This is a genomic window from Aggregatibacter kilianii (assembly GCF_003129965.1).
In the GTDB taxonomy this organism is placed as follows: Bacteria; Pseudomonadota; Gammaproteobacteria; order Enterobacterales; family Pasteurellaceae; genus Aggregatibacter; species Aggregatibacter kilianii_A.
Genome location: NZ_NRCJ01000021.1, coordinates 1 through 42,479, shown reverse-complemented (window position 1 = coordinate 42,479; position 42,479 = coordinate 1). Strand labels below are relative to the sequence as shown.

Genomic DNA, 42,479 nt, shown 5'->3' with positions numbered 1-42,479 from the left:
GCGGTGGGCCCACCTGACTCCATACCGAACTCAGAAGTGAAACGCCGTAATGCCGATGGTAGTGTGGGGTATCCCCACGTGAGAGTAGGTCACCGCCAAGTTTATTACTTTAGTTTATTGAGCTTTTAAGTGAACTAAAGTAATAAGAATTTTTAGCAGTCATAGTGCAGTAGAGCCACCTGAATCCATACCGAACTCAGAAGTGAAATGCTGTTACGCCGATGGTAGTGTGGGGCATCCCCATGTGAGAGTAGGTCACTGCTAATCCTCATTTCGGAGTGGTAGTTCAGCTGGTTAGAATACCTGCCTGTCACGCAGGGGGTCGCGGGTTCGAGTCCCGTCCATTCCGCCAATTTTGTACTTTATTAAAGTTACATACCAATAGGGGCGTAGTTCAATTGGTAGAGCACCGGTCTCCAAAACCGGGTGTTGGGAGTTCGAGCCTCTCCGCCCCTGCCACTACTTATTTAAAAGTAAAATTTCCTTTTATATACTCAGTTTTTCTTTTTTAATTTTATTATTAATTAACTTTTTTGTTTCAAATTATGTAAAAGAAAACCGCACTTTAAAGCTTTACTCTAAAGTGCGGTTAGTTTTATTGGTGTTTTTTAGCTTAGATTATTTTCCACTCCATGCTTTAATTGCATTTAAACGGGCGTCGACCTTGCTTTGAGAATCGCCTTTAAAGTAATCTTTTGCTAAGCCTCCTTCCCAACCGCCATAGTTTGGATTAGGTAATACAATATAGGTTTTGCCGAACTTAGCCTGATTTTGTGCAACAAAATCACGGCGATCCGCATTCAATCTACCATGGGTTGCATCACCGAAATCATCTAAGTTGTCACCGACATAAAGCACAATGTCATAGCCTTGACTTTCTATTTCGGCAAAACGGGCAGATTTGGCGGATTTATCCTTTCTCAGATAAAGGGAGGATTCATCAACACCGGTAAAGCCCAAGCGTTTCATGTCATCAATGGTCCCGGCTTTTTCATTGCTATCTTTACGGTTAGAGACGTAGAACATTTTACCTTTGTGAGAATTTACGTAGTTGTTAAATTCTACTGCACCGGCAATAGCACCTGATTCTCTCGCATCAACCCAACGCGTCCAATCCTTGCCGTCAAACGGTTTATTATTTTTTACTTGCCAGCCTGCATAAGCGCTGTTATCAATCATGGTTTCATCCAAGTCAACCACAACGGCTTTTTTCTTGCCTTTTTGTACTTTGGCATGATCAAACGCAACCTTCGCGGTATTAAATGCCTGATAAGCCAAGGCATCATATTCACCGGATTCCTGCATCCAATTAATTCCCATCACAGCCTGTTGTTGTAGTTGGGCGTCTCCTTTTGCCGTATCTTGTGCACAACCCGCTAATGCAAAAACCGAGATAACAGCAAGTGCGGTCATTTTTAATGTTTTTTTCATTGTGTCTTCCTTTTGGTTTGTGATAAGTCGCTAAAAATTATAGCAAGCATAATTTTGAATAGCACTGTATTTTTAGTTGACGCTAAATAATAAAAAAGAAGGCATGATTATTCGTCATGCCATCTTTTTATTCATTTATTTTGCTAAACATTGTAAGTAACTATCGGCGGTAAATTGTAAAAATGCGGCATAGGCATTTCCTTCTGTTTTTACGCTATCGCCCATTGGATCAAGGCGACCGACATTGACTTGGGTTCCCTTGCTCAGGCTCTCAATCACTTTTGGTGTAAATTGCGGTTCGGCAAATAAGCAGTTTACTTTGTGTTCGGCGATTTCTTCTTTGATTTTTGCTAAGGTTTTTGCTCCCGGTGCGACCAGCGGGTTGATAGTGAAATAACCGGTTTGTTTTAACCCGTAGGCGTTATTGAAATAGCCGTAGGCATCATGGAACACATAAAAACCTTTATCTTTTACACTTTCCAATTGCGATTTAATTTTCGCGCCGGTTTCATCTAAAGTGCGGTTAAATTCTGCGATGTTTTTTTCAATCAGCTCTTTTTTCTCCGGATATTGTTTTACCAGTTTCGCGGCAATGCGTTGCGCTACGACTTTGCTGATATCCGGCGAATACCATACATGCCAGTTAATACCGGCATCGTCATCATGATGATGTTCATGTCCTTCATGGGCGTGATGATCGTGGCCTCCGTGAGCGTGATCATGCCCTTCGTGCGAATGCTCATGTCCTTCATGCTCACCTTCGCCATGATGATGGTGATGATGCGCACCTTTTATCAAAAAGGGTTCAATTGCGGCAATGTCTTTAATTGTTAACACTTTTTTATAATCAAGGTCATCAATGGATTTATCTAAAAACGCATCCACATCTTCCCCGACCCAAACCACCATTTCGGCAGATTTTAATTTTTTTGCATCGGACGGTTTTAAATTGTAGTCGTGAGGGGAGGCGCCCGGCGGCACCAGCACATCTACATCGGTAACACCGTTTGCGATAGAAGAGGCAATGAAACCAAGGGGCTTAATTGAAGTGACGATTGTTGCGGAAGCTGCAGCGGAAAAAGAAAGAATAGCGGCGGCAATTGCCGTTTTTTTCAGTAACGTAGTCATTGTATTTCCTTCTATTATTGGAATATGAATTAAATAAAACCAAACTAGGTTACTCTTTTTTTATTTGAATTGCTATCTTTTTTTATTTGAAAAAATAAGTTAGTCATTTTTCTGTAATAACTTATCAATCACGCGAGAAACGGCGAAAAAACCGAAAGTTGCGGTGATCATGGTTGCTGCGCCGAATCCATTGGCACAATTCATGGTTGCCGAGATAGAACAACCATCACTTGTTTGCGGGAAAATGAGTGGCTGTGTAGAAAAGACGCTATCTATGCCAAATTTGCGTTTGGGGTTTTGCGTAAAGTTGTAATCCTTGCGTAAAACCGACCGCACTTTCGCCAGTAAGGGATCCTGGATGGTACGACTTAAATCGGCAATTTGAATTTGACTCGGATCCGTTTGCCCGCCTGCGCCGCCGACCGTGATTATCTTGATTTTGTGGCGTTTACAATAAGCGATTAATGCCGCTTTGGTTTTGACATTATCAATAGCATCAATGACATAATCATAGTCACGGTGAAGATATTGAGCTAAATTTTCAGCAGAAATAAAGTCATCAATAACATTTACATCACATTCGGGATTAATCAATTTTACCCGTTGTTGCATGGCCTCGGTTTTCAGCTGTCCGATATTGCCGCTCAGGGCGTGAATTTGGCGATTAATATTGGTCACGCAAATGTCGTCCATATCAACCATAGTGATACTGCCGATGCCGGAGCGGGCAAGCGCTTCTACCGCCCAAGAACCGACACCGCCGATACCGATGACGCAAATATGAGTCTGACGTAAACGGGTAAGGGCATCGGCGCCATATAAACGCCCGATACCGCCGAAACGTTGTTCGTAGTTATCAATGCGCGCCATTAGCGTAGCACCCAAACGCGACCGTAATGTTTGGACAAGCCTGCAATATGCCCCGCCTGATCGCCGATGCCGCGATATAAATCGAAATGGTGCCCGTTTACGGCGCCGCCTACATCGAGCGCCACCATTAAGTGTAGCTGATGTTGTCCCGTCCAGTTGCCGTTATTATCCATTTGCGGTACTTCCACCAATAGCACACTACCCAGCGGAATGACGTTGCGATCTGACGCCACGGAAGCCATCGGCACTAAAGGTACGCCAGCCGCACCTTTCACTTTGCCGTAGGGATCATTTTTAAAGAACACATAAGACGGATTGCGCTCCAACAGGCTTTGTACGCGTGACGGATTGGCATTTGCCCAATCACGAATGGCTTGAATAGACATTTTTTCTTTTGGAATTTCACCATCTTCCACCAGTAAACGCCCCACTGCGGCGTATTGATAGCCGTTTTGTCCCGCATAAGCGAAATAATTCAAATTGCCTTCGCCGAAATCCACATAGCCGCTGCCTTGTACACCAAGCAGGAAGTTATCGATCATGGAATCGCTATAAGCCAGTTCCAAGCCTTTGCCTTTCAATGCACCGGCGTAAATTTCCGCGCGGGAGAAGCGTTTTTGGGCAGGTAATGCATAAATCGGCTGATTAAATTTGCCTTGTTGTGTACGACGGGCGTGGATCACCGGGGAATAATAGCCGGTCATTAACACGTTTTGATAACCGTCGAAACCTTTCATCACTTGGCTTTGGATGCCAAAATTGGTTAATTCATTGGTGTTGGCGCCGGCGAGCACCCAAGCCGTCACTTTGTCATAAAGCGGTGCAAAATTGGTGCTCAATTTACTGGAATAATTATTGACATTGGAGAGTTGGGTCAAAAAATCACCTTGGTTTACCACCGCACTTTTGTTCTCAACCTGGCTTACGGGCATGAAAATGGATTGTTGATAAGTCCGTCCGTTATACACTGCACCGAACTTTTGCGGATCGATGTCCAAACTTTGCGTGTTTTGAGTCGTGGTTTGTTCACCGGCAGATTTGTTGGAATTGGAGGAGCACGCCGTTAATACCGCCATCGCGGAAAGAGTGAGAAGTTTATAAACAGAAGTTCGGTTGAATAGCATATAACGTCCTAAAAGCAAAATGGATAAAAACGAAAAGGCGAATTTTACACCAATTTGTTACGGATGAATATGGAATTCATACTGAATGATATAAAAGTGCGGTGAAAATTTCGGGTGTTTTCATTGGGATGGTTTGTCTAAAAAAACGACACATCGTTTGTTTTTATAACAATTAAACAATTTTTTTACATTTAAACTTGCAATTCATTTTCAAACGGGTATAGTTAGCGCCCTCTAACGCGGGGTGGAGCAGCTTGGTAGCTCGTCGGGCTCATAACCCGAAGGTCGTCGGTTCAAATCCGGCCCCCGCAACCAGATTCTAAAAGAAAGGCATTCGTTTTTGCGAATGCCTTTTTTCTTATCACTTAAACGCTTTTCTTTTGTAGAGCCTCTAATAGTTTCTGATGAATCCCGCCAAAGCTACCGTTAGACATCACCAAAATATGATCTGTCGGCTTGGCTTCGGCAACAATTAAATTGACGAATTCATCCAAATTATTGCTGTCATATGCCGGTTGGCTTAACTGCGCGGAAATCTCCGCGACTTTCCAAGGAATCGTTTCCGGTTGGAATAAGAACACCGCATCGGCTTGTTTTAACGCCGGTGCGATTTCGTCTTTATGCACGCCCATTTTCATGGTGTTCGAACGGGGTTCCAATACCGCCAAAATACGTTCATGTTGTCCGATTTTGTCGCGAAGTGCGGTCAACGTTGCCTGTATTTCTGTCGGATGATGGGCGAAATCATCGTAAACGGTCACGCCATGAACATTGCCTTTGACTTCCAATCGACGTTTGGCGTTAATAAATGAACCAAGTGCCGCACAAGCGTTTTCAATGCTCACACCTGCATGATGTGCCGCCGCAATCGCCATTAAGCCGTTGCGCATATTATGTTCGCCGACAATGTTCCAATGCACTTCAGCGACCTTTTCGCCTTTGTGAAACACGGCAAATTCGGTGCAATCGTGCTTAATACGCTCGGCATACCATTCCTGATCTTTGCCCACATACTGACGCTCCGACCAACAGCCCATTGCCAGCATTTGTTGCACGCTTTCTTCATCGGCAAAGGAGAGAATACGTCCGTTGTCGGCGATGGTGCGGATCATGTGATGGAATTGACGCTGAATTGCGTTCAGATCATCGAAAATATCCGCGTGATCAAAGCCGATATTATTAATAATCAGCGTGCGCGGGTTGTAATGGACGAATTTGGAACGCTTATCAAAAAATGCCGTGTCGTATTCGTCCGCTTCAATGACAAAATACGGACTTTTGCCTAAACGCGCGGAAATGCCGAAGTTACCTGCAATACCGCCGATTAAAAAGCCCGGCGCCAAACCATTTTTTTCTAAAATCCAGGTTAACATCCCGGTAGTCGTGGTTTTGCCGTGCGTGCCGGAAACCGCTAAAACCCAGCGATCGCGCAATAAATGATCGTGTAGCCACTGAGGTCCGGACGTATAAGGAATGTTGTTCACCAGCATATATTCAATGCATGGATTACCGCGTTTCATGGCGTTCCCCACGATAACCATGTCCGGCGCGGGCTGTAATTGGCTCGGTTCAAAGTGCGGTATGATTTCAATGTGATTTTCCGCAAGGAAGGTGCTCATCGGCGGGTAAACGTTGGTATCGGAGCCGGTGACATGGTAGCCCATTTGTTTGGCGATCATCGCAATGCCGCCCATAAACGTGCCGCAAATGCCTAAGATATGAAGGTGTTTGGTTGTCATATTGAATCCTTTTATCCCGAGTTATTGACGGTTTCAAATAAAAATGTGTTGTGAATCACAGAAATAGGAATCTCTTTCATCATCCAAAATTCAAGCTGTTATAATAAAGTATGTTCAGAATTGAGTAAATTCATTAATGAAATAAGGACTAAAAGATGAAAACATTAGGTCAATTTATTGTTGAAAAACAAGCGGAATATCCACATGCAAAAGGGGAATTGAGCGGGATTTTGTCGTCTATTCGTTTGGTGGCGAAAGTGATTCACCGCGACATTAATAAAGCGGGTTTAACCAATGACATTATCGGCAATTCCGGTGTTCAAAACGTGCAGGGCGAGGCCCAAATGAAATTGGATTTGTTTGCGCATAATACCATGAAACAGGCGTTAATGAGCCGTGAAGAAGTGGCGGGGTTTGCTTCCGAGGAAGAAGAAAATTTTATCGCATTTGATACGGAACGCGGTCGCAATGCCAAATATGTGATTTTAACCGACCCGTTAGACGGTTCTTCCAACATCGATGTAAACGTAGCGGTAGGCACTATTTTCTCCATTTATCGCCGTGTTTCACCCATTGGCACGCCTGTCACTTTGGAAGACTTCATGCAACCGGGTAATCGCCAAGTAGCAGCGGGTTATATCGTTTACGGATCCTCTACCATGTTGGTTTATACCACCGGGCATGGCGTCAACGGCTTTACTTACGACCCTTCCCTCGGCGTATTCTGCCTGTCTCATGAAAATATTCAAATTCCGCAAACGGGCAAAATTTATTCTATTAATGAAGGGCAATATCTCAAATTCCCAATGGGCGTGAAAAAATACCTGAAATACTGTCAAGAAGAAGACAAAGAAACCCAACGCCCTTATACTTCCCGTTACATCGGCTCTTTGGTGTCCGATTTTCACCGCAATATGCTAAAAGGTGGTATCTATATTTATCCAAGTGCTACCAACTACCCGAACGGAAAATTACGCTTGCTTTATGAAGGCAACCCGATGGCGTTTTTAGCGGAGCAAGCCGGCGGTGTGGCAAGTGACGGTTATAACCGCATTTTGGATATTCAGCCGAGCGCATTGCACCAACGCGTTCCGCTTTTCATCGGTTCCAGAGAAATGGTGAAAAAAGCCGAGCAATTAATGCGGGACTTTAAAGATCAATAACGGATATTAAAGTGCGGTCAGAAAAAATATCGTTTTTTTGAATATTATCTATCAGATTCTTTATAGAGGTAGATCATATTAAATCCGTTTTTTTGAGATCGTAATAATTATCAAATAAAAAATCCCTTTTCAGATTTTTAATTTGAAAAGGGATTTTTTTATGAAATATTTTTATCCGAAATTATTTTTTTATTCATATTACTTCATTCACTCCACTCTATGTAATTTACTGATATATAAGAACATAGTCATAGTATTCCAGTCGGTTTTTAGATCGTTTTAGCGTTATTTTTGCTCGAAATGGAGTGTTTTGTTCAATAAAAAAGCAAAATTAGATCTATTTTTATACGCCTATATTCTTTATAATTAGAAGTTGAATAATCTAGTTGGTTTTAGATGATTCTTTTTTGTTTTTTTAATCCCATTATCTTGTAAGGATATTTTTATGAACAAAACTTTCAAAGTTATTTGGAACAGCGCTAAGCAGACTTGTTCGGTTGTCTCGGAATTATCAAAAGGTCATGTTAAATCTAATTCAACCACAAATCATTCAACACTTTCCAAAATCTTCAAATTAAGCGCAGTTGGTACTTTACTTGCCTCTGTTTCTGTTTTTGCAAACGCTGAATCGTATCATGCAGGTGGTGCTATTGCGCCTGATGCAAAATCAACCAATTCAATTGCGATTGGAGAATTCGCAAAAATTACTATGGATACCTATGATGGTAAGCGTTCTATCGCTATTGGTAGCCGTGCTACGGCACAATCTGATGAAAGTACGGTAATTGGAAGCGATGCTTCTTCTAAAAATTCTTCCGTGTCAGTTGGTGCTCATTCTAATTCTGCTGAAAAAGCCGTCGCGGTAGGGGCTGGAACGAATGCTTCAGGTGCATATTCTACGGCACTCGGGCACAAAGCAGAGGCAACGACAAACAACGCCATTGCTACCGGTTACAGTGCACAAGCAACGGGAGATGCTGCTATTGCACACGGTGAAGTGGCAAATGCTTCCGGCAGTCATTCCATTTCTATCGGTGGACATTCTAATGCAATAGGTTCTCAGGCAATAACCCTAGGTTATAAAAGCTCTGCAAGTGGTGATAATGCTTTAGCGGCAGGCATTGGTGCAAATGCTACCGGAAACCGATCTTTAGCAGCAGGTACAACTTCTCAAGCCAGCGGTACAAATGCGACTGCTGTAGGTAGTGACGCCAATGCTTCCGGTGTAAGCGCATTAGCTGCCGGCTCCAAAGCAAAAGCAACGGCAAATCGTACGGTTGCATTAGGTACAGAATCGGTTGCATCCGAGTCAAATACTACTGCAGTTGGTTACAAAGCGAATGCAACTGCCGAAGGTACAGCATCCCTTGGTAATCAGGCGAATGCCAGCGGTAGAGTAAGTACAGCATTGGGTAACAATGCAAATGCGTCAGGTGTTAGCGCTTTAGCTGCCGGTGTATATGCTAATGCCTCCGGTCGGGATGCCATCGGTGTAGGGCGTAGTTCTAATGCCAGCGGTGCTTATTCAACAGCAATTGGTAGCGGAGGTATCGCCTCAGCACAAAATTCCATTGCAATTGGTACCAACGCTACTGCTTCAGACAGCAATTCGGTTGCGCTTGGTAGTAATTCGGTCACATCCGCCGCGGTCGGCACAAATGAGGCGACTGTGAACGGTGTAACCTACGGCGGTTTTGCCGGAAATAGTCCGGTGGGTACGGTTAGCGTCGGTTCTGCAGGTAGTGAGAGAACTATTACCAACGTTGCCGCCGGTCGTATTTCACAAGATTCAACGGATGCCATTAACGGTTCGCAGCTTCATTCCGTATTGCAGCAGAATACTGCAACGATTAATAACAACATCTATAACAATATTAATCGATTAGAAAACAAAATGGATCGTGAAGACAAACGCTTACGCGCAGGTATTGCCGGTGCGACGGCAACCGCAGGTTTACCGCAGGCTTATACGCCGGGTAAAAGCATGGTGGCGGCCGCAGTGGGCGGATACCGTGACCAAAGTGCGTTGGCGGTAGGTGCTTCCCGTATTACTGACAACGGCAAAGTAGTGTTGAAATTAACCGGTAACGTAAATACACGCGGTGATTTCGGCGGTTCCGTTGGTGCGGGCTATCAATGGTAAGATAATTTTACCGATGCAGTAAACAGAAAGGCGCTTCAAATGGAAGCGCCTTTTTTATAGATGGTGTTTAAGCGATGTAGGCAAAATTTGCCCAAACCGGCAAGCTGACGGCAATCAGCAACAAAATAAACAACGTATTGTAAGACAGTGTCCATTTTTTGAATACGTGCAACATCAGGATCGCCGCCACGGCAAAATGCAGAACAAAGTAGAGTAGTAACGCAAATTCGTTGGCAAAAACGACCGCACTTTGTTGGTATAAGTAGAATAAGCCGGTTGCAACAAAAATGGCATTGAGGGCAAGAAACGCGACCATACACAAAATCAGTAACGCAATAAAATGCTGTAAGCGATTGCGGGAAATCACCAATGCCAGATTGGCTAAAATAATGCCAAGTAAAATCTGTGCCAGCGGATTAAATTGAATCAGACTCACCTCGTCAAATAAGATCATGGCATAACAAATCACGCCCAACAATCCAATCAGCCCCGACATTTTTAGCAAACTGCTACGCAGTTCCTCTTCTTGAGGTTGTTTCCAGGTGGCGAAGGCCATGGCAAAGCCGCAAAGGCTGACAAAATCCGTTAAGATATAATGATAATTCGACCAAAAGCTGAGCAGGAACCACACCAGCCAAAACAGCGCGAAATAGAGATTCACACGACTTAAACGGGAACGTTGTCCGTTACAAATTTCCCCTTTGATAAACACAATTAAACAAATGAGTTGTGCCGTCAGGACGCCGAGTGCTAAATGGGAAATGGCTTTGGATTGCGGTTGTAACCAGAGGGCAAATATATCAATAACGAGTAAGAATAAAATGGGTGCCAGTGAGGAAAGTGCGGTTAAAAATTTGGATTGTTGATCGGACATGCTATTCCCTTGTGATAAACAAAGACGAAAATTGTCGAGCATTATGCAAGAATTCACCAACACGGTCAAAAGTTTGGGCAAAAAGTGCGGTTAAAAATCCAAGTGTTTTTTTATCTTAGCGAGACAAAATAAAGTTATGATCTAAAACATAGCATTTTGCCTCGTCTCTCTCTAAAATAACGCGAAAACCAACCGCACTTTTAAGGAACCTTATGCTACTTAGCATTCTTTATATTATCGGCATCACCGCCGAAGCCATTACCGGCGCCCTTGCCGCAGGGCGGGAGAAAATGGATATTTTCGGTGTCATTATTATTGCCTGTATGACGGCTATCGGCGGTGGTTCGGTGCGTGATGTGCTGTTAGGGCATTACCCGCTGGGCTGGGTGAAACATCCCGAATATTTCATTATCGTGGCGTCCGCCGCAGTACTTACGGTAGTGATTGCGCCTTTTATTCGGCATTTTATGCGTTATTTTCAAACGATTTTCTTGGTGTTGGACGCCGTCGGTTTAATTGTGTTTTCGATTATCGGTGCGCAAATTGCGCTGGATATGGGACACGGCACCACTATTGCAATTATTGCGGCAATCATTACCGGTGCATTCGGCGGGGTATTGCGGGATTTGTTGTGCAACCGCATTCCATTGGTTTTTCAAAAAGAGCTCTATGCCAGCGTTGCTTTATTGGCGACGGCGATTTATATCGGTTTGCAGCATTTACATATTGATCAGAATATTGTCATTATCGTTACCCTTATTGTCGGTTTCATCACCCGCTTATTAGCGATTCATTTTGAGTGGGGCTTGCCGATTTTTGATTATCAGGAACAGGATATTTCCAAGCACCATAAAGACGATAAATTACCGCAAAAAACGAAATAGGAGAGAAAATGTCCGTTGATTTAATTGAAATGGGAAAACAGGCGAAACAAGCCGCTTTTGTGCTTTCCCAACTTTCCCAACGTGAAAAAAATCATGCTTTGGCGTTAATTGCCGAGCAACTGGAACAGGAACAAGCGCGTATTTTAACCGCCAATGCGCAAGATATCGAAGCCGCCAAACAAAACGGTTTGTCGGAAGCGATTATTGACCGTTTATTGTTAACGCCGGAACGTTTGAAGGGCATTGCCAATGATGTGCGCCATGTGATTTCCCTTGCCGATCCCGTGGGAAAAATCATTGACGGTGGCGTGTTGGATAGCGGTGTGAAAATCGAACGGGTGCGTGTGCCACTAGGTGTTATCGGCACCATTTACGAAGCCCGCCCGAATGTCACCATCGATGTGGCGAGCCTCTGCTTAAAAACCGGTAACGCAGTAATTTTGCGCGGTGGCAAAGAAACACAGCATTCTAATAAAGTGCTGGTGGACGTCGTGCAAAATGCGTTGGAACGCGCCGGTTTGCCGAAAACAGCGGTACAGGCGATTACCGATCCGGATCGTGCGTTGGTCATGGGATTACTGAAATTAGATCGCTATGTGGACATGATTATTCCTCGCGGCGGCGCGGCATTGCATCAACTGGCAAAAGAACATTCTACTATTCCGGTGATTATCGGCGGCATCGGCGTTTGCCACATGTTCGTAGAGGAAACTGCCGATTTGGAAAAAGCCTTGCCGGTGATTCTCAACGCCAAAACCCAGCGCCCAAGCACATGCAATACGCTGGAAACGCTGTTGGTTCAACGTAGTATCGCCAATCAATTTTTACTAATGCTGGCAGATTATTTGGAAGGAAAAAACGTAAAATTACACGCTGATCCGACCGCACTTTCTCTTTTGCAAAACGCCGGCGCGGCGGTGTATCCGTTAAAAGAGGAAGAACTGAAACAAGAATGGTTGTCTTTGGATCTGAACGTGGTTGTTGTGGATGATTTGCCACAAGCTGTAGCGCATATTCGCCAATATGGCAGTCAACACTCAGACAGCATTTTGACTTCTTCGCAAAAATGCGCCCAACAATTTATTGCGCAAGTGGATTCGGCGGCGGTTTACGTCAACGCCAGTACCCGATTCACTGACGGCGGACAATTCGGCTTGGGGGCGGAAGTGGCGGTGAGCACGCAAAAACTACACGCGCGCGGACCGATGGGATTGGAGGCGTTAACCACCTATAAATGGGTTTGCGTTGGGGATTATTCGATCCGATCTTAGTTTTTTTAGAAATTTTTATGAATTATTTAAAAATTTAAATTAATTATTTGACAAATCTCTGGTAAATGAGTATTTGTATAGCAAACACACAATATTCATACTTATTAATCGGAGTTTTTTATGTCTCATCTTTCAGTCGCAAAATTCGGCGGCACTAGTGTCGCCAATTATCCTGCCATGCAATCCTGCGCTAAAATCGTCATTGCCGATCCCAATACTCGCGTTGTGGTGCTTTCCGCCTCTGCCGGCGTTACCAACTTATTGGTTGCTTTAGCAAACGGTTGCGAAGAACCGGAACGTAGCAAATTGCTCGATGAAGTTCGCCGAATTCAAGAAAATATTCTCACGGAATTGAAAGATGACAGCCGTGTTCGCCCGAAAATTGAGGCGCTCTTAGAAAATATTACCTCCTTAGCGGAAGCTGCCAATTTAGCCACATCTTTGGCATTAACCGATGAGTTAATCAGCCATGGCGAAATGATGTCTTCCCTGATTTTCGTAGAAGTATTGCGCGAATTGCAAGCTCAAGCTACTTGGTTGGATGTGCGCACCGTTGTCGCCACCAATAGCCACTTCGGTAAAGCCGCGCCGAATGATGAACAAACCCGCCAAAACAGCGATAACGTTTTAAAGCCGTTAATCGATCGTGGCGAATTGGTGATCACGCAAGGTTTTATCGGTCGTGATGAACATGGGAAAACCACCACATTAGGGCGTGGCGGTAGTGATTACTCCGCCGCTTTACTGGCCGAAGTGTTGGACGCAAAAGACGTGTTAATCTGGACGGATGTCGCCGGTATTTACACCACTGACCCGCGTATTGTGCCGAATGCGCAACGCATCGACACCATGAGTTTTGCCGAAGCGGCGGAAATGGCAACATTCGGAGCGAAAGTTCTCCACCCGGCAACATTATTGCCAGCGGTGCGCAGCAATATTCCGGTGTATGTAGGTTCCAGTAAAGCACCGCAAGACGGCGGCACTTGGGTCACCCGCGATCCGCAACCGCGCCCGACATTCCGCGCGATCGCTTTACGTCGTGACCAAACCTTACTCACTTTATCCAGTTTGAACATGTTGCACGCTCAGGGGTTCTTAGCCAATATTTTCACGATTTTGGCGAAACACAAAATCTCCGTGGACACTATTACGACGTCTGAAGTCAGCGTGGCTTTAACTCTAGATAAAACCGGCTCAGCCTCCTCCGGCGCAAGTTTGCTATCTAATGAATTAATCGGCGAGTTAAGTGAGTTTTGCACTGTGAAAGTGGATACCGGTTTATCACTTGTTGCCCTCATCGGTAACGATTTACACACCGCTTCCGGTGTTGCCAAACGTATTTTTGAAACCTTGGATGCTTACAATATCCGTATGATTAGCTACGGCGCGAGCACAAACAATATTTGTTTGTTGTCCGACAGTGATAAAGCGGATGAAGTTGTGCGTTCGTTGCATAAGGCGTTGTTTGAGTAAGAAAATATTTAAAAAATACCCGCACGTCTAATAATTAATGTGCGGGTATTATAAAGTAAAACACTTAAAAAATTTCTCACAAACCACTGAAGTCATTTATTTGTCTCTTCAAGATTATTCATAAAGCCAACGTTCAAAAAAACGTTGTTTTTTATCACCGCACTTTTAAACCTATTCAACGAGCTCCTTTTATCTATTGCTTTAATTATTCTCTTTGTTAGAAAGACATATCTTTAGCCGCAATATCGTCGCTACTTCTTCTAAACAATCATATACAAAAACGCGTGAATACAGTAAGATAGCCTCATTATTTATTTACCAATAACCTATATTTAATATCATAAAAGTGCGGTTAAAAATAAAGGAATTTTTATGTCTAAAGATCAGTTGTTATCAGAACTTAATAAAATTAATTCATCAGCAAGTCAAATTGGTAGCGCTGCAGATTTAGTCGGAGCTGATGAGTTAGCAGGGAAAATTCATCAAGTCCAGGATAAAGTTGCTAAGGCTTCGGATGCAGTATCAACAGCAAAAAATACGGTGAATAATGTAAAAAATGTTGTGCAGCAAGGTCTTTCCTCTACATCTATTGATTCACTTGCCGGTACTGTTGGCTCTATTGCGGGTTTAACCGGCAATGAGAAGTTGGCTGCAAATGTCGCTAAAGTACAACAAACGGTTTCACAAGCTAAGCAAGCGGTTTCGATGGCGGAAGGCGTTATTCACCGAGTCAAAAGTGTGAGCAACCAAGTCAGTAAGGGACTCAAGCCAATAAGTGATGATACACCGTCAGCATTTTCCTCACCGTTAGAATTACTCACCGCACTCTTTAACCGCAAACCAAGCGGATTGCAATTTACGCTGGAAGCGGGCAATTTACCGCCGGCGACCTTTTCCGTCATCAGTTTTCACTTTTCTTCACACTATAATGAATTAGATGCGTTAGACGTTGCGGTAAGCAGTGCCGATTCAGCCATTAACCCGGCTCAGGTCTTAGATAATCATGCCGTGTTATCCATCTGGCAGGATGGCGTATTGCAGCAAACCTTTTCAGGCATGGTGTCGGATTTTGAGCAAGGCGACAGCGGATTTCGATTAACACATTACAATTTAACGATTCGTCCGGATTTATGGCGGGCGGGTTTACGACGTAATTCAAGAATCTTTCAGCAGAAAGATATTGAAAGCATTCTTTCAACGCTTTTTGCCGAAAATAAAGTGATGGACTATGCCTTTATTTTACGTCATCCCCATTCTGAGCGTGAGTTTTGCGTACAGTATCGTGAGACGGATTATGAGTTTCTGCAACGTCTTACGGCAGAGGAAGGTATATTTTATTACTTTGAGCATCGCGACGGTCAACACCGTTTAATCTTAACGGATGATGTTGCAACGTTAGTGCAATCGGTAAGCCTGCCTTATAACCTGAATAAAAATGCCCAATTACAGGAAAAATGTATCACCTCATTTAGACGGCGCGAGCAACTACGTCCTTCGCGCGTACAACTGAAGGATTACACATTCAAAAAGCCGAATTGGGCGGCCTCCTTTGAAAGCGGAACGGGATATGAACATTATGATTTTCCGGGGCGGTTTAAAGATGGCAGAGGCAAGCAATATACGCAATACCGCTTAGACGGTTTAAGACAAGATGCGCATTTAGGCGAGGGCATTAGTAATAGTCCGAATTTACAGGTAGGCAAACTGTTTACATTAGAAGGGCACCCGAAAGCAAGTTTAAATACGTTATGGCAACCGGTGAGCGTGCGTTATGAAGGGCAGCAACCGCAATCTTCAGAATTAGAGGCGGGCGGCAATCCTACGACCTTAACCGCGAATTTTGAGTTTATTCCAAGCGACCAGACCTGGCGTCCGTCACAACGTACCAAGCCACGGATTGAAGGACCACAAATGGCAATCGTAACGGGGCCGAAAGGGGAAGAGATTTACACGGATAATTTCGGACGCATTCGTTTGCAATTTTTGTGGGACAGAGAAGGGAAATTTGATGACCACAGTTCATGCTGGGTGAGAGTGACCCAACCTTGGGCAGGTAAAGGCTGGGGGATGATGGCGATACCGCGGGTGGGGCATGAAGTGGTGGTGAACTTTTTGGATGGCGACCCGGACCAACCGATAGTGACGGGCAGGGCGTATCATGCCAATAATATGTCCCCGGCGGGATTACCGGCGAATAAAACGCAAATGCACATCATGTCGCAAACATATAAGGGAGGTGGTTATAACGGGGTGATGATGGAAGACTCCCCGGGCGCGCAGCGTTTAGATTTTCAGGCGCAAAAAGACATGACGACAGATGTGATAAATAATAAGAGTATGCTGGTGATTAATGAACACGCCGAGTCGGTGACGAAAAATCAGGATATAACCGTACGAGGGAACCGTGATAAGCATGTGTTGGAAGCGGAACTGGTTTCTTTATCGCAGAACAGTATCAACCAAGTGGGGATAAATCAAAGCCTGACGGCGGAGAAGACATTGATAGTGTCGTCACAAGGTGGCGGAATTGCGTTGGTTGCGGGAGGCGCGTCGATTTCGTTGGATAAAGAAGGGAGTGTGATGATAGCGGGTAGTGGGACGGTGACGATAAATGGGCAGGAGAGTGTTTATATTAATAATGGCATGGTGAATAATAACATTGTTGCGATTATGCTTGCTCTTTTATCTCCTGACTTGACGCCGGAACAGCTTGCCGAAGCATGGCAAGCGGCTTCCAGTGAAATTGAGAGATTACATCAAGAAGGAAAACATGAATTAGCCAATGAATTAGATCGGCAACGTAAGGCATTGCAGAAGGCAGCACTTGCGAAAGCTGTTTATAACCCTGTTGGAAGTGAGCCGCCAGTGGGATGGAAAGAAATTAGTGATAACCCAGAAGAACTAAGTAAGTATGGATTGATTACAAAGGATTTTCCTAAAAATCAAGATTTTCAAGCTCGTTTTTTTGTTCCTGACCCAGCAGTATTTGGTGATGATATGAAACCAAGCATTGTCTTCAGAGGTACGCGTCCTGAAGAATTAGTGGACTGGAAAAATAATTTTAGACAAGGAGTTGGTTTGAAGTCTGATTATTATGAAAGAGCACTAGCAATCGGTCAAAAGATAAAAGATTCTGGAAATGCTGCGAATGTTGAGTTTGTCGGGCATTCTCTTGGCGGCGGACTAGCTTCTGCTGCTTCCAGAGTTTCTGGGGCTAAAGCGACAATTTTTAACTCTGCCGGGTTAAATGACTCTACAGTAAAAAATGTGGTGCCAAGTGAAATTGAAGCATATTACGTTAAAGGAGAGATCTTGACTCGCTTTCAAGAGTTTGATGGAGTGTCTTTCTCATCGGCACCGATAAATAATGTTGGGGATTATCTTTTGGCTAAGGGAATGCCAGATGCCGTTTATACTACTCGTTATCCTCTACCAAAACAAACAACAGAACATTGGATTCTTCCAATTAGGAATTCTGTTGATGATCATGGTATGGATAAAGTTATTCCTGCTTTAGAAGGTGAGTTTAGAGGTATAATCGGCTCTATTCGTTAGAGGGAAAGTAATGAAACACTTATGGTTAATTTTTATTTTATTTTTGTTTGGAGGTTGTATGCCCGCAGGTTATCCACTGGATGGTTTTTCTGAACCACAAAAAGAGCTGGTTAAAGCTATTAAAGATGGTAATGTAGAGAAAGTGAAGGAACTTTCAGTAAAAACAGATTTGAGCTTGATGTCAGATAAAAGTATTCCTTTACTTACTGCAGCAATTTACGAAGCATTGGATGATTTAAAAGGTAATAAAATTACCCCACACTTACAAATAATCACAGAGTTAGTTAGAGCAGGTGCACCATTTGATAAACGAGGAGGATTTGATGAATCGCCATTAAACATGGCACTGATACAACAGAATTCGTTATTGTTGAATTCTATGTTAGATGGCGGGTTAAATCCGAATTATGAATTAGAATCTGCTCCAATTATTTTTGATGTATTAAATGACAATAAATTAAGCTCTGTAAAATTATTAGTAAAATATGGGGCAGATATAGATGCAAAAACAACAGCAACTGCAGGAGAAACTCCTGCTCATGTTGCAGTAATTACTGCTCCTGAAGTTTCTTATTATTTAGTGTCAATGGGTGCTAGTGTTCATAGTGAAAATAAATTTAATAAAAGAACATTTGCAATGTCAGTTTTTAATAAAGAAAAATCTTTGCAAGAAAGTATTACTCGTATTAAAAGCGGAAAGACTAAGGGAGATTTGAAAGCGATAGAAGGTGATTTAGATACGGTACGAAAAATTAAATCAATTATGATTGAAAAAGGTATTGAGTGGCCTCCTAAGCAATGATTCTAATGTTGAACCTTGAGTTAACTCTGGCGCTCCATACAAAAAGTGCGGTCAAAATTTTTGATATTTTTCATAAATAAAAAACACTTAGAAAACAGACCGCACTTTTTATTTAATGTCTAATGTCAATTAAATATTCTAAATAAGGTCTTGAGAAAATAGCATGATAAAGAAAATAATCGTTATGTTTATCCTCATTCTTATTACCCTATTATATTTTAATAGAGGATTTTTTATGACCTATTCAGTTAATGATTTTTATGGAAAAAATCAAAAAGAATTAGCAGAGGCTATTTGGCAAAAAGATGTGAAAAAGGTGGAAGAATTAGCGCCACATACTGATTTGCATACATTAAGCAAAAAAAATATGTCGCTCCTTATGTTACCTATCGTTCGGATTTCTGAAGATTTAAATGGAAATAATGAAGCCTATTATCAAATTATTACCATTTTAACTAAGAATGGTGCAGATCCGGATCAGGCACAAGGAAAAAATAAAGATGATTCTCCATTGACAACCGCTATATTATACGCAGGTGCGCCACCGCAAATATTAGAGGCGTTATTAAAAGGTGGATTGAATCCAAATTATAAACGAAAACGATTTATGAATATCCCGATTATTTTCGCGGTAACTAATGATATTCATCATGAAAAATTTAAACTATTAGTTGATTATGGTGCAGACATTAATTCTTCTAAAGAAGGTATTCCCCTAGTTATTGAAACTGCATCTCTTGGTCCTAAGAATACATTATATATTTTAGAGCGCGGTGCAGATATCAATGTTACTGGGCATAATGGGCTCACTGTCCCCTATTTAATTTATGCGAATATTAGAGATCGTATTCAATCTAAAAAGTTAATTGAAGAAGGGAAGATCGCATCAAGAGATAAATTTAGAGAGATTTCACTTATCGAGGAAACCGTTAGAGATGAGGAAAAGGTAAGAGAGTTTTTAATTAAAAAGGGGGTTAAATGGCCACCGGAAACACCACCTCAGATTCAGAAAAATTTAGATAATCAAAAAAATTATCAGCCTAAAAAGCGCTATGATACCAATTACTAGGCTTATTCTATTGAAATAGAGTTTGAAAGGAAAATAATGAGATTTATTCTATTGTCATTCTTTCTATTATGTAATTGCATAAATATCTATGCCAATGACACGGCTAAAAATCAGCGTTTTCCGGCGGAAGAGTATTTTACAGGTGAACGTTTGGAGATGGGCGAAGCCATTTATCGGAATGATAAAAAGCGTGTAGAACAGTTATTAGCAGAAGGCACTGATGTAAATACATTATCAAAGGATAAGACCGGTTTTACCTATTTAATGTATTCCGTATTTTTGGATAATCGATTTGATATTGCAAAGCTGCTTTTTCAACATAAAGCGGATCCAAATTTGGTCTCTAAAGTTTTTTCTAAAAAACAAAAGAGAGATGTTTATTATCTCCCCCTAACCTTTGCGGCGGAAAGATTGCCGATAGACTATATGAAAATGTTACTTGAGTATGGCGCAGATCCATCGGTAGCTTATGTTGATAAAAAGGGAAAAATGGCACTTAATGCGGCAGTTCGTTCCGCTTATATTTTGAAAAAATGGGAAAGAAGTGATTATATGAACGATATTAAGGCAAGGGTTGATTTATTACTGGCTCATGGCGCAGATATTAATGCGATTGGCGCAATGGATGAAAGTGTTGTTGAATCTGCAACGAGTAACCCTGAGATTGTTGTCTATCTAATGGATAAAGGTGCCGATCATCGCATTTATGGAAAACGCGTGTTGAGATTTTATAGAGATATTTTTAAAAGTGGACCGGTAGGAAAACCTTATCAGGCCGAAATAATTAAACGCTTATCTGAGTTGGGTTACTAACTTCCTCGTGAAAATGCAAAAAGTGCGGTCATTTTCCTAAGTGTTTTTTCTTTATGAAAAACACCGGGAAATTTGACCGCACTTTTTTATCTTAGAGAAGATGAAATATGTTGTAATGGTTCAGTATGAATATTAAAGCGGTTAGGAAAAAGTAATGAAACACTTATGGTTTATGCCCACAAGTTATTCACTAGATAGTTTTTTTGAGCCACAAAAATTGCTGGTTAAGGGGACGTTATGCAAAATAATCAGTTAAAGTTTATAAGATTTTTACTGGAGAATATAAAAATAACTTTATGCATATTAATATTAGGAGCATCTATGAATGCTTATACAAATGATTCAGAAAGAAATGAACGACTTTTACCGGAAAAATATTTTGAAGGTAAACGACTTGAAATGGCGAAAGCTATTCATCAGAATGATAGAGTAAAAGTAGAAAAATTGTTAAAAAATGGTCTTAATGTCAATGAGTTATCAAGTAATAATGATGGAGTGACTTATTTGCTATATTCACTCTTTTTAGATGACCGTTTTAAGATTGTAGAGTTACTACTTCAACATAATGCAGATCCGAATCAAGTGTCAAAAGTATTATCAGAAAATAAGAAGAGATATGTTTACTATCTTCCTCTAACTTTTGTATCGGATGATAAGCCGATAGAATACATGGAATTATTATTGAAATACGGAGCTAACCCGAATTATGCTTATAGAGATGAAAAAGGAGAAATACCACTTTATGCAATGTATCCGATAAATGCGGCAGTACGTTCTTCCTATATTTTAAACCGTTGGTCGCGGGAAGATTATATGAATGATATAAAAGCAAGAGTGGAATTATTACTACAACATGGAGCAGATATTAATTCGATTGGTGCAACAGGTCGTAGTGTTGTTGAATTTTCATTAATGAATCGTGAAATTATTCTATATCTAATGGATAAAGGCGCAGATCATCGTATTTATGGTGAAAAATTATTAAGAAGTTCAGAAAAACTATTAAAAGCTAATCCTAATGATGAAAATTTAAAAGAAATAATACGGCGGTTAAGAGAGCTGGGTTACAAGTAAGGCTGGTTTATTTTACGACTAGTATAGATGGAGATTTAGTTGAGTTAAAAGATGAATTATATCCTGCTAAGAAAATTCCGATGGTAGATTATCTTAATAGTTTTATGGAATCGATAAATTAAAAATTGACTTAGAAATTAAACTTGATATATCTTCTGAAGATTTTCTTGAAAATAAAATAGAAATTTTGTCTTAGATTAGTTTCATAATCTTGTAAAGTGCGGTCAAAATTTTCGGTGTATTTCATAAAGAAAAAACACTTAGAGAAGTGACCGCACTTTTTTATTTAATGTCAATTAAATATTCTAAATAAAATCTTGAGAAAATAGCATGATAAAGAAAATAGTCATTATGTTTATCCTCATTCTTATTATCCTATTCTATTTTAACAGAGGATTTTTTATGACCTATTCAGTTAATGATTTTTATGGAAAAAATCAAAAAGAATTAGCAGAGGCTATTTGGCAAAAAGATGTGAAAAAGGTGGAAGAATTAGCGCCACATACCGATTTGCATACATTGAGTAAAAAGAATATGTCTCTGCTGATGTTACCTATCGTTCGGATTTCTGAAGATTTAAATGGAAATAATGAAGACTATTATAAGATCATTACTATTTTAACTAAGAATGGTGCCGATCCTGATCAGGAACAAGGAGAAAATACAAATGATTCCCCATTGATGACAGCTGTATTATACTACGGTGCACCGCCTCAGATATTAGAAGCGTTATTGAAAGGGGGATTAGATCCGAATTATAAACAAAAGCGATTTATGAATATCCCGATTATTTTTACGGTAACTAATGATGTTGATCATGAAAAATTTAAACTACTTATTGATTATGGAGCGGAAATTAATTCTTATAAAGAGGGTAGTCCCTTAGTTATTGAAACAGCATATGTTGGAGCTAAAAATACATTATATATTTTAGAGCGAGGCGCAGATATAAATGTTACTGGACGTAATGGACTAACTGTTCCTTATTTGATTTATACGAATATTGAAGATAGTATCCAGTCTAAGAAATTAATTGAGGAAGGGAAGACTATATGGGGAGATAAGTTTAGAGATACTTCACTTATTGAGGAAACGCTTAGAAATGAGGAAAAGGTAAGAGATTTCTTAATTAAAAAAGGGGTTAAATGGCCACCAGAAACACCTCCTCAGGTTCAGAAAAATCTAGAAAATCAGAAAAATTATCAACCTAAAAAGCGCTATAATATCAATTACTAGGCTCGCTCTATTGAAATAGAGTTTGAAAGGAAAATAATGAAGCTAATTTTATTGTCACTCTTTCTATTATGTAATTGCATAAATATCTACGCCAATGACATGGCTAAAAATCAGGGTTTCCCGGCGGAAGAGTATTTTACAGGTGAGCGTTTGGAGATGGGCGAGGCCATTTATCGAAATGATAAAAAGCGTGTAGAACAGTTATTAGCAGAAGACACTGATGTAAATGCATTATCAAAGGATAAGACCGGTTTTACCTATTTAATGTATTCCGTATTTTTGGATAATTGATTTGATATTGCAAAGCTGCTTCTTCAACATAAAGCGGATCCAAATTTGGTTTCTAAAGTTTTTTCTAAAAAACAAAAGAGAGAGATTTATTATCTCCCCCTAACCTTTGCGGCGGAAAGATTGCCGATAGACTATATGAAAATGTTACTTGAGTATGGCGCAGATCCGAGTAATGTCTATATTAACTCTGATGGAAAGAAACATTTGTATGCAACCTACCCAATGAATGTTGTTGTAAAATCTACGCATCTTCGTAGCAGGTGGTCTAGAGAGGAATATCTCAATGATATTAGAAATAAAATTGAATTATTGTTAAGCTATAATGCTAATTTTAGTACAAAAGACAATGTAGGATATACCGTTTTTGAAGATGCAGAAATTAATCCTGAAATTCTGTTATATATAATGGATAAAGAAAAAAATACTAAGTTATATAGTTCCAGACTGTTGAAAATGTCAAAAAATTCTTTAAAAAATAGTGATCAAAAAATGAAGGTTCTTTATGAAGAAATTATAAACAAACTGACAGAGGCTGGTTATAACTAATTGAATTCACTCCTTAGAAAGCTGAGCCAAAATAAAAATTGCTATCAGTGTAAACTAATAGCAATTTCATTTTAATTATTTACTCTAACTTATAAAATTAAGCTTCGAGAGGGTTGCGCCAGTCATCAGCACCGGAAGTTCCTGCTGAAGTGTGCTCCCAATTGATTTTACGGTAAGCTAAAGATAACTCTAACAATTGAGTAAACTCACGTTGAGTTGGATCTTGAGCATGAGGCATTTTTAAGTCAATGCTAACAATTGTTGCATCTTCTAACGATGTTGTGAAGAAGTGTTCTTGTTTGCCTTCAACAGAAGTGCGGTACCATTTTAATTCAACTTTAGGTAACATTTCACCTGATGCTAGGGCATTATAAAGCATAGGAACAGCTTTATTTAACGCAACAGTAAGTTTTAATGGCTTATGTGCACGTTGACCAGACGGTTGACCGGACTGTGGATCTGTTGGCACTTCAATAACATGTTTAACTTCTTGAACAAGCATTTCATTTTCATGACCTTGTACGAAAATGTTACCTACTGATTCAGCTGTAAATGCGCCAGAAGTAATTTCGCCTTGGGTTTTACCAGTGATTGATACATAACATGGGGTTGGCATGCTTTTCTCCTATTTTAACAATTTGGATGTGAAACTCTGGAATGTAGCCTTTTAATGCTTAAATTAATCAAACTAGTGTAAGATTTTTATCTGTTTTATAATCAACACATTAAAAGCCTTGTATAAGTATCTAGCAAATTTTATCAAATTACAATAGATATACTTAAAAATTTGGAATTTATCATTTTTCTGATTGATAATAATATAGTTGTAACATAAAGCATTGTTTGAGGATATAGAGAATATTCGCAATAAAAATTAATAACACCATGATATATAATTAAAAATTAGCTATATTTCATTGTGTGTATCCCTAATAATAGTAAGTGTATGCGTTTTACTTTGTTTTTCTTAATTTGAATGTAAAATACTACGTTAGCTCATTAACTAATGCTGATAAATTTTGAAATTATATTGAAATACAAAGGAATATTAACTAGCATGTGTCCGCTGCTATGGGGATCAAAGTGTGGTCATTCGGAATGTGTTTTTTGTAGTTAATTGAGGAAATATTGAAACATTTCATATTTGGAATATGTTGAGGTATAATCCTTAGTATCCGTGTTTAATTTTGTAAAGACAACTTGTAATTTGAGGAGATTACTCTATGAGTAAGCAAAAAGAAGGTTCTGTGGCACCTAAAGAAAGAATTAATATTAAGTATGTACCAGCAACTGAAGGACAGATTGCAGAGGTTGAGCTGCCTCTTAATGTTCTGGTTGTGGGAGACATGAAAGGTCGAACAGAAGATACAACGATTGAAGAGCGTTCAATGGTTTCAATTGATAAAAATACCTTCTCATCTGTAATGGGCGAAATGGATATCAAATTGAACATTAATGTACCTAATAAGTTGTCGGAAAAAGAGGATGAAGAGTTAAATGTAAATTTAGGTATTAGTTCTCTGAGTGATTTTTCTCCTGATAACATTGTAAATGCAGTACCTGAGTTAAAAAAACTGTTAGAGCTACGTGAGGCTTTAACCGCTGTAAAAGGTCCATTAGGCAATGTTCCGGCGTTTCGGGCTCGTTTAGCTGAGTTATTGGAAAATGATGAGTCAAGAGAACAGCTTTTGAAAGAACTTAATTTGGTAAGTGATAAGTAAGTATTAGTAAAATTCTAAGTAAAAAGGATAACAGACTATGGCACGTGCTGTAAAACAACAAGTTCAGGAAACCGAAGTTCAACAGTCATCTTTACTTGATGAGATTATGGCCCAAACACGAATTTCTTCTGATAGTGAAGGGTATGATGTTGCTAAACAGGGTGTAGCTGCTTTTATTTCAAATATTTTAATGACAGGTAGTCAGGAAGAACCTATCAATAAGCTATTAATTGATAGAATGATTGCAGAGATAGATCGTAAGTTAAGTATCCAAGTAGATGAGATTTTGCATCATGAAAAGTTTCGTCAATTAGAGTCTTCTTGGCGCTCGTTAAAGCTATTGGTTGACAGAACAGATTTTCGTGAGAATATTAAAATTAATATATTGCATGCAACGAAAGAAGAGTTGCTTGATGATTTTGAGTTTGCTCCTGAGATTGTTCAATCTGGTTTTTATAAACATGTTTACTCCTCCGGTTATGGGCAATTCGGTGGAGAGCCTATTGGCACGGTAATCGGTAACTACGAATTTACCCCTAAAACACCTGATATGAAGTTGTTACAATATGTGAGTGCTGTCGGTTCTATGGCGCATGCTCCTTTTCTTTCTTCTGTATCGCCAACATTTTTCGGAGTTCAAAGCTACACTGAGCTTCCTGCAATTAAAGATCTTAAATCAGTTTTTGAAAGCCCTGTTTATACTAAATGGCGCGCTTTACGCGAATCTGAGGACTCTCGCAGTCTTGGGTTAACAGTATCTCGTTTCCTTGCTCGCTTACCTTATTCTGTAACGGATAATCCAGTTAAAAGTTTTGGTTATGAGGAAAATGTAAGTAAGGATCATGAACATTACTTGTGGGGAAATAGTGCATTTTTACTTGCTTCATGTTTGACAGATAGCTTTGCTAAATATCGTTGGTGTGCAAATATTATTGGGCCACAAAGTGGTGGAGCAGTTTATGATCTGCCAGTCCACCTTTATGAGGCAATGGGACAAACGGTTGCGAAAATTCCAACAGAAGTATTGATTACTGATCGTCGTGAATTTGAATTAGCAGAAGAAGGTTTTATTGCGTTAACTATGCGTAAAGGTAGTGATAATGCAGCATTTTTCTCTGCTAACTCAGTGCAAAAACCGAAAGTATTTCCTAATACAAAAGAGGGAAAAATTGCTGAAACAAATTATAAGTTAGGCACACAGTTACCTTATACTTTTATGATTACCAGAATTGCACATTATATCAAAGTGTTACAAAGAGAGCAGATTGGTAGTTGGAAAGAGAGAGGGGACTTGGAAAAAGAGTTAAATACTTGGTTAAAACAATATGTAGCAGATCAAGAGAATCCACCGGCAGATGTTCGTAGTCGTCGACCTTTCCGCAGTGCTTCAATTTCGGTGTCTGATGTTGCAGGAGATCCAGGTTGGTACTTGTCTTCTATTAAAGTTAGACCTCACTTTAAGTATATGGGATCTAATTTTGAATTGTCTTTAGTTGGTCGTTTGGATAAGGAGTAAGTTTTTAATGGCAGCATTACTGAGCTGGGATAGAGGAAACGCTGCCAGCTTATTTGAGCGAATTCAAAATGAGGAGTCATCATTATCTGCGCGCCATCATTTAAGAGATTTGGTTTTATCTGTTAGACATAATCTACTTAACATATTAAATACCCATCCTGGAGCCTGCCAGAGTGCCTCAGCGTTGGGTATTGTAGATTTAAATGACGCAACTATAGGTACCATGGATATGGTTGGTAAGATTCAAGCAGTTATCGAGACTTGTATTTTGGATTTTGAGCCTAGAATTATCTCTGTAAATGTACAACCACTTGTAAATGAAGATAACCCTTTATTGTTACATTTTCGTATTGATGCAATATTATCAGTCGAAGAAATGAGTTCTCCAGTCGTCTTTAGTTTGCATTTGGATAATGATCGCCACTATTATTTAGATCTTGCTGATATTTGAGCATAAAAATGTCTGTATTAGAAAAATATTTTAGAAATGAGTTAGAATATTTACGAGAATTAGGAAAGCAGCTTGCGGTTGAAAAGCCTCATTTGGCTAATTTTTTATCTGAAAAAAGTGCTGATCCTGATGTAGAACGTTTGCTAGAAGGGTTTGCTTTTCTAACGGGGAATTTACGGGCAAAAATTGAGGATGAATTTCCTGAATTCACTCATAGCATGATTAATATGCTATGGCCTAATTATTTAAGACCTACTCCGAGCATGACTATTGTCGAGTTTTATCCTGATGAAAAAGTTGGCCAATTACAAGATAAGGTTGAAAAGGGTACGTACTTATTAAGTAAACCGATTTCGACCACATATATTGATCAAGATAATTCGGTAATTGATGATGGTTCTGTTCGCTGTACTTTCCAGACTTGTCGTGATGTTTGGTTAAATCCTTTTTCTATCCAAGATATTACTACTACAAATAATAACGAGAAATCTATAATTGAAATACATTTTTCGTCTGAATCTGAATTATCATTTGATACATTAGATCTAAATAAACTTAGATTTTACCTTGGTTCTGATGAATATAGTAATCAGCAGCTATATTTATGGTTATCTTATTATTTACAATCTGCCAAATTGTTTATAAATGAGACTGTATACCCTATTCCGGATATTAGCTTTATTCCGGTAGGATTTAGGCGAGAGGATGCTATATTACCCTATCCTAAACATACAAATGCGGGGTATAGGGTTCTGCAGGAATATTTTTGTTTTCCTGAGAGTTTCTTATTCTTTGATGTAAAAGGATTCAGCCCACTATCATCTGAGATTAAAAGTAAGAGTTTTTCTCTTCAATTGTCATTTTCTTTACCATTGCCCGTTGATGTTAATGTTCGTACGTCAACATTACGTCTTCATTGTGTACCTGCAATTAACCTTTTTAAACATGATAGTGAAAATATTCGTTTAGATGGTACAAAAACGGAGTATATTGTCAAAGGTAGTCACCAACATCCTGACTGGTATGAAATTTTTTCGGTAGACAAGGTTTCTAGTTTTGTTCATAAAGAAGATATAACACTCAGTAAAAAGAATAATAGTGGAGAGCGTATTTATGAGCCTTTTGAAAGTTTCAGACATCAAGTCGAATATATGAAGGGACGTACCGCACTTTATTATCGTCTAAGAACAAAAGATGCTCTGTTTCATTCTGGATTTGATCACTTTTTGTCTTTTGTAAGAGGTGATGAAATTCAGGTATTGTCATCAAATGAATGTGTAGCAATAGATCTAACTTGTACCAATCGAGATTTACCTACACAGTTAAAAATTGGTGATATATGTGTAAGCACAGATCAGCATCCTTCTTCTACGCAGTTTAGAAATATAACTCGTCCATCATTACCTTTACATCCTACATTAGATGGCACATTAGCTTGGAAATTAATCTCTAATTCCTCTCTTAATTATCTATCTTTACTAGACATTGAACCATTAAAGGAAATATTGAAAACTTATGATTTACCAGCTTGGCATAGTCGCCGTAATGCAAGGATATCTCAAAAAAAACTAGATGCTATTCAGTCAATTGAGACGACTCCAATTGATCGATTGTTTAAAGGTGTATCAGTTCGAGGATTGCAATCAACATTATGTATTCAGCAAAGTGGGTTTACTTCAGAAGGAGATATGTTCTTATTTGGAAGTGTGTTGTCTCAATTTTTTACTCTTTATGCTAGTGTGAATTCATTCCATAAGTTGAAAATAATTAATACTGATAATCAGGAGGTGTATGAATGGCCGATTCAGATGGGTCAACACGCTCTGATGTAAATAAAAACTCAGATTTAATAGATATAACACGTTATAGTTTTTATCAGTTGGTTGAAATACTTTTTAAATTATCTAATGTAGAATCCTCGAAAACTTTGACGTTAACACCGGATAAGGAACCTATTCGATTCATATCCTCCGCAGGATTAGAGTTTCCGATTCGTGATATCGTACACTTACTTTCTACGAAAGAAGGGCAACATTCCCTAGAGATTAGTTTTTTAGGTTTACACGGTAGTCAATCTCCATTACCTACATATTATTTGGAAAGTTTAGCAACCGAATATTTACATAAAGAAACTAAATTAGTTGACTTTATGAATTTATTTAATCACAGATTAGTTTTATTGTTACATCATATTTGGAGAAAGTACCGCTATTATATTAACTTTAGAAATGAGGGAACTGATGTTTTTTCTCAACGAATGTTTTCGTTGGTTGGGTTAGGACATGAAAAAACTCGCAATCGTTTAAGTATTCATCATAGTAAAATGTTGGCCTATGCGGGAATGCTGGCAAGTCCGGGACGTTCGTCTGAAGTTATATCAAGTTTAGTTTCTCATTGTTTTGATCTGCCTGATGTTGACTTAAAAGAGTGGTGTTTTCGATATGTTAAGATTTCCGAAGATGAGCAAAATCGTTTAGGTGGAATTTTAAAAGAGGTTGGGCGTCCACCTAGTGGACGTAGTTGTTTGGGGGTGAATTTTACTTTGGGTGAAAGGAATCCTGATCGAGGAGGTAAGTTTGAACTTCAGCTAAATAATCTTTCTCGTAAACAATTTTTATCTTTTTTACCTAATGGAGAAAATTACTTATCTTTAATTACATTTGTATCATTTGTGTTGAAGGATCAGTTTGCTTGGGATCTAAGGTTGGGGCTTAAACCCAAACAGATCACTGGAATGCAGTTAGGAGATGATAAAAATACAATGTTGGGGTGGACGAGTTTTGTGGGTAAGCCAGACAAGAAACCAAAAGTAACAATTAGTATCAGGGAGTAAATCGGTGGATGGTTCATTGGTATTGACGCTGAGCGTTAAAAATGTAATTGATTTAGAAAGTGGAAAGTCGCGAGAGAATGTTTTTACTCAAGATGGTGGGACAATTGGTAGTGGAGAAAACAATCATTGGGTCCTGCAAGATGTAAAAGCTGGTATTCCAACAAATCAAGCTAATATTGAATGGAGAGATAATACCTTTTGTTTGCAAGTTATAGGAAAGCCTTTACTTGTAAATTCAGCCACCTTTACTCCAAAATCTGGGTTCATTCGCTTAAAAGATGGTGATCAGATAAAATGTGGAGCTTTAAAGCTTGCTGTTTCAATTTTTGAAAAAGATGCATCTCAGCAAATAGGCTCAGCTAATACTGTTGAAGATATTGTAGCTGGCAATCAAGATTATTTAAAAGAAATCTTGGATCGTAAAAATGGTGCTGAGTTGGTTGAGCCTAAGCGTTTAGCTGATACTGTAGATGATAATTTTGTTAAAGATCCTATTTTCGCACTACATTCACAGGGAAATAATATTATTAATTTTGAAAGTGACAATGATAATAATGCAGATCATTTACTATCATCAAAGTATAAGTCTAAAAATGACTTGGGAGTAATAGGAACTTATGGAGATTTGAAAATGACGAACCAATCTTATGTAGATTTACCAATAATACAAAATAGTAATAAAAACGAAGAACAGTCTCCATTCATGGAAAATGCTTACATCACAATATCTCCATTAATGAGAGAAATGGACACTAAAATTAAATTGATTGATAGTCAAGAAACAAATGATTTTTTAGAGGAGGTTGGTAAAACCTTAAAAGCGGCAATTAAAGGATTGTTAGCCTTGCAGCAGGAGCAAAATAGCTTGTCTGATAAACACTTACGTCCAATTGAAGATAATCCTCTTCGATTAAATTTAGACTATTCTACTACTATGGATGTATTATTTGGAGATCAAAAAAGCCCGGTCCATTTAGCAGCTCCCGCGGCAGTGTCGGAAAGCTTACATAACTTATTAATTCATAATGAAGCAAATCGTGTAGCTATTATTTCAGCTTTGGGGGCGATCTTAGATGCATTTTCTCCTCAGTTGTTATTACAACGATTTGAGAATTATCGTCGCAGCAATGAGAAAAAAAATGAAGGAGGTGCTTGGGCCTGGGAGATGTATAAAAATTACTACGAAGAACTCACTTCGAAACGCCAATATGGTTTTGAAAAATTGTTTTGGGAAGTATATTCTCAAGCTTATGATAAAGCACTACGTGATAAACAAAATAAGGAAAATAAATAATGTTCTGTATCAACCGTAATTTAGCATTAAAATTAGTCTCTGCACTATTTGTAGCGTTACTTCTTTCTAGTTGTCAAACAATGTCAAAGATAAGTAAGGTCATTCAAGATCCTGATATTCAAGTGGGTGGACCTTTGGATCAGCCTTCTACAGTACAAATTTCATTGTTGGCGGAGCCGAACATAAATAAAAATGAAAATGGGCAACCTTCACCAATTGAACTAAAATTAGTTTATTTGGGTGAGGATTCTAAGTTGTTATCTGCGTATTATGAGCAGTTAAGTACGGAAAGTTTAAGTGATGTATTGGGCAAAAATTATATTGATCACCAAGACTATACTCTATTACCTTCACAATATAAGGCCTTACCGCAAGTTAAGTTAAAAGAGGAAAATAATTATTTTGGAGTGATTGCATATTATTCTGATTCTGGTGCTACAGAATGGAAAAAAGTAGTCACCCTAAAAGGTATTGGTCATAAATACCATATTTTAGTTCATGTTAAAGAAAACGAAGTTGATATCAGAAAGGATGAAGAATAGCTATATGTCTAAGAATAGAGTTATTTGGAAGGAGGGGCTTTTTGTTCAACCTCAACACTTCCAACAACAACAGCGTCATCTGGATTATTTAATTCAAAATCAGTTTGTAATATTAAATAATAATTATAATTTCGGATTGCTTTCAGTTGAAATTGATAGAGATATGTTGAATCTTGGGCGAATTGCACTGCTGTCTGCAAGAGGCGTTTTTCCTGATGGAACATATTTTGATTTGCCAAGTCAGGATTTGTTGCCAACCCCTTTGGATATTAAACAACTGGAAAATGCTGACGCATATGATATTTATTTAGCTTTACCCAATTCCAGCGCTGTTTTTGCAGAAATTCATTCAGACTATAATAATCAAAATAATATATCTGTTCGATATAGAGAAAATCTGCAGGATGTTCGTGATATTCATACACCTAATGGAAACAGTCACTCTTTGTTTTTAGCTCAGTTATCACCGAAACTCATTCAAGGTACAGAGGATAGAAGTTCTTACACTTGTCTACATATTGCCCGTATCAGAGACAAACTATCTGATGGAAGAATTGAATTGGATGATAAATTCATTCCCACTTCAATGGATATTTCAGCCTCTTCTGAATTGAGAGCTTTTGTCGGAGAACTTGCTAGCACATTGGAACAGCGGGCAGAAACATTGTCTTCTCGGATAGGCTCTCCTAGCCAGCAAGGAATTGCTGATGTAGCGGAATTCCTCATGTTGCAATTGCTGAACAGAGAACACCCTTTTTATAAGCACTTAAATATTCATCCTCATATTCATCCGGAATATTTTTATCGTTTACTGATTCAGTTATGTGGTGAGCTAATGACATTTACTGATGCCTCCCGCTTACCAAAAGAGTTTTTACGATATGATCATTTCTCGATGACTGAGTGTTTCCAACGTTTGTTTCGACAATTACGAATTGCGCTAAGCACGGTACTCACACCTAAAGCAGTATCTATCCAGTTGGAATCCTTGCCTTATGGAGTAAAAAGTGCGGTTATTAATGATCAGGATTTATTATACAAGGCTGAATTTATACTTGCAGTTACAGCTCGTGTACCTGAGGAGTTATTACGTAAGCAATTTGTTCAGCAAATTAAGATAACAACTCCAGATAAAATTCGTCAACTAGTTAGCGTCCAGTTGCCAGGAGTAGAGGTACGTCCTTTAACAACGGCGCCTCGTCAATTGCCATATCATGCAGGTTATACCTATTTTTATTTAGATACTCATGGCGATGAATGGCGCGAGGTACAGAAGAATCATGCCATTGCATTCCACGTTTCAGGTGAGTTTCCTGAACTAGATATGCAATTGTGGGCAATAAGAGGATAGTTTATATATGAGTGAATTAATTTTAGATAGAGGTAGCTTGGAAGAACCTATATTGACATCTCCTTTTTATAACCTCCCTCTTCGGGGATATAGTATTAATCCTATGGTTGATGCAGCAACGCCGTTGTTAGGTATGGTCTTGAGATTAAAAGATATAACAGATCAAGATATGCCTTCTATGTTATACGGGCAGGTTGTACAAGATATTCAATCTTTAGAACAAATTTTACGTGAGCAACATTATGAGCCGGGAATGATCGTTTCATTTCGCTATGTGCTATGTACTTTTATTGATGAAGTGGCTCTGGGGCATGGATGGGGAGCCAAGAGTAGTTGGTTCCAGAAGTCATTATTGACTTACTTTCACAATGAAACTTGGGGAGGCGAGAAAGTTTATATTCTGTTAGATAAACTTATGGCTGAGCCTAAGCGTTACTTAGATCTTCTTGAGTTTATGTATGTTTGTTTTAGCCTTGGATTTCGAGGTAGGTACAAAGTAACAGGGCAAAATACAGAAGAATTTGAAAGTATTTTTCGTAAATTACATGATGTAATTATGAATACAACGGATAAAACTGTCCAAGATGTGATTTATTCTGAAGAGAATGATAAACAAAAGCACTCGTATCAGTTATTAAATAAGGTAACATTGAAAAAGATATTTGGTATTGGTCTGGTTGTTCTCATTACAGTATATTGTATCTACTTATTAAAATTGAACAATCAAACTCAAGCTATTATAGAACAATTAAATAACCTATTAAATTAAGAGAAAGTAACATTATGATTAGAGTGGAATTACCTGTTTTAGTTGGAAAATTAAATTCAGTTGCAAAACATACCTTGGAGGTTTGTGCAGCACGTTGTATGAATGAACAATTTGCTGAAATTACAGTGCCTCAATTTTTATTTAGTTTTTTAGAGACACCATTGTGTGATGTGCGAGTTATCTTAGCTCAATCTAATGTTGATATTGAAGAATTAAAAGGTTACCTGCAAGAAGTTGTAGTAAGAGACTCACAATTACAAACTCAACAAAGTTACCCAAGTTTTTCACCCTTGCTTGTTGAATTATTACAGGATAGTTGGCTGGTTGCATCAACAGAATTTGGTCATTCTAATTTGCGTAGTGGCATTATTTTATATGTTTTATTATCCTCTTTACATCGTTATCTTCCTCTTCAGGCAGCAAAAATTTTAATGGTAATTAATCGTGAAATCTTAAAACAGGATTTTGCTCAGCTTGTTGCAAGCTCATCAGAAACAGAGGTGCTTAAAGGGGAGAAAGTTACGACATTATCAAACGGTCAAGAAAGTTTATTAGATAAATATGCTCAGAACATGACCGCACTTGCGAGAGATGGTAGGCTAGATCCTGTACTATGTAGAGATAAAGAAATTAATTTAATGATTGATATTTTATGTCGACGTCGTAAGAACAATCCAATTGTTGTTGGAGAAGCCGGTGTTGGTAAAAGTGCATTAATTGAAGGCTTAGCTTTACGTATTGTTGCAGGTAATGTACCGGAAAAATTGTTAAATACTGATGTCATGACATTGGATTTAGGTGCATTACAAGCTGGGGCTGCTGTAAAAGGTGAATTTGAAAAACGCTTTAAAGGTATTATGAACGAGGTTACTTCATCACCAAAGCCAATAATACTTTTTATTGATGAGGCCCATACGCTAATCGGTGCTGGTAATCAGCAAGGTGGCTTAGATATATCTAATTTATTAAAGCCGGCCCTTGCCAGAGGTGAGTTGAGAACAATTGCTGCAACAACTTGGAGCGAATATAAGAAATATTTTGAGAAAGATGCAGCATTATCTCGACGCTTTCAATTAGTGAAACTAGATGAGCCCACAGTTGAAGAGGCTGTAGTAATTATGCGGGGCTTACGCACTGCGTATGAGCAATCACACCAAGTATTAATTGAAGAAGATGCACTAATCGCTGTTGCTGAATTAAGCGAGCGTTATTTAAGTGGGAGACAATTACCAGATAAAGCAATTGATGTTTTAGATACAGCGTGTGCTAGAGTCGCTATCAATCTTACATCTCCCCCAAAACTAGTTGCTGAGTTAGAAAATGAGCAACATCAACTTAAGATGGAGATGGATTTATTAGAGAGAGAACTTAAGCTGGGTTTAAGCTCAAATGAGTCTCGCTTATCACAGTTGAGAAATAATTTTGATGTAAATGCTCTGAAATTAGATAACGTTCGCCAAAGCTGGCAAAAACAGCAGTCTATTGTGAAAAGTATTATTGAGTTACGTTCAAAATTGTTAGAAGACAAAGAAAGGGAGATAGAGGATTTTGAGCAGGATGAAAAATATACGCCAGATCAAGTGCCTGAAGTAGGTGTTGAAAATGCTGATACCTCAAGTCAAATAGATTTAGATGAAATAGAAGAATTAAAGGTACTTACGCAAGAGTTGGAGATGTTGCAACAAGAAGAAGTGCTTGTGTCTCCGCATGTTACACAGAAACAAATTGCTTCTGTTATTGCTGAGTGGACTGGTGTACCAATTGATCGTTTATCTCAAAATGAGCTTAAAATTATTACAGATTTGCCTACTTATTTATCAAAAGAAATTAAAGGTCAGGATTTAGCAATTAAGCACTTACATCGCCATTTACTAACAGCAAGGGCAGATTTAAGAAAAGCAGGGAGACCTTTAGGTGCATTCTTATTCGTTGGCCCTAGTGGGGTTGGAAAGACAGAAACTGTTTTACAAGTAGCCGATTTGTTATTTGGAGGGAAGCAGTATTTGACAACAATTAATATGTCAGAATTTCAAGAGAAGCATACCGTTTCTCGTTTAATTGGTTCACCTCCAGGGTATGTCGGATTTGGAGAAGGGGGCGTTTTAACTGAGGCTATTCGCCGTAAGCCATACTCAGTGGTGCTTTTGGATGAGGTTGAAAAAGCTCATCCTGATGTTTTAAATCTGTTCTATCAGGCTTTTGATAAAGGTGAATTAGCAGATGGTGAAGGGCGTATTATTGATTGTAAAAATATTGTTTTCTTTTTGACTTCCAATTTAGGTTATCAAACTATTGTTAAAAATGCTGATACACCAGATAAGATCATTGATGAGTTGTATTTTGAGTTGGCTGACTTCTTTAAGCCGGCACTATTAGCTCGCATGGAGGTTATTCCGTATTTACCATTACCGGAAAATGTTCTAATGACTATTATTGATGGTAAGCTTAAAAAATTAGTCATGTTATTAGAACGTCGTTTTGATGCTAAGGTTGTTATTGAAGATGAGGTTAAAAAAGAAATTTTACGTCGTTCAACCAGAGCAGAAAATGGTGCTCGTATTTTAGAGTCCATTATCGATGGACAAATGTTACCTCCAGTATCGTTATTATTATTACAACAAATTGCAGCTAATAAGGAGATTAAAGATATTCATTTTGGTATAAAAAATAATCGCTTTATTGCTAAAGTTGGAGATGAGGAATGCGATCTGGTTTAATTTCAATCAAAAAATTAACTTATTTGGCAACATTCATAATGTTCGTTCCTATGGAGTTAATTGCTAGTGATTATGTTGTTAACTCTCCCTCTTCTGCTGAAGGAGAGTTAATAAAAGCTATTGAACAATGTCGGCAGGAAAAAGCCGCGTTGGAGCGTTTAGATTGCTATGATAATGCTTGGGGTAATAACCTAACTCCTTCTCAAGTAAAGCAAAAAGGAGGCGTGGCTTGGGATAGAGCTATAGAACAAGAAAGCACCAGAACGGGCAATTCTATTTCTTTATTGACCAAATCGTATAATACGGAGGAGGGAAATCCGATAATTATTATTACTACTCCGGCATTAGGACACAAAGATCCAAGACCGGTGTTGATGTTTAGTTGTATTGATAACATCACTCGATTACAAATAGCTTTACTTAACCCAACGGATAAGCGCGATACGTATGTGGAGGTATCCACGGACAAGAATAAATTTGAGACTCGCTGGTTTTTCCGAGAAAATGGGTTCTTATTGGAAGCAAGTAGAGGCTTGGAGGGAATCAGTGAGATTCAGAAATTGTTTAAGGCTAATACTCTAAAGATTAAATCGAATGTTAAAAACATTAATGGGTTAACGTTCAATATTCAAAATTTAGAAAACGAAATTAAACCTCTTAGAACGACTTGTCATTGGTAATATAATGGATTTATTAATTGATCATCCTTGGCGCGTTAAAATTTTAAAGCCGATAGATACTGAGATTGATCTTGATGAAGATCCTGTGTGGATTGATCTTGATGGAGAAATGGTAAAACTAGGCTCACTAGAGCACGAGTCTTTAGATATTTCTTCGGTTCAGCAAAAAGCGCTAACATTATTATCTACAAAAAGTAAAGATGTGCGACTTGTTGCACATTTATTAAAGACTTTACAACATTCAGGTAAAACAACGGAGTTATTACTTGGATTAGCACTATTAGCTGATTATGTTGAAGCTTATTGGGCATCAGCGCCTCCAGCACAAAAGCTTAAGAAGGTACGTTTAGCTCAGCAAATTCTTAAACGATTTGAGAATATGGGGACTAAATTTAATCAGTCAGCCTCTAGGTTGGAAAAAGATGAAGCCAAAATACAACTAGAGCGACTTAAGCATTACTGGGGTGATGAACAAAAGTTATTACATGATATAGAGTTATTGTTATCCCGTTATACATTTAGTGATACGGTCAATATTGGCAATGCTGATACAGAGGTAGAAAAACCAGGGCAACCTATGGAATCAAAAATTGATTCAGGCAATTTGGTTAGTCAGAAGTCCATGGTTATCGAACCTCTTGAAATCGATCAAAGTAATGAAAAAGCTTGGCGGAATACATTATTAAAAGTTGCGGATTACTTAATAGATAAGGACCCTTCAGAGTCTGTTGGCTATCGATTAAGACGGTATGCAATCTGGAGTAATATAACATCTGCTCCATTTGCAGAAGGCAATAAGACACAATTAGCGGCAATTTCTGTAGATCGTGTTTCTGAATATAAGGCTGCACTGGAAAATGTGAGTATAGATTTATGGAAAGAGGTTGAGTATAGCTTAACTCTAGCCCCTTTTTGGTTTGAGGGGCATTATTTATCTGCAGAAATCGCAAATCGTTTGGGGTATACTAAGGTTGCTGAGGCAATTAAAGAAAGTCTCCGTAATTTTTTTGAAAGATTGCCATCTCTAATAGAATTGACATTTAGTGATGGTACTCCGTTTTTACCGCAGAACTGTCAACAGTGGTTAGCCCAACATAAAGCAACACAAAGTGATATGCTGATTCAGAATAGATCAAATCAAAATATTGATGATTATTATGAAAAAGAAGGATTGGAAAAAACCTTACAATTGATTAATGAACAAAAATATTCCGATATGAGGGAAAGAGTTTATGCTCAGTTACATAGCATAAAATTGTTAAATAAATCAGGCTTACATAGCTTGGCTAAGCAGCATTATGCAACGTTACAGAGTGCTCTAGAGTCAGTATCAGTTAAAGATTGGGAACCGTCCTTATTCTCTTTATTGATGAAAGAACAAGAATGAATTTAGTATAAAGAAGGTTTTAATAATGAGATTACCATCATTTTTTCAAACATTTAGACCATTATTAACTCGATTAAAATTATCAGGTCCAATTTTAATAATTGTGCTTTGGATTGCAACGTTAATCTGGGTATGGTGGCAAGGAGAAACCTACACTATTAATGGTTATAAGCCTCTTGCAACGGTAACTAATCGTTGGTTATTTACTGCAGTTCTTATTATTGTCGGAATTTCTTGGATTACCTGGAAAATCAGTCAGCGATTAAAACAATTAGAAAAACGCCAACAAGAAGATAAGAAGAATTTTAATAGTCCAATTAAGGAGAACATTGATGCACAACGTCGCTATTTAGATCGTTGGGTTTTAAGGTTACAACGTTATTTAGATACATCTAAGTATCAGCATGTATTACCTTGGTATCTTCTATTAGGTATTGAAGGAAGTGGTAAGTCTTCTTTATTAAAGGAAAATGGGGGGTTTGTTGAGCTCTATCAGAATGATGAAGATGAGGTTAGTAGTGTTGAGTTCTCTATTTTCACTAATAAAAAAGCCAATGTAATTGTTCCTAATGGTAATTTGGTGTCACAGGATATTGAAATAGAAGGTAAGCCGCGTTTGTATGCTAAGCTTTGGAAGAATCTATTGGATTGGACTGCCGAGCAACGAGGCAGACAACCTCTAAATGGAGTACTTCTGTGCATCGATATATATCAATTACTTATTCTTAATAAAGAAAATCGGGATCTGTATCTTGCAACTCTACAACAACGCCTAAAGGATGTCTCAGATACTGTAAATGCAGATTTACCAATTTATGTAATTTTAACTAAAATGGATCGCCTATATGGCTTTCAGGCGATGTATCGTAAGTTAACAAAAGAACAGATGGACAGCGTGTTGGGTACTACTTTTTCAGCTAAAGGTGAAAATTGGACTCAAGAACTTAAAAGCTTCTGGAGTTCTTGGTGTAAACAAATGAATTCAGCTATGCCTGATATGATGCTGAGTGATGTTTTGCCGGAGCAAAGAAGTCAGCTATTTAGTTTTATTCGACAAATTGGTGGAGCACATGAGGAGATTTCTTCTTTCTTAAATGATTTGTTAAATACTGGGGGGAGATCTAATGTTTTCTTTAAGGGGGTTTACTTTACTTCAGCATTGCAGAATGGAAAAATAGACGACCTCTTTATTCAATCGGCATCAGAACAGTATCATTTAAGTAACCAGACCTATCCAACATGGTCTGTAAAATTGTCTCAGACATATTTCTGTACAAAATTATTTGAGAATACACTATTTGCGTATCCTAATCTTGCAAAAGAGAGTTCAGTTTGGAATCTGACTTACCGTAATCAATTAAAAGCATTTTCGGTTGTTGGAGGCATTGTTTCTCTTGCTCTATTACTGGGTTGGCAACACTATTACAAAAAGAATCACGATGCGGGTGAGGTGATTTTGGAGCAGGTAAGGAATTTTAAAGAGATACCTGTACCAAAAGGTGTTGACTACTATGGAGATAAGCAATTACCGCTATTGAATCCAATGCGCGATGCTACTTTTGCGTATGGAAAAGAGCCGGATTCTTCAAACATTTTTACCGACATGGGATTATATCAAGGTCATAATATGGGACCTTATGCCCATTCGGCATATTTAAGATTATTACAACTTCGTTATTTGCCGGCAATTATGACGGGATTGCAACGTAAGTTGGATACATCTCCGCCTAATAGCGATGAAAAATTAGAAACCTTGCGTGTAATGAGAATGCTTGATGATAAAACCGGTCGGGTTGATCAGGTTGTTGAAGATTATATGCAAAAATATTGGAGTGAGGCCTTCAGAGGTCAAAATCAACTTCAAGCTAATTTACTTTCTCATTTGGACTATGCTTTAAAATATACTGATTGGTATGCAGGTCGTATGCAGGGCGATGAAGAGCTTATTAAAGCATTTGAACCTTTTGACTTGTCGATTCGTGATGCTCAAAAAGAATTGAGTAATTTATCACTTTACGATCGTGTGTATCAAATTCTTAAAACTACAGCGAAAAAAGTATTCCCTACGGATTTAAATTTAAGAGAAGAGATTGGCGGAGGGTTTGATGCTGTATTCATGCCGGAAGAGGAGGAGTTAGTTTACATCCCTCGTTTCTTTACTACAGAGGGGCTTACCAACTACTTCTTAAAACGTGATTCACAGTTAGTTGATTTAACGGCAATAGATAGTTGGGTGTTAAACTTAACCAAGAATATTGAGTATAGCGACGCGGACAGAAAAGAGATCAGCTCAAGAATTACGGAACAATATGTAAATGATTATGTTTCAACTTGGAATGATGCCATGAATAATTTGGACATTAAACGCTTTGAGGATATATCTGAGGCTGTTTCTGCAGTTGAAAAAATCACAGGTAATACGCAAGCTATTCGTCGGGCTGTCAGTGCTGTAGTGACGAATACAGCTTCGCCGACGGTACCTAAAGAGCTTGAGGGAAAAGATTTAGATGCCGCCTTGTCGTCTTCCGAGTATTTATTAAAAAATGCCATTTCACGTAATTTCTTAAGTGAGAAATCTATTCTCGCACAAGAAGATGGTAGTCGTGACAATTTGTTACAGCGTGTGTACCCGCAGTTGTCGAATTTACATCGTTATCTGCTTGCAATTCAAAACTCGCCTGACCAAGGTAAAGCGGCGTTAAAAGCGGTGCAATTACGTATGGAACAGCAGTCATCCGATCCGATTTTAGAATTACAACAAATTGCTAAAGGACTACCGCAACCACTAGGGCGCTGGGTTGAGCAACTGTCTCAAAATGCGTGGAAAGTCGTGTTGAAGTCTGCAATTCAGGCTTTAGAGGTAGAATGGAATGACAAAGTGGTTAAACCATATCGCATGACAATAGCCGATCGTTATCCGTTTAATCCAAACTCTCCACAGGAGGTAGCGATTAGTGATTTTGACCGTTTCTTTGCGCCGAACGGCATTTTAGACAGTTTCTATACTAAGTATCTGAATGCCTTCATTGAAAACGGTTTTGCGGATGTGGAAGACGGTTCAACGCCGCTAATTCGGGAAGATGTATTACAGCAATTGGAAATGGCACAAAAAATCAGAGATACGTTCTTTAGCGGTGAAAATGGCTTAGGTGCACAATACATTGTCGAGCCATTGAGCTTGTCGCCTAATAAACGACGTAGTGTGTTGAATTTAGATGGTCAACTTATTGATTTTAGTCATGGTAATAAACGTCGGGTGAATGTGGTATGGCCAAACTCAATGAATATTGCGGTGGAAAGTAAGTTGACATTGGTGCCGAATCAACCTAATGCTTCGCCGCGTAGCCTTTCTTATCGTGGTCCTTGGGCACAAATTAAGCTCTTTAGCCTAGGTAATGTCGTTGGTGAACGTGAAGGCTCATTTGATATTCGCTATGATGTGGATGGTGGGTATGCGGTTTATCGTATCTATGTTGATGCGTCGAATAATCCGTTCTCACCGGATATGTTCAAAGAGTTTAACCTATCGGAAACATTGTATTAGCGAGGTGTGATATTAAGCTGAGGGATAGAATAACCTCGGTTAATTTTGAAAAGTGCGGTGAGTTTTTTCACTGTTTTTCAGTTGAATGAATTTGCCGCACCAGTAATGAGGATTTAATCTTAGATAGTGAGGGCGTTTAAATGGCGAAGACTCTTAATCCGGATTCGTTGGTGAAAGCAGCGGATGGT

At 38.8% G+C, this 42,479-nt stretch carries 33 protein-coding genes, 3 tRNA genes, 2 rRNA genes and 1 pseudogene; 32 read left to right on the top strand and 7 right to left on the bottom strand.

Annotation, left to right across the window (positions count from 1 at the left end; genetic code table 11):
- The 4 genes from rrf (DK430_RS12575) to DK430_RS12560 all read left to right on the top strand — a co-directional run.
- Positions 1–101: ribosomal RNA gene (gene rrf / locus DK430_RS12575) — 5S ribosomal RNA — on the top strand; the annotation flags it as partial.
- A 50-nt stretch (positions 102–151) separates the two neighbouring features.
- Positions 152–267: ribosomal RNA gene (gene rrf, locus DK430_RS12570) — 5S ribosomal RNA — on the top strand.
- A gap of 8 nt (positions 268–275) precedes the next feature.
- Positions 276–352 (top strand) — tRNA-Asp (locus DK430_RS12565).
- A gap of 31 nt (positions 353–383) precedes the next feature.
- Positions 384–459 (top strand) — tRNA-Trp (locus DK430_RS12560).
- A 159-nt stretch (positions 460–618) separates the two neighbouring features.
- Here DK430_RS12560 and DK430_RS12555 read toward each other — a convergent pair.
- The 4 genes from DK430_RS12555 to mltA all read right to left on the bottom strand — a co-directional run bounded on the left by DK430_RS12555 (position 619) and on the right by mltA (position 4,553).
- A complete protein-coding gene (locus DK430_RS12555) occupies positions 619–1,431 on the bottom strand; it encodes a 5'-nucleotidase, lipoprotein e(P4) family (protein ID WP_109079395.1) in 813 nt (270 codons plus the stop codon).
- A gap of 135 nt (positions 1,432–1,566) precedes the next feature.
- Positions 1,567–2,559 (bottom strand): zinc ABC transporter substrate-binding protein ZnuA, encoded by a 993-nt coding sequence (gene znuA / locus DK430_RS12550; RefSeq protein ID WP_109079394.1) that lies wholly within the window; start codon positions 2,557–2,559, stop codon positions 1,567–1,569.
- A gap of 99 nt (positions 2,560–2,658) precedes the next feature.
- The gene (tcdA, locus tag DK430_RS12545) at positions 2,659–3,429 is read right to left on the bottom strand and encodes a tRNA cyclic N6-threonylcarbamoyladenosine(37) synthase TcdA (protein WP_162616854.1); all 771 of its coding nucleotides are present in this window, start codon (positions 3,427–3,429) and stop codon (positions 2,659–2,661) included.
- Positions 3,429–4,553 (bottom strand): murein transglycosylase A, encoded by a 1,125-nt coding sequence (gene mltA, locus DK430_RS12540; protein ID WP_109079392.1) that lies wholly within the window; start codon positions 4,551–4,553, stop codon positions 3,429–3,431. Before mltA ends, tcdA begins: the two co-directional genes overlap by 1 nt.
- Positions 4,554–4,791: 238 nt before the next feature.
- Here mltA and DK430_RS12535 point away from each other — a divergent pair.
- A tRNA-Met gene (locus DK430_RS12535) sits at positions 4,792–4,868 on the top strand.
- Between the two features lie 50 nt (positions 4,869–4,918).
- On the opposite strand, the gene mpl is transcribed toward DK430_RS12535, so the two are convergent.
- Positions 4,919–6,292 carry a UDP-N-acetylmuramate:L-alanyl-gamma-D-glutamyl-meso-diaminopimelate ligase gene (mpl, locus tag DK430_RS12530; RefSeq protein WP_109079391.1) on the bottom strand — a complete coding sequence of 458 codons (1,374 nt, stop codon included), beginning with the start codon at positions 6,290–6,292 and terminating at the stop codon, positions 4,919–4,921.
- A 155-nt stretch (positions 6,293–6,447) separates the two neighbouring features.
- Between mpl and fbp the strand changes: the two genes are divergently transcribed.
- The 3 genes and pseudogenes from fbp to DK430_RS12520 all read left to right on the top strand — a co-directional run bounded on the left by fbp (position 6,448) and on the right by DK430_RS12520 (position 9,598).
- The gene (gene fbp / locus DK430_RS12525) at positions 6,448–7,455 is read left to right on the top strand and encodes a class 1 fructose-bisphosphatase (protein WP_109079390.1); all 1,008 of its coding nucleotides are present in this window, start codon (positions 6,448–6,450) and stop codon (positions 7,453–7,455) included.
- A gap of 445 nt (positions 7,456–7,900) precedes the next feature.
- Positions 7,901–8,005 (top strand): annotated as a pseudogene (locus tag DK430_RS13480) (ESPR domain-containing protein); the annotation flags it as partial.
- A 159-nt stretch (positions 8,006–8,164) separates the two neighbouring features.
- The gene (locus tag DK430_RS12520; protein WP_239496823.1) at positions 8,165–9,598 is read left to right on the top strand and encodes a YadA family autotransporter adhesin; all 1,434 of its coding nucleotides are present in this window, start codon (positions 8,165–8,167) and stop codon (positions 9,596–9,598) included.
- 67 nt (positions 9,599–9,665) lie between these two features.
- On the opposite strand, the gene DK430_RS12515 is transcribed toward DK430_RS12520, so the two are convergent.
- A complete protein-coding gene (locus DK430_RS12515) occupies positions 9,666–10,472 on the bottom strand; it encodes an HI_1241 family integral membrane domain (protein ID WP_109079388.1) in 807 nt (268 codons plus the stop codon).
- A 212-nt stretch (positions 10,473–10,684) separates the two neighbouring features.
- Between DK430_RS12515 and DK430_RS12510 the strand changes: the two genes are divergently transcribed.
- From DK430_RS12510 to DK430_RS12460, 11 genes are all read left to right on the top strand, one after another.
- Entirely contained in the window at positions 10,685–11,356 is a 672-nt protein-coding gene (locus tag DK430_RS12510) for a trimeric intracellular cation channel family protein (RefSeq protein WP_109079387.1), read from the top strand.
- Between the two features lie 8 nt (positions 11,357–11,364).
- On the top strand, positions 11,365–12,627 hold the full coding sequence (gene proA, locus DK430_RS12505) for a glutamate-5-semialdehyde dehydrogenase (protein WP_109079386.1): 1,263 nt from the start codon (positions 11,365–11,367) through the stop codon (positions 12,625–12,627).
- A 120-nt stretch (positions 12,628–12,747) separates the two neighbouring features.
- Positions 12,748–14,100 (top strand): lysine-sensitive aspartokinase 3, encoded by a 1,353-nt coding sequence (gene lysC, locus DK430_RS12500; RefSeq protein WP_109079385.1) that lies wholly within the window; start codon positions 12,748–12,750, stop codon positions 14,098–14,100.
- 372 nt (positions 14,101–14,472) lie between these two features.
- Positions 14,473–17,655 (top strand): type VI secretion system tip protein TssI/VgrG, encoded by a 3,183-nt coding sequence (locus DK430_RS12495; RefSeq protein WP_109079384.1) that lies wholly within the window; start codon positions 14,473–14,475, stop codon positions 17,653–17,655.
- Positions 17,656–17,665: 10 nt separating this feature from the next.
- Entirely contained in the window at positions 17,666–18,457 is a 792-nt protein-coding gene (locus DK430_RS12490; RefSeq protein ID WP_109079383.1) for an ankyrin repeat domain-containing protein, read from the top strand.
- Positions 18,458–18,692: 235 nt separating this feature from the next.
- Positions 18,693–19,526, top strand: coding sequence for an ankyrin repeat domain-containing protein (locus tag DK430_RS12485; RefSeq protein WP_162616853.1), 834 nt, complete (start codon positions 18,693–18,695; stop codon positions 19,524–19,526).
- Between the two features lie 36 nt (positions 19,527–19,562).
- Positions 19,563–20,339 carry an ankyrin repeat domain-containing protein gene (locus tag DK430_RS12480; RefSeq protein ID WP_109079381.1) on the top strand — a complete coding sequence of 259 codons (777 nt, stop codon included), beginning with the start codon at positions 19,563–19,565 and terminating at the stop codon, positions 20,337–20,339.
- A gap of 237 nt (positions 20,340–20,576) precedes the next feature.
- Positions 20,577–21,413 carry an ankyrin repeat domain-containing protein gene (locus DK430_RS12475; protein ID WP_109079380.1) on the top strand — a complete coding sequence of 279 codons (837 nt, stop codon included), beginning with the start codon at positions 20,577–20,579 and terminating at the stop codon, positions 21,411–21,413.
- A 402-nt stretch (positions 21,414–21,815) separates the two neighbouring features.
- On the top strand, positions 21,816–22,649 hold the full coding sequence (locus DK430_RS12470; RefSeq protein ID WP_162616852.1) for an ankyrin repeat domain-containing protein: 834 nt from the start codon (positions 21,816–21,818) through the stop codon (positions 22,647–22,649).
- 36 nt (positions 22,650–22,685) lie between these two features.
- Entirely contained in the window at positions 22,686–22,940 is a 255-nt protein-coding gene (locus tag DK430_RS12465) for a hypothetical protein (protein ID WP_109079378.1), read from the top strand.
- 135 nt (positions 22,941–23,075) lie between these two features.
- On the top strand, positions 23,076–23,486 hold the full coding sequence (locus DK430_RS12460) for a hypothetical protein (RefSeq protein WP_162616851.1): 411 nt from the start codon (positions 23,076–23,078) through the stop codon (positions 23,484–23,486).
- A 97-nt stretch (positions 23,487–23,583) separates the two neighbouring features.
- Here DK430_RS12460 and DK430_RS12455 read toward each other — a convergent pair whose 3' ends face one another.
- A complete protein-coding gene (locus tag DK430_RS12455) occupies positions 23,584–24,102 on the bottom strand; it encodes an Hcp family type VI secretion system effector (RefSeq protein WP_109079376.1) in 519 nt (172 codons plus the stop codon).
- A gap of 607 nt (positions 24,103–24,709) precedes the next feature.
- Between DK430_RS12455 and tssB the strand changes: the two genes are divergently transcribed.
- The 13 genes from tssB to tssM are packed head-to-tail and all read left to right on the top strand — an operon-like array spanning position 24,710 to position 42,291.
- Complete coding sequence (gene tssB / locus DK430_RS12450; RefSeq protein ID WP_109079375.1) at positions 24,710–25,207, top strand: type VI secretion system contractile sheath small subunit; 498 nt, start codon at positions 24,710–24,712, stop codon at positions 25,205–25,207.
- Between the two features lie 37 nt (positions 25,208–25,244).
- Positions 25,245–26,723 (top strand): type VI secretion system contractile sheath large subunit, encoded by a 1,479-nt coding sequence (gene tssC / locus DK430_RS12445; protein ID WP_109079374.1) that lies wholly within the window; start codon positions 25,245–25,247, stop codon positions 26,721–26,723.
- A 7-nt stretch (positions 26,724–26,730) separates the two neighbouring features.
- Entirely contained in the window at positions 26,731–27,174 is a 444-nt protein-coding gene (tssE, locus tag DK430_RS12440; protein WP_109079373.1) for a type VI secretion system baseplate subunit TssE, read from the top strand.
- An 8-nt stretch (positions 27,175–27,182) separates the two neighbouring features.
- Positions 27,183–29,006, top strand: a complete 1,824-nt coding sequence (tssF, locus tag DK430_RS12435) for a type VI secretion system baseplate subunit TssF (protein WP_109079372.1) — start codon at positions 27,183–27,185, stop codon at positions 29,004–29,006.
- The gene (gene tssG, locus DK430_RS12430; protein ID WP_109079371.1) at positions 28,970–30,007 is read left to right on the top strand and encodes a type VI secretion system baseplate subunit TssG; all 1,038 of its coding nucleotides are present in this window, start codon (positions 28,970–28,972) and stop codon (positions 30,005–30,007) included. The genes tssF and tssG overlap by 37 nt, the downstream gene beginning before the upstream one ends.
- Before the next feature lie 4 nt (positions 30,008–30,011).
- Positions 30,012–31,301, top strand: a complete 1,290-nt coding sequence (tagH, locus tag DK430_RS12425; RefSeq protein WP_109079370.1) for a type VI secretion system-associated FHA domain protein TagH — start codon at positions 30,012–30,014, stop codon at positions 31,299–31,301.
- Positions 31,301–31,843: a type VI secretion system lipoprotein TssJ gene (tssJ, locus tag DK430_RS12420; RefSeq protein WP_109079369.1), complete on the top strand. Its 543-nt coding sequence runs from the start codon at positions 31,301–31,303 to the stop codon at positions 31,841–31,843. The genes tagH and tssJ overlap by 1 nt, the downstream gene beginning before the upstream one ends.
- 4 nt (positions 31,844–31,847) lie before the next feature.
- The gene (gene tssK / locus DK430_RS12415) at positions 31,848–33,194 is read left to right on the top strand and encodes a type VI secretion system baseplate subunit TssK (protein ID WP_109079397.1); all 1,347 of its coding nucleotides are present in this window, start codon (positions 31,848–31,850) and stop codon (positions 33,192–33,194) included.
- A 7-nt stretch (positions 33,195–33,201) separates the two neighbouring features.
- Positions 33,202–33,963 (top strand): type IVB secretion system protein IcmH/DotU, encoded by a 762-nt coding sequence (gene icmH / locus DK430_RS12410; RefSeq protein ID WP_109079368.1) that lies wholly within the window; start codon positions 33,202–33,204, stop codon positions 33,961–33,963.
- 14 nt (positions 33,964–33,977) lie between these two features.
- A complete protein-coding gene (tssH, locus tag DK430_RS12405; RefSeq protein ID WP_109079367.1) occupies positions 33,978–36,680 on the top strand; it encodes a type VI secretion system ATPase TssH in 2,703 nt (900 codons plus the stop codon).
- A complete protein-coding gene (vasI, locus tag DK430_RS12400; protein ID WP_204352547.1) occupies positions 36,665–37,360 on the top strand; it encodes a type VI secretion system-associated protein VasI in 696 nt (231 codons plus the stop codon). Before tssH ends, vasI begins: the two co-directional genes overlap by 16 nt.
- 4 nt (positions 37,361–37,364) lie before the next feature.
- Positions 37,365–38,747 carry a type VI secretion system protein TssA gene (tssA, locus tag DK430_RS12395; RefSeq protein WP_109079366.1) on the top strand — a complete coding sequence of 461 codons (1,383 nt, stop codon included), beginning with the start codon at positions 37,365–37,367 and terminating at the stop codon, positions 38,745–38,747.
- 25 nt (positions 38,748–38,772) lie between these two features.
- Positions 38,773–42,291 carry a type VI secretion system membrane subunit TssM gene (gene tssM, locus DK430_RS12390; RefSeq protein ID WP_109079365.1) on the top strand — a complete coding sequence of 1,173 codons (3,519 nt, stop codon included), beginning with the start codon at positions 38,773–38,775 and terminating at the stop codon, positions 42,289–42,291.
- Positions 42,292–42,479: the final 188 nt, after the last annotated feature.

What these genes read in the sequence shown, in the direction of transcription:
- DK430_RS12555 (WP_109079395.1), bottom strand. Translation starts at nt 1,431, where the DNA reads ATGAAAAAAACATTAAAAATGACCGCACTTGCTGTTATCTCGGTTTTT.
- znuA (WP_109079394.1), bottom strand. Translation starts at nt 2,559, where the DNA reads ATGACTACGTTACTGAAAAAAACGGCAATTGCCGCCGCTATTCTTTCT.
- tcdA (WP_162616854.1), bottom strand. Translation starts at nt 3,429, where the DNA reads ATGGCGCGCATTGATAACTACGAACAACGTTTCGGCGGTATCGGGCGT.
- mltA (WP_109079392.1), bottom strand. Translation starts at nt 4,553, where the DNA reads ATGCTATTCAACCGAACTTCTGTTTATAAACTTCTCACTCTTTCCGCG.
- mpl (WP_109079391.1), bottom strand. Translation starts at nt 6,292, where the DNA reads ATGACAACCAAACACCTTCATATCTTAGGCATTTGCGGCACGTTTATG.
- fbp (WP_109079390.1), top strand. Translation starts at nt 6,448, where the DNA reads ATGAAAACATTAGGTCAATTTATTGTTGAAAAACAAGCGGAATATCCA.
- DK430_RS12520 (WP_239496823.1), top strand. Translation starts at nt 8,165, where the DNA reads ATGGATACCTATGATGGTAAGCGTTCTATCGCTATTGGTAGCCGTGCT.
- DK430_RS12515 (WP_109079388.1), bottom strand. Translation starts at nt 10,472, where the DNA reads ATGTCCGATCAACAATCCAAATTTTTAACCGCACTTTCCTCACTGGCA.
- DK430_RS12510 (WP_109079387.1), top strand. Translation starts at nt 10,685, where the DNA reads ATGCTACTTAGCATTCTTTATATTATCGGCATCACCGCCGAAGCCATT.
- proA (WP_109079386.1), top strand. Translation starts at nt 11,365, where the DNA reads ATGTCCGTTGATTTAATTGAAATGGGAAAACAGGCGAAACAAGCCGCT.
- lysC (WP_109079385.1), top strand. Translation starts at nt 12,748, where the DNA reads ATGTCTCATCTTTCAGTCGCAAAATTCGGCGGCACTAGTGTCGCCAAT.
- DK430_RS12495 (WP_109079384.1), top strand. Translation starts at nt 14,473, where the DNA reads ATGTCTAAAGATCAGTTGTTATCAGAACTTAATAAAATTAATTCATCA.
- DK430_RS12490 (WP_109079383.1), top strand. Translation starts at nt 17,666, where the DNA reads ATGAAACACTTATGGTTAATTTTTATTTTATTTTTGTTTGGAGGTTGT.
- DK430_RS12485 (WP_162616853.1), top strand. Translation starts at nt 18,693, where the DNA reads ATGACCTATTCAGTTAATGATTTTTATGGAAAAAATCAAAAAGAATTA.
- DK430_RS12480 (WP_109079381.1), top strand. Translation starts at nt 19,563, where the DNA reads ATGAGATTTATTCTATTGTCATTCTTTCTATTATGTAATTGCATAAAT.
- DK430_RS12475 (WP_109079380.1), top strand. Translation starts at nt 20,577, where the DNA reads ATGCAAAATAATCAGTTAAAGTTTATAAGATTTTTACTGGAGAATATA.
- DK430_RS12470 (WP_162616852.1), top strand. Translation starts at nt 21,816, where the DNA reads ATGACCTATTCAGTTAATGATTTTTATGGAAAAAATCAAAAAGAATTA.
- DK430_RS12465 (WP_109079378.1), top strand. Translation starts at nt 22,686, where the DNA reads ATGAAGCTAATTTTATTGTCACTCTTTCTATTATGTAATTGCATAAAT.
- DK430_RS12460 (WP_162616851.1), top strand. Translation starts at nt 23,076, where the DNA reads ATGAAAATGTTACTTGAGTATGGCGCAGATCCGAGTAATGTCTATATT.
- DK430_RS12455 (WP_109079376.1), bottom strand. Translation starts at nt 24,102, where the DNA reads ATGCCAACCCCATGTTATGTATCAATCACTGGTAAAACCCAAGGCGAA.
- tssB (WP_109079375.1), top strand. Translation starts at nt 24,710, where the DNA reads ATGAGTAAGCAAAAAGAAGGTTCTGTGGCACCTAAAGAAAGAATTAAT.
- tssC (WP_109079374.1), top strand. Translation starts at nt 25,245, where the DNA reads ATGGCACGTGCTGTAAAACAACAAGTTCAGGAAACCGAAGTTCAACAG.
- tssE (WP_109079373.1), top strand. Translation starts at nt 26,731, where the DNA reads ATGGCAGCATTACTGAGCTGGGATAGAGGAAACGCTGCCAGCTTATTT.
- tssF (WP_109079372.1), top strand. Translation starts at nt 27,183, where the DNA reads ATGTCTGTATTAGAAAAATATTTTAGAAATGAGTTAGAATATTTACGA.
- tssG (WP_109079371.1), top strand. Translation starts at nt 28,970, where the DNA reads ATGGCCGATTCAGATGGGTCAACACGCTCTGATGTAAATAAAAACTCA.
- tssJ (WP_109079369.1), top strand. Translation starts at nt 31,301, where the DNA reads ATGTTCTGTATCAACCGTAATTTAGCATTAAAATTAGTCTCTGCACTA.
- tssK (WP_109079397.1), top strand. Translation starts at nt 31,848, where the DNA reads ATGTCTAAGAATAGAGTTATTTGGAAGGAGGGGCTTTTTGTTCAACCT.
- icmH (WP_109079368.1), top strand. Translation starts at nt 33,202, where the DNA reads ATGAGTGAATTAATTTTAGATAGAGGTAGCTTGGAAGAACCTATATTG.
- tssH (WP_109079367.1), top strand. Translation starts at nt 33,978, where the DNA reads ATGATTAGAGTGGAATTACCTGTTTTAGTTGGAAAATTAAATTCAGTT.
- vasI (WP_204352547.1), top strand. Translation starts at nt 36,665, where the DNA reads ATGCGATCTGGTTTAATTTCAATCAAAAAATTAACTTATTTGGCAACA.
- tssA (WP_109079366.1), top strand. Translation starts at nt 37,365, where the DNA reads ATGGATTTATTAATTGATCATCCTTGGCGCGTTAAAATTTTAAAGCCG.
- tssM (WP_109079365.1), top strand. Translation starts at nt 38,773, where the DNA reads ATGAGATTACCATCATTTTTTCAAACATTTAGACCATTATTAACTCGA.